Origin of the sequence: Terracoccus sp. 273MFTsu3.1 (assembly GCF_000383675.1) — a bacterium.
Lineage (GTDB): Bacteria > Actinomycetota > Actinomycetes > Actinomycetales > Dermatophilaceae > Terrabacter.
The window spans coordinates 683046-740107 of the sequence record NZ_KB911820.1; the positions used below are offsets into that span (position 1 = coordinate 683046).

Below are 57062 nucleotides of genomic sequence, written 5' to 3' on the forward strand. Positions count from 1 at the left end.
AGCCGACGATCGCCGCGGCGCTGGCGAGCCCCGTCACGGTGAGCGGCGCGTAGCGGATCCATGACGGGTCGAGGCGCACGAGCACCTCGTCGTCGACGGGCGGTGGTGCGTCGTCGGGCACGTCGTCGAGGGTCAGCGGCGCGCCCGTCGGAGCGGGCAGACCTGTGACGGCCGGGTCGACGCGGTGCAGCAGCTCGGCCCGCAGGCGCCGAGCTGCATCGACGCCCAGCGAGTCGAGGACGAGTCGGTCGTGCTGGCCGCCGGCCGTCGAGATCTCGACCTTCGCCAGACCGAGGACGCGGTGGTAGACCCGCGCCGTCAGGTCGATGGTGCGCACCTTGTCGAGCCGCGCCGTCGTCGTCTGCTTCGTGAAGAGTCCGCGCCGCAGCTCGATCTGGCCGTCGGCGATGCGGTAGCGGGTCGTGACCCACCGCAGCACGCCGAACGCGATGATGAGCGGAACGGCATACAGCTCCCACCGGTCGTTGTCCTCGGATCCGGCGCGGAAGACGACGAGCGCGAGCAGCGCGGGCAGGAAGCGGATCAGCGTCTCGAGCGGGTGGACGAGGAGCATCCGGGCGTCGAGTCGGCGCCAGCCCTCCGCGTCCTCGGTCACGTCGCGTCGCCCGTCTCGGCCACGGCCGCTGCCGTCAGGGCGTCGACGAGCTCGTGGGCGACCGACAGGTCGAGACCGTGGATGGTGACGGGCCCCGCAGCCGATGCCGTCGTGATCGTGACGGCGGCCAGGCCGAGCAGCTGGGCGACCGGGCCGCGTTCGAGGTCGACGGTCTGCACGCGGCCGAGCGGTGCGATGCGACGCTCCTGCCACAGCCAGCCGCTCTGCGTGTAGATCGCGTGGGGTGTCGCCTCCCAGCGGTGCACGCGGTAGCGCCACTGCGGCATCGCGACGGCGTACGCGGCGCCGACGACGAGCCACACGGCGCCGACGACCCAGTGCGGGGTGCGTGACGGGGCGTCGTCGACGAGCCACCAGACGACCTGACCCGCGAGCAGGAGCGCGACGACGACGAGGGCCTGCAGCGTCCACATGAGAACGGCACGGCGCGAGACCCGGTGGGCGGGTTCGCGGAGCACGGCGCCGGGGGCGACGGGCACGTCGAGGGGTTCCACGGCCCCACGGTGCCACACCGGTGCCGGCGGGCGGCACCCGACCGAGGTATGCCGTCCTGGCGACCTACGTCGGGTCGTGCCGTCCGCCCGGGGTCAGGCCGCGAGCGCCTCACGGGCCGAGCCCTCGCGCGCCTGGACGAGCCGCGCGTAGCGTCCGCCGCGGGCCATCAGGTCGTCGTGGTCGCCGAGCTCGGCGACCCGACCGTGGTCGAGCACGGCGATCTGCTCGGCGTCGCGGATCGTCGACAGGCGGTGCGCGATGGTCAGGGTCGTGCGGCCGGCCATGAGGCGGTCGATCGCGGCCTGCAGCTCGCGTTCGGTCTCGTTGTCGAGCGCGCTCGTCGCCTCGTCGAGCACGAGGACGCGGGGGTTGCGCAGGAGGGTGCGGGCGATCGCGAGGCGCTGCTTCTCGCCTCCGGAGAAGCGGTGGCCGCGGGCACCGACGACGGTGTCGAGGCCGTCGGGAAGGCTCGCCACGAGCGGTGCGACCTGTGCCGCGGCGAGGGCCTGCCACAGCTCGTCGTCGCTGGCGCTGCGGGCTGCGAGCAGGAGGTTGTCACGGATCGAGGCGTGCACGAGGTACGTGTCCTGCGAGACGACGCCGACGATCCGGGCGAGGTCCGCAGGGTCGAGGTCGCGCAGGTCGACGCCGTCGATCGTCACCCGGCCGGACTGTGGGTCGTGCAGCCGCGCGAGGAGACCGGCGAGGCTCGACTTGCCCGAGCCGGTCTCGCCGACGAGGGCCAGCGTCGTGCCTGCGGGCACGTGGAGCGTGACGTCGGAGACGGCATACGCCCTCTCGGTGGGGGAGGAGGAGGCGTCGTGGCTGAAGGTGACGCCCTCGAAACGCACCTCGCCGCGCAGCCGGTCGTGCTCCACCGCAACGGGATCGGCGGGAGGTGCCACCTCGACCGGCAGGTCGAGGTAGCCGAAGATGCGACTGAAGAGTGCCATCGACGTGACCCACTGGGCCCCGACGTCGAGCAGTCCCATGAGCGGTCGGAAGATGCCGGCCTGCAGCGTCGTGAAGGCGATGAGCGTGCCGATGGTCATGCCGCCGGAGGTCGCGGGCAGGCCGGCGGCGAGGTAGATGAGTGCGGGGATGGCCGCGAAGATGATCTGCATCGTCGCCATCCGCCAGCGGCCGGCGAGCTGCGAGCGCAGCTCGAGGTCGATGAGGTCGGTGGACGTCTCGGCGAAGCGGTCGGCCGTGGCCTCCCCGGCGCCGAGCGTCTTGACGAGGGTGGCGCCACTGACGGTGAGGCCCTCCTCGACCTGGCTGTGCAGGTCGGCGAGACGGCGCTGGCGCTGGGCGGTGATGTCACGGCGCAGCAGGGCGACCTTGCGCGTCATGAGGACGGCCGGCGGGATGACGAGCAGGGAGAGCAACGAGAGGCGCGGGCTCAGCGCCACCATGGCGATGGCCGTCGCGACGGCGGTCGTGAGGTTGCTCGCGATCGACGTCGCCGTCGACGTGATGACCGACTGCATGCCGCTGATGTCGTGGGTGAGGCGCGACTGCACCTCACCGCTGCGCGTGCGGGTGAAGAAGGCGACGGACTGGCGCTGCAGGTGACGGAAGACGTCGGTGCGCAGCCCGTGCATGACCCGCTGGCCGACGGAGGTCGTGAGCCACGTCTGGACGACGCCGAGCAGCTGGCTCACGACGGTGACGGCGAGCATGCCGCCGACGGCCCAGAGCAGGAGGCGGACGTCCTGGTGGGGGAGGGCGTCGTCGATGACGGCGCGCAGCAGGAAGGGCTGGGCCATCGAGACGACCGAGATCGCCACGATGATCGCCGTGACGACGGCGACGGTGCGGGCGTGGGGGCGGAAGAGGCCGGCGACCCGTCGGAGGGAGACGGGGGACTCGGCGAGCTGGGCGCGGTCCTGCGGGTCGATCTTCTCGGGCTGGCGGCCGCCGCGGTGGGTCGGCCGGAGGGTGGTGGGGGTGTCGGTCATGCGGTCACTCCATCTGTGGACTCCGGTTCATGATGCTGAGGTTACCTCACTATGAGGTCAATCTACAAGCCAGGCCGTATGCTGCTCCTCATGCGTGACGCCGACGAGCTCTCTCTCGACGAGCTGCTCATGGGTGCCGCGCGGGCGCTGCGGCGGCGTTGGGCCAGTGGGCTCGGGTCCGACCTGTCGCCGCACGACGCCCGCGCGCTGCGCGTCATCGGCCACCACGGCCCGACCCGTCTCGGTGTCGTCGCCGACCACCTGCGCATCGCGCCCCGCTCGGCCACCGACGTCGTCGACCGGCTCGAGTCGCGCGGCCTCGTCCACCGCAGCCCCGACCCCGACGACCGCCGCGCCATGACGGTGGCCCTCACCGCGGTGGGGGAGTCGGTCCTCGCCGAGGTCGACGAGGCCAGGCGCGAGGGCGCGGCCGACTTCTTCGGGTCGCTGACCGAGCGCGAACGCACCTCGCTCGCGGCCCTCCTCGCGCGACTCGACCCCCGAGAGCCGTGAGGTCGAAATGTCCCCTGACATACACTTCCTTGCCGGCGACCGACGGCACGTGAGGCCGGGGCGAGCGCCGGCGAGGAGCTGCTGGGTGGTTGACGTGAACGGGCTCGTCATGGTCGAGGGACGCCCGGGGTCGGGCCGTGCCGCGATCGCCGAGGACATCGTCGGATGGCTGGCCGGCGAGCAGGTCGCCGTCGAGCACCGGTCCGAGGGGCAGGCCGACCACCCCGTCGACGTCGACCGGGTCGTCGTGCTCGACACCGCGCAGCTCCTCGCGCTGGCGGCCGAGTCGACCGAGACGTCCGGGGCCCTGCTCGGCGCCGCCGAGCAGCACGGTGACGCCTGGGTCCTGCGCCCCGCGTCGCAGGCGGCCCTGCCGGAACCGCTGCGCGACCGCGTCCGGGAGGTCGCGAGCCGGGCGCGGGTCCCCGCCGACCTCACTGCCTCCCTCGTCTCCGACGCCTGGGCCCGCTTCGGGGCGAACGGGCCCCGTGGCGTCCACGTCTGGGAGTCCGCCCTGCTGCGGTCGCCCGACGTCTCCCTCGTGCGCCGGCTCGTCGACGCCGTGCGCGCGCACCGACCGGTCGTCGTCTATCTCGACGACGACCGCGAGATCGGGTCGAGCCGGCAGGGCCAGCGGCGCGAGCTCGACCTCGTCGTCGTCGCCGGCCTCGACGTCCCGACGCTCGTCGTGCCGGTCGGTGACGGACGCCGGGACGACCACGCGGCGGCGGTGCGCGACTTCGTCGCCGACCACCTCGGCCTTGCCGTCCGGGGCGACTCGCAGCAGGTCGCCTGACCATGCCCCTTCACGCGGTCGAGGGCCTGCTCGACGCCACCTCCGACACGGAGGTCCGGCGTGAGTGGGCGGCCCTGGCCGCGGCGGGACTGCCGAGCCAGTCGCAGCACCAGGGCGCGACGAACGCGCCGCACATCACCCTGGCGCTGGCCGGGGTCGTCCCCGACTACGTCGAGGCCCGGGTCGCCCGCGTCCTCGAGACGATGCGGCCCGTGCCGATCCGCCTGGGGTCGCTCCTCGTCATGGGGTCGCGCCGCTACGTCCTCGCGCGGCTCGTCGTGCCCACGCCCGAGCTGCTCGACCTCCAGCGGACGCTGGCCGCCGCCATGGTCGGGGTGCCCGACGTGCCCGACCAGGTGCGCCCGGGCCGCTGGACCCCGCACGTCACCATCGCCCGCGGGCTCGGCTCGCGCCAGGTCGGGGAGGCGCTCGCCGTCCTCGGCCGCGCCCGACCCCTCGACGGCACGATCGAGTCGGTCCGACGCTGGGACCCCGAGGCCGACCGCGCGTGGCAGGTCGGCGGCATACCTACGATGGGCGCATGAGCCTCGAACTCGGCCTCGACACGTTCGGCGACATCGCCAACGGGCCCGACGGCGCCCCGCTCCACCCCGCCACGGTGATCAGGGAGGTCCTGGCCGAGGGTGAGCTCGCCGACCGGCTCGGACTCGACTTCTTCGGCGTCGGCGAGCACCACCGCGACGACTACGCCGTGAGCGCCCCGGACGTGCTGCTCGCCGGCCTCGCGGGGCGCACCGAGCACATCCGGCTCGGCACGTCGGTGACGGTCCTCTCCAGCGACGACCCGATCCGCGTCTTCCAGCGCTTCTCCACCGTCGACGCGATCAGCCGCGGCCGGGCCGAGATCACTGTCGGCAGAGGCTCGTTCATCGAGTCGTTCCCGCTCTTCGGTCTCGACCTCGGCGACTACGAGACGCTCTTCGAGGAGAAGCTCGACCTGCTCGCGGCCGTCGTGGCCGAGCAGCCGGTCCGGTGGGAGGGCTCGATCCGCCCGCCCGTCCAGGTCGAGAAGGTCATGCCCGCGACGGAGTCCGGCCACCTGCCCGTGTGGGTCGGCGTCGGCGGCACCCCGCAGTCGGTCGTCCGCGCCGCGCACTACGGCTTCCCCGTCGTCATCGCCATCATCGGCGGCTCCGCCCGCCAGTTCGCACCGCTCGCCGACCTCTACCGGCGCGCGCTGTCCGAGATGGGCCGGCCCGAGCTGCCGATCGGGGTGCACTCGCCCGGCTACGTCGCCGCCACCGACGAGCAGGCGCGGGACGACTTCATGCCGCACTTCCTGCCCTACATGAACAAGCTCGGCCGCGAGCGTCGCTGGGCGCCCATGGGCAAGGAGCAGGCCCTCCAGCAGCTCGGCCCCGAGGGGGCCGTCTACTGCGGGTCGCCCGACACCGTGGCCGCCAAGATCGTCGACACCGTCCGCGTGCTCGGCCTCTCCCGCTTCCAGCTGAAGTACTCGTTCGGCACGCTCCCGCACGACCAGCGGATGGAGTGCATCCGCCTCTACGCCGAGGAGGTCGTGCCGCGCGTCCGTGCGCAGCTCGACGAGGACTGACGTGCGGATCCTCCTGCTGGGCATGGGATCCCGTGGCGACGTCCAGCCGCTCGTCGCGCTCGGGCAGCGCCTCCGGCGGATGGGGTATGCCGTGTCGCTGGCCGCGCCGGCCGACCTCGGTCACGTCGTGGCGGGCAGCGGCGTCGACTTCGAGCCGTTGTCGTTCGACCTCGAGGGGCCGCTCCGGGAGGGGCTCGGGCGTGACGCACTGCGCGGGTCGGCGAGGACGCAGGTGCGCGAGGCCCGGCTCATGCGGCAGGTCATGGCCGACACCGCCTCGGCCCTGGCCGCGGACGTCGAGCGGCTCGTCGACGGTGCTGACGCCGTGGTGTCGGGGGCGCTGACCTTCGACCTCGTCGACGCGCTGCTCACGCCTGACGGCCGAGGCGGCCGTCCGACCAAGCCGCACGTCTACACCGTCTTCGCGCCGGTCTGGCCGTGCGCGCACGGTGACTCGGTGGCACTGGCCCTGCGCCCACGCGCGACGTCGTGGGTCAACGACGCGTGGAGCACCCTCGCCGGCCGGGTCGCGCTCGATCTCTTCCGTCCGGCCGGTGACCTCGTCCGTGCGCGACGAGGCCTGCCACGTCAGCGGTTCCGGCACTACACGGCGGCTGCGGAGCGCACGCCGACGCTGCTCGCCGCGAGCCGGCACGTGGTCCCGCCGGCCGCGGACTGGCCCCGGGCGTTGCGGCAGACCGGGTACTGGTTCGGCGACCACGTCGGCAGTGGGTCGCTGGCCCCGGCGCTCGAGTCCTTCCTCGACGACGGGCCCGCCCCGGTCTTTGTCGGATTCGGCTCGATGCCGACGCCCGACCCGGAGGGCGTCGTGCGCGAGGCGGGCCGCGTGCTCGCCCGCCTCGGGCTGCGTGGTGTCGTCAGCGAGGGTCTCGCGGGGCTGTCGGTCAGCACGACCGCGACGACGATCGGGACCGGTCCCGCACCGCACGACCTGCTCTTTCCACGGTGCGCCGTCGTCGTGCACCACGGGGGCGCCGGCACGACCGCCGCTGCGGTGCGGGCCGGGGTGCCTCAGGTCGTCGTGCCGCACGCCGCCGACCAGCCCTACTGGGGTCGACGGATGGCCGACCTCGGGGTGGCCGCACCGCCGATCGCCCGCAAGGACCTGACCGCGGCCCGGCTCGAGCGGGCGCTCGAGGTGGCGCTGTCCCCGGGAGCCCGCTCGGCGGCATACGCCCTCGGTGAGCGCGTCCGGGCCGAGGACGGCGCCGGCGACGCAGCCCGTCTCGTCGACACGTACCTCAGGGGCGCGCTCAGCTCGCGGCGTCGAGAAGGAAGGTGCGCATCGGGCCCTTGCTCTTGACGAGGATCGTCCCGCGCGGGCGGACCGTGAACTCCGGGCCGAGTGCCGCGGCGACGCGCTCGGTGACGTGGATCTGTCCCGGCAGCCCGTGGGACTCCATCCGGCTGGCCGTGTTGACGGTGTCGCCCCAGAGGTCGTAGATGAACTTCCGTCGCCCGATGACTCCCGCGACGGCGGGCCCGGTGTCGACGCCGATGCGCACGGCGAGCCACTCACAGCCCGGCTCCCGCGCGATCGACGCGATCTCCTCGCGCATCGCGAGCGCCACCCGGGCCACCGCCTGGACGTGGTCGGGGCGCCGCTCCGGCAGGCCACCCGCGACCATGTAGGCGTCGCCGATCGTCTTGATCTTCTCGATGCCCTGCGCGTCGGCCTCTCGGTCGAAGGCGGAGAAGATGCGGTCGAGCAGCGCGACGAGGTCGTCGGCGGGCATGACCTGGGTGCGCTCGGTGAAGCCGACGAGGTCGGCGAAGAGGACGGTGACGGCCTCGTAGTGCTCCGCGATGGTGCCGGGGCCGCGCTTGAGCCGTTCGGCGATCGGGCCGGGCAGGACGTTGAGGAGCAGGCGCTCGGACCTCGCCTGCTCGGCCTCGAGGGCGATGCGGGCCCGCTCGCGCTGCTCCACGAAGTAGCCGAGCATCGCGTAGGCGCTGACGGTCACCCCCATGACGTTGAGCACGAAGAAGGTGACGACGAACCCGGTGGGAAGGTCCGCGGGGTGCTGCGACAGCCGCGGGTCGAGCAGCGCCAACGTCACGAGCGCGACGAAGAAGGCCACGAGCCACCCGACCGAGCGCCGGACGCCGAGCAGCGCGAGCGCGGCGAGCGGCACGAAGATCGCCCACAGCACCATCCCGCTCGAGGCGATGAAGCCTCCGAGCGATGCCTGGAGCAGGCACGGCAGGACGAGGAAGACCACGAGCTGCGTCGTGCGGAACACGGCGAAGTCGCGGGTGCGCGAGAGGACGAGCAGCCCCACCGCGGTGATCACCTGGTACGCCGCAGGTATCGCGGCCGACAGCGGGTGGCCGTAGGCGAGGTAGGTGCCGACCCAGATGAAGGAGATCAGCGCGATGAGCACCGACGCGAAGATCAGCATGCCCTGGCGCAGACCCTCGTCCTGGGACCGTCCCGGCCGGGCGCCGATCCCGGCGAGACGCTCGACGACGCGGACGACGGCCCCACTGAGACCGGCCCGGGGAAGGGTGAGCACGTCGGATGCGCCCATCTCGCGATCGTACGGCCGAGGACCCCGCTCCCTCAGGCCATCCGAGCCGTCAGGACACACCAAGGTCGCCCGAAGCGGGCTGCGCACGCGTCGGGTGCCGACCGCGGCCCCACATCATGTGTCGCGAGGTCACGCGCCCGGCGGTCTAGATCGTGGCTGCGAGCTCGGTGCCCTGGCGGATGGCGCGCTTGGCGTCGAGCTCGGCCGCGACGTCGGCGCCGCCGATGACGTGGACCTTCATGCCGGCGGCCGCGAGCGCGGGACCGAGCGTGTTGACGGACTCCTGGCCGGTGCAGAGCACGATGGTGTCGACGGCGATGACCTGCGGGTCGGAGTGGTCCTCGCCGCGGGTGATGTGCAGCCCCTCGTCGTCGATGCGCTCGTAGTTGACGCCGACGTGGTGGTGGACTCCCTTGGCCTTCAGGGCCGCCCGGTGCACCCAGCCGGTCGTCTTGCCGAGACCCCTGCCGATGGAGGTGGCCTTGCGCTGGAGCAGGTGCACCTCGCGCGGCGACGGCGACGGGTGCGGCTCGACGAGACCACCTCGGGAGCTGTCGGGCGCGCCGACGCCCCACTCGGCCATCCACTGCTCGATCGTCATCGGCGACTCGACGTGGGTGAGGAACTCGCTGACGTCGACGCCGATGCCGCCCGCGCCCATGACGGCCACGCGCTGTCCCAGCGGTGCCTCGCCGCGGACGGCGGCGGCGTACGTCACGACCGTCGGGTGGTCGACGCCCGGGACGTCGGGGACGCGCGGCTCCACGCCGGTGGCGACGACGACCTCGTCGAAGTCGGTGAGGTCCTCGACGTCGGCGCGGCGACCGAGGTGCACCTTGACGCCGCCGAGCTCGAGGCGCCTGCGGTAGTAGCGGATCGTCTCGGCGAACTCCTCCTTGCCGGGGATCCGCATGGCGATGGCGAACTGGCCGCCGAGGTCGTCGGCCGCCTCGAAGAGCTCGACCCGGTGACCGCGCTCGGTCAGGGCGACGGCGGTCGCGAGCCCGGCCGGGCCGGCTCCGACGACCGCGACGTGCTTGGTCCGGCGGCTCGGGGCGAGCACGAGGGACGTCTCGCGCACGGCGCGCGGGTTGACGAGGCAGGTCGCCGTCTTCTTCGCGAAGGTGTGGTCGAGGCAGGCCTGGTTGCAGGCGATGCACGTGTTGATCTCGTCGGCGCGGTCGCCCGCGGCCTTGGCGACCCAGTCCGGGTCGGCGAGGAAGGGGCGTGCCATCGACACGAGGTCGGCGCTGCCGTCGGCGATGACGCGCTCGGCGAGGTCGGGCATCGAGATGCGGTTGGACGTGACGACGGGGACGGTGACCTCGGGGCGCAGCTTCGCGGTGACGCGGGTGAAGGCCCCGCGCGGCACCGACGTGACGATCGTGGGGACGCGAGCCTCGTGCCAGCCGATGCCGGTGTTGATGATCGTCGCGCCAGCCGCCTCGACCTCGTGGGCCAGGGCGACCACCTCGTCCCACGACTGCCCGTCCGGCACGAGGTCGAGCATCGAGAGGCGGTAGACGATGACGAAGTCGGGCCCGGCGGCCTCCCGGACCGCGCGCACGACCTCGACAGGCAGGCGGCGCCGGTTCTCGGGGGAGCCGCCCCACGCGTCGGTGCGCTGGTTGGTGCGCGGCGCGAGGAACTGGTTGAGCAGGTAGCCCTCCGAGCCCATGATCTCCACGCCGTCGTAGCCGGCCTCGCGCGCCAGCCGGGCGCAGCGGGCGTATGCCTCGACGGTGTGGCGGATGCCGCGAGCCGTGAGGGCACGGGGTGCGAACGGGGAGATGGGGGACTTGAGCGCCGACGCCGACACGGCGAGCGGGTGGTAGGCGTAGCGGCCCGCGTGGAGGATCTGGAGGGCGATCGAGCCGCCCTCGCGGTGCACGGCGTTCGTGATGACCCGGTGACGGCGGGCCTGACGGCTCGTGACGAGGACGGAGCCACCCGGATAGAGGGCGCCGGCGAGGTTGGGCGCGAAGCCGCCGGTGACGATGAGGCCGACGCCGCCGCGGGCGCGCTCGGCGTAGTAGGCCGCGAGCCGGTCGAAGTCCTTGGCGCGGTCCTCGAGGCCGGTGTGCATCGAGCCCATGACGACGCGGTTGCGCAGCGTCGTGAAGCCGAGGTCGAGGGGTTCGAGCAGGTGGGGGTATGCCGTCGTCACCCGCCCGAGGGTAGCCGCTGGTTACCGTCGGGTAGCCGATCGCGCGGCCTGCGTCACAGTGGGTGAGAATGGCGAGGTGAGCGATCTCGAGCACCTGGACGTCCTCGTCGTGGGAGCCGGCCTGTCCGGCATCGGCGCCGGCTACCGCCTGTCGACGATGAGCCCGTCGCGCTCGTGGGCGATCCTCGAGGCCAGGGACTCGCTCGGCGGCACGTGGGACCTCTTCCGCTACCCCGGCGTCCGGTCCGACTCGGACATGATGACGCTCGGCTTCCCGTTCGAGCCGTGGACCGACCCCGACGCCATCGCCGACGGTCCGAAGATCCTCGACTACCTGCGCCGGACGGCCGAGAAGCACGGGATGGCGGAGCGGATCCGGCTGGGCCACCGGGTCGTCGCGGCCGACTGGTCGAGCGAGGACTCGCGCTGGACGGTCACGGTCGAGCGCAGGGGTGGGGAGCGGGGCGGCGAGCGCGAGCAGCTCACGTGCGGTTTCCTCTACCTCTGCAGCGGCTACTACGACTACGACCGGCCCCACGACCCGCAGCTGCCCGGCATCGCCTCGTTCGAGGGTGAGGTCGCGCACCCGCAGTTCTGGCCGGACGACCTCGACGTGTCCGGGCGGAAGGTCGTCGTCATCGGGTCAGGCGCCACGGCCGTGACGCTCGTGCCCTCGCTCGCCGAGGCCGGCGCCGACGTGACGATGCTCCAGCGGACGCCGACGTGGATCGCGTCCCTGCCCCGCCGCGACCGTGCCCGAGACGTGCTCCAGAAGGTGCTCCCGACGAAGGCAGCGGGGACGGCTGCCCGCTACAAGAACGTCCTCGGGACCATGGGCGTCTACGAGCTGAGCCGTCGGCGCCCTGCGGTGATGAGGTCGTTGCTGTCCAAGGGGGCGGCCAGGTCGCTCGGCTCGACCGAGCTCGTCAGCGACCACTTCACGCCGACCTACGACCCGTGGGACCAGCGCCTCTGCGTCGTCCCCGATGGCGACCTCTTCGACGCAGTGCGCAACGGACGAGCCCACGTCGTCACCGACACGATCGAGACCTTCGTGCCACACGGCATACGGCTGCACTCGGGACGCGTGCTCGACGCCGACGTCGTCGTGACGGCGACAGGGCTGCGCATCAAGATCGCCGGAGGCATCGCGATCACCGTCGACGGGCAGGCCCGCCCCACAGGGGATCTCACGGTCTATCGCGGCCTGATGTTCGCCGACGTGCCCAATCTCGCCGTCTGCGTCGGCTACGTCAACGCGTCGTGGACGCTGCGGGCCGACCTCGCGAGCCGTTACGTGTGCCGGCTGCTCAACCACATGGAGCACCACGCCTGGCGGAGCGCGACGCCGCGGGCACCGGAAGGGATGGCAGGACAGCCGTTGCTGCCGCTCGCGTCGGGCTACGTGCAGCGGGCGGCACACGACCTGCCCCAGCAGGGCGACGGCGCGCCGTGGCTGATGCGCCAGAACTACCTGCTCGACCGACGCGACATGCTGGGCAGTGACGTCACCGAGGCGATGTCCTTCGCCCGCTGAGAGTCGGTGAGCGACAGGCGAACTCGCTGTCCACAGGCGCGTCTGATCCCTTGACCCGGAATCGAACACTTGTTCTAATTGAGGTGTTGGGGATGTGGGGAGTCGAATCCGGAGGAGGTCACTGTGACGCCTTTTCTCACGACGTCGCGCCTGGGGACCTCACTGCTCGACTCACTCGACTCACTCGACTCGTCGTACACCAAGGCGCATCTCCAGATCGACCTGACGATCGAGGGTGACCGCATCCTTCGCGAGATCGAGGCGCTCGAGGTCGAGAAGGCGCAGGTCGAGTCGGACCTGCTCGACGCCTATGCCGCCCTGCACACGGTCGAGGCCCAGCAGATCGCCACGGCCTCGGTCCATGTCTCGACCGACCGGATCGTCGCGGACGAGATCGCCCTCGCGACCGGCGTCGGTGCGGGCGAGGTCGCGCGGCGGCTCTCCCTCGCCACCGCTCCGCGGCGCCACCGGCTCGTGCGCCAGGCCCTGCGCGACGGCTCGACGTCCCTGCACCGTGCCCTTCAGGTCGTCTCGGAGACCGGCCCGCTGCCCGACGACGACGTCGAGTCCGTCGAGCGTTCAGTGCTCGCGCCGAGTCGCGACGGCCAGGTGGTGCCCCAACGCGCCTTCATGACGCGGCTGCGTCGCGCCGTGGCCTCCGTCGACCACCGCGGCTCCGCCGAGCGTCACGAGCATGCCAAGAGCCGACGAGGTGTCTTCGGCCGCTTGACGGAGGACGGCATGGGCTGCCTGACCCTCGTGGCCACCGGTGACGTCGTCGCCGCCGTACTCGACCGGCTCGACTCCGCAGCCCGTGCCCGCCGCAGCGCCGGTGACCCACGGTCGCTCGACCAGCTCCGGTGCGACCTCGCCGGCCGTGCGCTCCTCGACGGTCCGCTCGAGGACGGCCGCCCGCCGGTCGGCCCCGACGCCCCAGCGACGGCGTGGCTCGTCGTGCCCTTCGAGGTGGCGACCGGCGAGTCCGACGCTGCGTGCGAGCTCCCCGGGCACGGGTGGGTCACCGCGCGGCACGCCCGCGACATCATGACGCGACCCGGATCCGTCTGGCGCACCCTGCCCGTCGACATCCGCACCGGCCGCGCGCTCGGTGCACCCACCGACTCCTACCGGCCGACGCGCGAGATGGTCGATCACGTCCGGGCCGTCGACGGCGTGTGTCGTGGCCCAGGCTGTGAGGTGCTCGCCGGCCGCTGCGACCTCGACCACGAGGTCCCGTGGCCGCAGGGCCCGACCGCAGTGGGCAACCTCCACGCCAAGGACCGCTTCCACCACAACGTCAAGACGGCCGGGATCTGGACGTCCGAGCCGGTCGACGACCATGGGCTCGCATGGACCACGACGACCGGACGCCGCTACGTCACGGGGTCCAAGGACTGGCGCGCGAGCCTGCACCAGAGCGGCCCGGCGCCCGATCCCGACACCGACCCGGACCCGCCGCCCTTCTGACCTCGTCATCCGGAGGGGCGCTTCGGGTACGTCTACCGTCGAAGGAAGTCACCAGTGAGACCTGCGCCGTCGGGGTGCGCAGGCTCTGGAGACGCGAAGCGGACGGGCAGATCGCATGGATGGTCAGGCGCAGCCGCTCAGCGGTCCAGCCAGCAGCGCGCTCGACAGCGTCCTCGGCTCCCTCCTGTCGAGTGCCGGGCAGGGCGACGAGGCGGCCTTCTCGAGGCTCTACGACCTCGCGGCCTCCCGCGTCTTCGGCCTCGTCCGCCGCGTCGTCCGTGACCCCGATAATGCCGAGCACGTCAGCGGGGAGGTCTTCGTCGAGGTCTGGCATACAGCGGCCCGCTACCGGTCCGGCAGTGGCGCGCTCGCCTGGGTGCTCGCGGTCGCGCATCGCCGGGCCGTGGCCCACGTCCGCTCCACGCGGCATCCGCTCACGCCGAGCCGACCCCTGGCAGCGGCCACGGCGGAGGCGTCCCGCCACGAGGCGCTGACCCTGAGCTACTTCGACGCGTACGCCGTCACGGACGTCGCCCGAGCCCTCGGCGTCTCCGTCGACGTGGCCCACCAGCACCTCCGTGCCGCCTTGGCGACCCTGCAGCCGGGACCGGCTGCCGCCTGATCGCGTGTCGAGGGTTGTGTCTGGTGGCGGCCGACCGGGTACGGGCCTCGCATGAGCGAATCGAACACACCTTCGACCGACGACGTCATCGGCGCCACCACCCCCGCGACCGCCGGAACCCCCGGCGACTCGACGGTCAAGGACCCCGAGGACTGGGTGACGGGCGACGAGGCGATGACCGGCGCCCAGCGCAGCTACCTCGAGACCCTGGCCCGTGAGGCCGGAGAGACGTTGCCCGGCGACCTCACCAAGGCCCAGGCATCCGAGCACATCGACCGCCTGCAGTCCGTGACGGGCCGCGGAGTCACCGAGGGACGCACCGAGGGCCACGGCAGCGAGGTCTGACCGGACCGTGTCGCGTCAGGCGATCTCGAGGCGGTCCGAGACGAGACCGTCCGCGGCCAGTTCCCGAAGCCGCGTGACGGCGCGCTCACGGACCGCCCACGGGTCGATGGTGTTGACGTAGATCTTCGTGCCGCCCTCGAAGCCGGCCAGCGTCGACACCCGCCACTTGAGCACCACGCGGAGCGGCACGGGAAGGTCGAGCGACGGCGGACCGTGGTGCCATTCCTCGTTGGTCGGCACATCGGCGCCGGTTGCGGCGTGGCACGCGTGCACGAGGTCGGAGAAATCGCGCACCTCGTCGTCCGAGAGCTCCCACGGCCGGCACGCCGTGTTCGACGTGTAGACGACGAGCGACGGGTACTGGTGCCCGATCCCGGCGAAGGCCAGGGCCGTGGGCGTGCGAGCCACGACGAGCCCCTGCGTCTCGGCGTACTGCGGCCCCCAGCGCGCGAAGAGGTCCGGCTCGGCCCGCAGTCGCTCCGTCTCCCGCTCGAGGTCCACGCCCGGCTCGTCGATGGCGACGAGCTGCTTGTGCAGGTGGTCGAACGACGCGCCTGCCGGTCGCAGCCAGTTCTGGAACGCCGAGACGTAGCCCGCGTGCGGGTTGCTCCGGTAGAGATCGCGCATGCCGGCGATCGTGAATCGCGTGTACTGCCAGTGCTCCTCGGGTGTCAGGGTCCCGGCGCTCGCATTCTGGGTGTCGTCCGTCGCGCCGTCGACGAAGTGTCGACGCGAGACGACGACCTGGTGGTTGCCGGCGAAGAGCCCCACGGCCTCGCGCTCGAGGTCGTCCTCGTCGAGCGGCTCGGCATCCGCGCCCGACGCACCGCGCGAACGCATCCGGATGCGCGCCAGTGCGGTCACGTGTGCACGCCCCGCGGGCGTCGAGAGGTATGCCGTCCGGTGCGCGAGCGACTCGGGCGTCGGCTCGTAGCCGTGGGCGAGGTGCCAGTAGTCGTAGCTGAGGATCTCGAAGAGGTTCGGGAAGAGCCGCAGCTCCGGCACCGTGTCGTCGAGCTGCTCGGCGAGGAGCCCGCGCACCTCGCGCCACGACGACCCGTCCCGGACGACCCGGGCGATCTCGGGGGTCGTCTCGGTCATCCGGCCCCAGCAGAAGGCGCAGTGGCGCTCGTCATCGGCCGGGTCGAGGGGCTTCGGTTCGGGCCGGGCGATGCCGAGAGGACGGGACGCGCGCCCCGGCAGCGTCCACACCTTCGTGCCGGTGAAGGGGTTGACCTGCTTGATGGTCCCGTCGGGCAGTCGCGTCAGCGGCTCGATCACCCTGCCAGCCTAGGTCTGACGGGTCGGCTAGCGTCGGGACGTGCCCGACGACGCTGCCGCCGCTGCCCTCACCGACGCCCCCTACCGCGACCCGTCGCTCTCCGTGGAGGAGCGCCTCGACGACCTCCTCGGTCGGATGACGCTGCCGGAGAAGGTCGGCCAGATGCTCCAGCTCGACGCGCGCGGCGACCTGACCGACATCGTCCACACGAAGCTGGCCGGCTCGATCCTGCACACCTCCCCGGACGACCTGCCCCGCGCCATCGAGCTCGCGGCCCGCACGCGTCTCGGCATCCCGCTCCTCACCGCCGACGACTGCATCCACGGCCACTCCTTCTGGCCGGGTGCGACGATCTTCCCGACCCAGCTCGGGATGGCCTGCTCGTGGGACCCCGACCTCGTCGAGCGGGCGGCACGCGTCACGGCGGTCGAGGTGTCGGCGACCGGCATCCACTGGACCTTCTCGCCCGTCCTCTGCATCACCCGCGACCTGCGCTGGGGCCGGGTCGGTGAGACCTTCGGCGAGGACCCGCACCTCATCGGTGAGCTCGGCGCGGCCATGATCCGGGGCTACCAGGGCGACGGTCTCACGGACCCGACGGCCGTCCTCGCGTGCGCCAAGCACTTCGCCGGCTACTCCGAGACCCAGGGCGGCCGCGACGCGAGCGAGGCCGACCTCAGCCGGCGCAAGCTGACGTCGTGGTTCCTGCCGCCGTTCGAGCGGGCCGTCCAGGAGGGCTGCCGCACGTTCATGCTCGGCTACCAGGCGATCGACGGCGTGCCCGTCACGGCGAACGCCTGGCTCCTCGACGAGGTGCTCAAGGGGAAGTGGGGCTTCACCGGGACCCTCGTCACCGACTGGGACAACGTCGGCCGGATGGTCTGGGAGCAGAAGGTCTGCGCCGACGACGTCGAGGCCGCGACGGTCGCGGTCCGCGCCGGCAACGACCTCGTCATGACGACCCCGGCCTTCTTCGAGGCCGCCCAGGAGGCCGTCTCCCGTGGCCTGCTCGACGAGCGCGCCATCGACGAGGCCGCCCGCCGGGTGCTGCGCGTCAAGCTCGAGCTCGGACTCTTCGAGAACCCGCGGCCGCCGGACGCCGAGCGCCAGCGCCTCGTCATCGGCTCGGCCGAGCACGCCGCCCTCAACCTCGACGTCGCCCGCCGCTCGCTCGTTCTCCTCACCAACGACGGCACGCTCCCGTATGCCGTCGCGGACGTCCCGCGCACCGTGGCCGTCCTCGGGCCGAACGCCGACGACCCCCAGGCGAACCTCGGCGACTGGGCCGGGGCCTCCGGGCAGGTCGACTGGATGCCCGACGGGCACCCGCGCGAGACGGTCGAGACCGTGCTCGACGGCTTCCGCGCCGTCGTCCCGTCGACCTGGACCGTCGCTCACGCTCGAGGCGCCGAGATCGAGACCCTCGTGCCCGACCCCGAGGGGCCGCTCTTCCCCGACGGGCAGCCCCGTCCGCCGGTCTCCGCCCCAGCGGCCGTCGACCCGGTCCAGGTCGCCGAGGCAGTGGCGGCAGCACGCGCCGCCGACCTCGCCGTCGTCGTGCTCGGTGACACGATCGCCCTGACGGGAGAAGGCTGCTCGACGGCGACCCTCGACCTGCAGGGAGGTCAGGTCGCCCTGCTCGACGCCCTTGTCGACCAGCTCGACGGCACCGGCATCCCCGTCGTCGTCGTGCTGCTCCACTCCAAGCCCAGCGTCCTGCCACCCAGCGCCCTGCGGGCAGCCGCTGTCATCGAGGCGTTCAGTCCCGGCATGCGCGGCGGCCGTGCCATCGCCGAGCTCGTCCTCGGCCTCATCGAGCCCGCCGGGCGCCTGCCCGTCTCGATCCCGCGGCACGTCGGACAGCAGCCGACCTACTACAACCAGGTGCGTGGCCAGCACGGCCACCGCTACGCCGATCTCACCCAGGAGCCGCAGTTCGTCTTCGGGGAGGGCCTGACCTACACGACCGTCGAGTGGTCACACCTCACCCTCGAGACGAGTGACCTCTCGCCCGATGACGCCGTGGTCGCCGAGGTCACGCTGACCAACAGGGGCGAGCGGACGGCATACGAGGTCGTGCAGGCCTACGTGACCGACGTCGTCACGAGCGTCACGTGGGCAGCCAAGGAGCTCAAGGCGTTCCGCCGTGTCACCGTCCCGCCCGGTGAGTCGGTCGTGGCCCGCATCGAGGTCCCGGCCGCGGCCTGCTCCATCGTCGACGCGGCCGGCCGCCGTGTCGTCGAGTCGGGGGAGTTCGAGCTGCACGTCGGGTCGAGCTCGCGCGACACCGACCTGCTCCGGGCACGCTTCACGATCACGGAGCAGCGGAGCCCGGCCCCCGAGGGGTCAGGGCGGCCAACGGGATGACGCGCCCGGCGGCCTTGGCCTCGTAGCCGCCGAAGAACGGCGCGACCTCGAGCAGGCGATGCCACAGGCGGTCGCGCTCGGCGCCGCGGGCGACCTCGACGTCCACCTCGATCCGCTCGTCGCCGACCTCGATGACGGCCGTGTCGGCGTGACGGAGGTTGCGGAACCACTGGGGCTCCGTCGCCGCGCCGCCCGCGCTGCCGCAGACGACGTAGGCGCCGCCGTCGCGGAAGTAGCCGACCGGGCTGGTCCGCAGCGTGCCGGACGACCGACCGGCCACGGTGAGCAGGAGGATCGGCATCCCGCGGACGGAGCGGAGGAACCCGACGTCGAAGCGACGGTAGAGCGCCACGTGCGCCGCGTTGCCCGCGCGCATCATCCGGTTGGCCACGCCCATGACCGCCTCCTGGGTCCCGCGGCACGCATCTGCCGACCCGTCCAGTGTGGCCCTGCGGGCGGCTAGGGTCGAGATCCCCCGACGATGAGGAGCAGCATGCGCGCCGCACGAGTCACGAGCCTCGACGGGCCGTCGTCCGTCACGGTCGGCGAGGTCGACGAGCCGGCACTCACCCCCGGCCACGTCCTCGTCGACGTCCACGAGGCGGGAGTCAGCTTCCCGGACGTCCTCATGAGCCGTGGGCTCTACCAGATGCGCCCGGAGCTGCCCTTCGTCCCCGGCGCCGAGTGCGCCGGCGTCGTGCGCGAGGTCGGCGAGGGCAGCGCCTTCCGCGCCGGCGACCGGGTCGCCGCCTTCCCGGTGCTCGGCGGCTTCGCCGAGACGGTCGCGGTGCCCGAGGCGATGGTCTTCCCGCTGCCCGATGCCGTGTCGTTCGAGACCGGTGCGGCGCTGCCGATGAACTACCTCACGGTCCACTTCGCCCTGACCCGCCGCGGCCAGCTCGAGCGCGGCGAGACCGTGCTCGTCCACGGCGCCGCGGGCGGCATCGGCACCGCCGCCGTCCAGCTCGCGCGCGCCATGGACGCCCGCGTCATCGCCGTCGTGTCGTCCGACGACAAGATCGAGACCGCCCGCGCGGCCGGCGCGCACCACATCGTCCTCGCCGACGGGTTCCTCGCGGCCGCGAAGGAGCTCACGGGCGGGCGCGGTGTCGACGTCGTCGTCGACCCGGTGGGTGGGGACCGCTTCACCGACAGCCTCCGCAGCCTCGCGCCCGAGGGGCGCCTGCTCGTCATCGGCTTCACCGCGGGCCAGATCCCCGAGGTCAAGGTCAACCGGCTGCTCCTCAACAACATCAGCGTCGTCGGCGTCGGCTGGGGCGCCTTCTGGATGCCCGACCCGACCTACCTGCGCACGCAGTGGGACGCGATCCTCCCGCTCCTCGAGAGCGGCGCGCTCGCACCGCCCATCGGCACGCGCCACCCGCTCGAGGAGGTCACGGCAGCGCTCGAGGAGATCGACGAGCGTCGCGCCCACGGCAAGGTGACGCTCACGGTCCGCCAGTAGGTTGGGGCGTATGCCGTCCCGCTCGCTCCGCGCCTCCGCCCCCACGTCCCCCCGCCGCGTCCTCGTCACCGGCGGTGCCTCGGGTCTCGGTCTGGCGCTCGTCCGCGCCCTCGTCGCCCGCGGCGACCACGTGCTCGCGACGGACCTGCAGACCGACCGGCCCGACGCGCTTCCGGACGCGGCGGCATACCTCCCCCTCGACGTGCGCAGCGACGAGGCGTGGGCCGCAGCGCTCTCCCACGTGCGCGAGACGTGGGGCGGAATCGATCTGCTCGTCAACAACGCCGGCGTCGCCGCGGGCGGTCGCATCGACGTCGCGACGATGGACGAGTGGCGCTGGATCGTCGAGATCAACCTGCTCGGGGTCGTCCGGGGGTGCCGCACCTTCACGCCGCTCCTGAAGGAGCAGGGCAGCGGTCACATCGTCAACACCGCCTCGCTCGCCGGACTCGTCCACGCCCCTGGCATGTCGGCGTACAACACCGTCAAGGCCGGCGTCGTCGCCTTGAGCGAGACGCTCTCGCACGAGCTCGCGCCGCACGGCGTCGACGTGTCGGTCGTGTGCCCGTCGTTCTTCCGGACGAACCTCGGCTCGTCGTTCCAGGGTGCCGACGTCGAGATGGAGGAGGCCGGCAGGAAGATGGTCAGCGGCTCGAAGCGCACCGCCGACGAGATCGCCGCCATCGTCGTGCGCGGCATCGACGCCCGCCGCGACGTCATCCTCACGGACCGGGACGGGCACGTCGCCTGGCGTGCCAAGCGCTTCGCCCGACCGGCCTACACCGCGGTCATGAAGCGCGCGGCGAAGCGGGTCGCCGCGGGCCGCTGACCGGACACGGTGGAGCCGGGGCCACCACGATTGACTCCCTCGGAGCCGAGCGCGACATTGGGACGGTGACCCGGGCCCTTTCGGCGCTGGCAGTGGCAGCGTGGCTGGTGATGCTGCTCGAGGCGGCCCCCAGCGGCCAGGTCATGCCGGCCGGTGCTCTGGGGGTCGCGTTCGTCGTCTGGTCGGTGGTCGGCTACCGCTGGGCGCTCGGTCGGGGGTACGCCGCCGCAGTCGCCTACCTGACGGTCGCTCTGGTGCTCGGGTTCGTCGTCTTCAACGTGGCCGGCTCCGGGGTGGGCAGCACCTTGCTCCTGGTGGTGGTGGTCGTGCAGGCCGTCATGCTGCTCCCGCTCGGATGGTCGGTCGTCGTCGCGGTGCTCGTCCCGTTCGTCCACGTGGGGATGCCGATGCCCGACGCGGTGCGTCAGGTGGTCAGCACCGGACTCGCGTGCGCCTTCGCCTTCGTCCTCGCAGCGCTGCACCTGCGTGAGCAACGGGCGCGGTCGGAGCTGGCCGAGGCCAACCGCCGGCTGCAGGTGCTCAGCGCACAGGCCGAGGAGCTGGCGACCATGCGCGAACGCACCCGCGTCGCGCGCGACATCCACGACGGGCTGGGGCACCATCTCACGGTGGTCGGCATGCAGGTGCAGGCCGCGAGGGCCGTGCTGAGCAGCGACCCGGCGAGGGCCGACGGGCTGCTCAGCCAGGCGGAGGACCAGGCGCGCCAGGCGTTGACGTCGGTCCGCGAGTCGGTGGCCGCCCTGCGCGAGGCGAGGCCCGAGCAGTGGCTCTCCGAGCAGCTGGAGGCCCTGGCTGCGGAGGGGGTGCCGTCCGGTCCGTCCACCACCGTCGAGGTCCGAGGGCGCGAGCGCCGACTCGACGACGAGGTCCAGCTCGCGCTGTTCCGTGCCGCTCAGGAGGGCCTCACCAACATCCGCAAGCACGCACGTGCCCATGCCGCCGTCATCCGGCTGACCTACCATCCGGACGCGGTGAGCCTGGAGGTCCGCGACGACGGGCGTGGTCTCGACGGCACGGCCGGCGGGTTCGGCCTCGTCGGCATCCGCGAGCGCGTCGAGGATCTCGGCGGCTCCTTCAGCGTCGAGTCGGCGCCGGGCACGGGCGTGGCCGTCCGGGTCGAGATGCCGGGATGAGCCTCGATCGTCCGGTGCGGGTGCTCGTCGTCGATGACCAGACCCTGTTCCGTGAGGCACTGACGACGCTCCTGGAGGTGCGCGCGGAGGTCGAGGTCGTGGGCGCCGCGCAGGACGGCGCCGAGGCGCTCGACCTCGTCGAGAGGCTCCGACCGGACGTCGTGCTCATGGACCTGCGGATGCCCGTGCTCGATGGCGTGGACACGACGCGGCGGTTGCGGGTCGAGCATCCGGAGGTTCGCGTGCTCGTGCTCACCACGTTCGACGGCGACGACGAGGTCTTTCCCGCCCTGCGTGCGGGTGCCGTCGGGTACCTGCTCAAGGACGCCACCGCCCAGCGGCTGGTCGAGGGTGTGCTGGCGGCGGCCCGCGGCGAGTCGGTGCTCCAGCCGTCGGTCGCCGCCAAGGTCCTGGCCCGGATGAGCCAGCTGCCCGACCCCCCGACCGAGCCGCGCCCGCAGCCTCTCGTCGATCCGCTCACCGAGCGCGAGCTGGAGGTCCTCCGTGCCGTCGCCGACGGGCTCAGCAACAGGGAGGCCGCCGAGCGCCTGTACCTGTCGGAGGGCACGGTCAAGAACCATGTCACCCACGTGCTGGCCAAGCTCGGCGTCCGCGACCGCACGCAGGCCGCGTTGAGGGCACGCGCGCTCGGCTTGTTGTGAGGGTCATGCCCGACGCGTGACCTCGTTCGTGACCTCTGGCACGTCCGGTACCGGCGCGATGGGATCGACCATCGTCGGCATGACCACCTTCACGACCCTGTATGCGGACCGCTCGCCTCGCGCGGCCGTCCGTCGGCTCCTTCGCTCACGGCCCGCGCGCTTCCTCGTCGCCTACGTCGAGATGACCCTCTCGATGGTCGTCGGCATGGGGCTGTTCGGCGCGATCTGGGACAGCGTCTGGCCGGGCCTGACCGGCCGGCCGGATGCCATGGCCCTCACCATGGCCTTCGACATGACCCTCGGCATGGCCTCCTGGATGTGGGTGCGAGGGCACGCAGCACGCCACATCGTCGAGATGTCGACGGTCATGGCCCTGCCCTTCCTCGTCCTGCTGTGCCCCTACTGGCTCGGCGTCCTTCCCGGCGAGGCACTGCTCACGTGGGGTCACGTCGCGATGTTCGCCCTCATGGGCGTCTTCATGGCGTGGCGACCGCACACCTCCGCGGTCACACCACCCCGGAACCCAGCGGGTCCCTCACCCATGTCGCGTCCGACTCTCCTCTCCTCCGCGCTGCTCGTCGGCGGCGCAGGTCTGGCTGTCGCCGGGGGCATCCTCCATCCGCACGACGAGCCTCCGAACTCCCATGTGGCCGTGTTCACCGAGTACGCCCACAGCACCGACTGGGTGTGGGTCCACGACCTGCAGTTCCTGTCGGCAGCCCTGGTGGTGGCCGGGTTCGTCATCCTGGGTCGCACGCTGAGGCGCGTCGGGGCGTCCCCGACGCTCGTTCGGCTCGGCGATGCGGCTGCTGCCGCCACCGTGGCCCTCATCGCGATGAACATGGCGGTGGACGGCGTGGCCCTCAAGCACGCCGTCGACTCCTGGGCCGCCGCTCCACCGGAGGACCGGGCGTCCAGGTTCGCCGCCGCGGAGGCGGTCCGCTGGATGGAGTGGGGTGTGAACTCGTTCTTCACCATCCTGCTGGGGGTCACTCTGCTGATGTCCGCTGCAGCGATGCTGCGCCTGGGGCACCTCGGCAGTCGTGTCAGGCTGGCCGGCGTCACGGGAACGCTGGGAGGCGTCATCCTCCTCGTCAACGGCCTGGGCGTCGGTGCGCACGGCTTCGAACCGAGCGCCCTGCCCTTCGTCGCCACGGGCCTCTACATCGTCATGGCGTTCGGGCTCCCTCCCCTGGACCGAGCCGTCGTCGGGACGGCTGCGACCGAGGTGTCCTCGGCCGCGGCCGCCTGAGTCAGTGACGAGGCGCTCGCCGGACGTCGACGTCGGCCGGGGTGGCGGCACCGAGCACCTGCGTGAGGCTCGCGCGGAGCAGCTCCGCCGCCTCGGCTGCCTGGTCGACGGCCCGGCTGAACTCCGGCTCGGCGCCGTCGCGCGTCCACCCGAGACCGACCAGCGCCTCCTGCGCCTCGCTCGTCAGGTCGGTCAGGCCCTCGAACTCCGTGTCGCCGATGCACTCGAGCGCGAGCACTCCCTCGAGCCGCCGCGCCTGGACGAAGACGTCGGGCACCCGGCCGTGGGGAGCCGGCCGCGCGCGGCCCCGGCGCCAGCGCGGCGCCCGCTCGGCGGCATACGTGCTCGATGCCTGTGACGGCACGTGGACGGTGAAGGTCAGCCAGTCGTCGTCGGTGAGCGCGGCGAGGTCGGCGGCGACGCGGGACGTCCACGACTCCCACGTCTCCTCGAGGGGGTCGTCGCTCATGCGGGGCTGCCCTCGTGCGACACCACCGCCGTCTCCATCAGGGCTCGGAGGTGGTCCGGGATGGGGGTCGGGCGGCGGGTCACGGCGTCGATCTCGACGTGCACCCAGCGACCGAGCGCCTTGATCGAGGGGTCGGGCGACGCGCTGCGCTCCGGGTCGACGAAGAGGCCGAGCTCGTAGGTGACGCTGCTGCGTCCCAGCCGGACGACGCGGACGCCCACGACGAGCGGCGCCGGGAACGCCACCTCCGCGTAGAAGGCGCACGACGACTCGGCCACGACGCCCTGGGTCGCGTCGGTCACCGGGTCGACCGTCACGTGCTCGGCCTGCCACCCGTTGATCGCCGAGTCGAACAGCTCGTAGTAGACGGCGTTGTTGAGGTGGCCGTACATGTCGTTGTCGCTCCACCGGGTCGTGACGGGGCGGTGGACCGGGAAGTCGGCGAGCGTCAGCTCGCGGGGGTCGGGCGTGCCGGGCATGCGCCCATCCTGCCCGACCCTGCGGACGACGCCCGGCGGTGTCGGCGGGCGAACGTACAGTGCTCGGGTGGTGTGGAGCGTGGGGCGGGCGACGTGGGTGGGTGATGTCACCGACCCGGACATCGCCCAGCAGGTCGGCACGCGCACCTTCGAGCGCGGGCAGGCGTATGCCGCCGAGCGCCGGGTGCGCTCGCTCGCCACGCGCCCCGACGGGCTCATGCTGCTCGGCACGATCGAGGGCAGCGGCCACGAGACCTACCAGACCTTCATCGAGGCCCGACCGCACCCGAAGGGACGGTCGCACCTCTGGAGCGGCACGTGCAGCTGCCCGGTCCGCAGCGACTGCAAGCACGTCGTGGCGCTCATGCTCACGGCGCGCGACGTCGCTCGGGGCACGGTCGTCGAGCCGCGACCGCCGGCCGAGGGCGAGGGCGGCGTCGAGCCGGCCGCGGCCGAGCCGGAGCCGCTCGTCGTGCCGCCGCACTGGTCCGACGTCTTCGGTCACGTCCGTCCGCGCGCCGTCGAGCCGTCCCCGGTCGCCGAGCGGCCCGAGCCGCGGGGCGACCTCATGCCGGCCGGCCTCTTCGTCGACACCGTCTACCGCGACCAGCGCGGCCGGCGGGGGGTGCCCGAGCTGAGCTACGGCCTCCGACCGACCCGCTGGACCCGCGCCGGCACGTGGCACCGCACCCTCTCGTGGCACGACGCGCTGCCGCAGTGGCGTGCCGGCATCCGCTTCCTGCCCGAGCACGAGCGCATCATGGGCCGCCTGCACGACGTCGCCCGACACGGTTCGGGCGGCACGACCTACTTCTCCGCGACACCGCCGCTCTCGCTCGACGCGAGCCCCGAGGTCTGGCCGCTGCTGCGCGAGGCCCGGGCGGCCGGCATCGAGGTGCTGCCCGGCGAGGGCGTCACCGGTCCGGTCCACGTCGCCGACGACGCGGCCACGCTCGTGCTCCTCGTCAAGCGGGCCCCCGACGGCAGCGGTGACCTCGACCTCGACGTCGACATCGAGGGGATGCCGGCCGGGGCCACCGGCGAGCGGCTCTACCTCGGTGACCCGGTGCACGCCGTCGCCGTCGAGGGCGACGACGACTCGCTGACCTTCGTGCCCCTCGACCAGGACCTCGACCTCGGTCCCGACGCCCTCACGTCGGCGCTCGCCGGCCTGCGGGTGCCGGCCGACGAGCGGGGCCGTTTCCTGCGTTCGGTCGTCCCGGGCCTGCGCCAGCGGTTGCGGGTCCGTTCGGAGGTGCCCCTGCCGGCGCCCGAGCTGCCCGAGGACGCCCGGCCCGAGGTCGTCACCGTGCACGTCCGGGTCGTCAGCGACGTCCCGGGCGAGCTGCGCCTCGACCTGGGGCACGCCTACGACGGCACGCCGCGCCCCTTCACGACAGCGCGCTTCGGCACCGTGGGTGGCCGCGACCGGGACGCCGAGGCCGCCGCGGTGCAGGCCGCGACGTCGCTCCGCTCGGTCCCCGGTGCGCTGCGGGCCGACCTCGGCGGTCACGCCTACCTCGTGCCGCGCGTCGTCCTCACGGGCATGGCGGCCGCGCGGTTCGTCGTCGACACGCTGCCCCTGCTCGAGGCCGACGAGCACGTCACCGTCGAGGTCGACGGCGACGTCCCGGCCTACGAGGAGGTCACGTCGGCTCCGGTCGTCCGGCTGGGCACCGGCGACCGGCGTGAGCAGGCTGAGCCCGGCGACTGGTTCGACCTGCGGGTCTCCGTCGAGGTCGACGGCGAGGAGGTGCCCTTCGAGCCGCTCTTCGGTGCGCTCGCGCGTGGCGACGACATCATGCTCCTCGAGTCCGGCGCGTTCTTCCGGCTCGACCGGCCCGAGCTGCACCGGCTGCGCGACCTCATCGAGGAGGCGCGCGACATCGCCGACCCCGAGACGGGTGGACTACGCCTCAGCGCCCACCACGCCGACCTCTGGGACGAGCTCGTCGCCCTCGGCGTCGTCGACGAGCAGAGCGCGCGCTGGGCGGCCAACGTCGAGGCGCTCGGCTCCCTCGAGTCCGGGCCCCTCGCCGAGGTGCCGCCCGACCTGAGGGCGACCCTGCGTCCCTACCAGCTCGACGGCTACCGCTGGCTCGCGCGCCTCTGGGACGCCGGCATCGGCGGCATCCTCGCCGACGACATGGGACTCGGCAAGACGCTCCAGGTCATCGCGGCCCTCGTGCGCGCGCACGACCGCGGCGAGCTCGGCGACGCCGGTCCGCAGGCGCGCGGGCCGGTCCTCGTCGTCGCGCCGACGAGCGTCGTCGGCACCTGGATGGGCGAGCTCGAGACCTTCGCGCCGCACCTCGCGGCCGTCGCCGTCACGGCCACCGAGCGCAAGCGCGGGGTCACCCTCGCCGACGCCGTCGCCGGCGCCGAGGTCGTCATCACGTCGTATGCCGTCCTGCGCCTCGACGACGCCGCCTTCCACGGCGTCCGGTGGGGTGGGGTCGTCCTCGACGAGGCCCAGTTCGTCAAGAACCGCCAGGCCAAGACCCACGTCGCCGTCCGCCGGCTCGGGGCGCCCTTCACCGTCGCCGTCACGGGCACACCGCTCGAGAACTCCCTCATGGACCTCTGGTCGCTGCTCTCCCTCACGGCGCCCGGGCTCTACCCGCGACCCGACGTCTTCACGAAGAACTACCGCAAGCCCATCGAGTCCGGCGAGCGCCCGGAGCTGCTCGACCTGCTCCGCCGCCGCATCCGGCCCCTGATGCTGCGACGCACCAAGGAGCAGGTGGCGATCGACCTGCCGCCCAAGCAGATCCAGGTCATGTCCCTCGACCCGCACCCGGTCCATCGGCACATCTACGACCAGCACCTCCAGCGCGAGCGGCAGCGCGTCCTCGGCCTGCTCGGCGACCCCGAGTCCAACCGCGTCGCGATCCTTGCCGCCCTGACCCGACTGCGCCAGCTCGCGCTCGACCCGGTCCTCGTCGACGAGGTCCACGCCGGCAAGGCCACCGCGGCCAAGATCGAGTTCCTCGTCGACCAGCTGCGCGAGCTCGCCGCCGAGGGCCACCGCGCCCTCGTCTTCAGCCAGTTCACCGGCTTCCTGCGCCGCGTCGAGGCCGCGCTGACGCGCGCGGGGCTCGCGACGGCATACCTCGACGGATCGACGACCGACCGGCAGGCGGTCGTCCGCGGCTTCCGCGAGGGCGATGCCGTCGCCTTCCTCATCAGCCTCAAGGCCGGCGGTTTCGGGCTCACGCTGACCGAGGCCGACTACGTCTACGTCCTCGACCCGTGGTGGAACCCCGCGGCCGAGGCGCAGGCGATCGACCGTGCCCACCGCATCGGGCAGAGCCGTCCCGTCACGGTCTACCGCCTGGTGTCGGCCGGCACCATCGAGGAGAAGGTCGTCGCACTCCAGGAGCGCAAGCGCGACCTCTTCCAGCGGGTCGTCGACGAGGGCGGCTCGCTCTCCGGCGCCATCACGGCCGACGACGTGCGTGACCTGCTCGGACTCGCCTGAGTCGAAACCTGATTCGCATCCGCCCCCGCGTCCGGTGATGAGGCTCTAGCGTGGAGGTGGGCCGCCTCGGTCGGGCGGCGCGTGCACGGCTCGAGACAACTCACCCTCGGAGGTCCGCATGAGCACCGTCAGCACCAGCACCACCGCCACCACCGATCGACTCCGCTCGGTCTCGGTCATCGGGACCATCGTCGTCATCTTCGGCATCATCATGATCCTCGCCGGCGGATTCACCTGGTACCAGGTGCAGTCCCAGCTCGCCAGCGAGAAGATCACGGTCTCGGAGGACGCCTCCATGTTCGCCGGACAGCCGGTCAACTCTCCGTGGACCGCCTACTCCGAGGCGCAGACCATCGAGAAGCATGCTCTCGCGGCGAGCGGCGGCAAGACCTACGCCGAGCTGCCCAAGGACGACCCCAACCGTCAGGTCGTCATGACCGGCTCGTTCCTGCGCGCCTCGCTCTTCACGTCCGTCGTGGCCTTCGGCGTCGCGTTCATGGCGTTCGGCATCGGCATCGTCCTCGTCCTCGTCGGCATCGCCTTCCGGCGAGTGGCGCGCGCGTGAGCGACCATCCGACGCTGGAGCAGCTGGCCGACCAGGAGGCGCGGCTCGTCTTCGACCGCTTCGACGACGACACGGCCTGGGCGCTGGGCGTCGCGCTGCGTGACGCGGCGCGCGCCGCACGAGCTCCGGTCGCGATCTCGATCCGTCGCAACGGTCAGCGGCTCTTCCACGCCGCGCTGCCGGGGGCCACGGCCGACAACGACGGCTGGCTCGAGCGCAAGAGCGCCGTCGTCGACCGCTACGGCCACTCGTCCCTCTACGTCGGCGAGGAGTTCCGTGCCGCCGGAAAGACGTTCGAGGACAGCTCACGCCTCGACCCGGGATCGTATGCCGCCCACGGTGGCGCCTTCCCGGTCACCGTCCGTGACGTCGGCTGCGTCGGCACCATCGCCGTCTCGGGCCTGCCCCAGCGGGAGGACCACCGGCTCGTCGTCGAGACCCTCGAGTCCTTCCTCGACCATCCCTGAGCCACAACGGTTTGACCTCAACTCAGGTTGAAGTCGGAGGGTGGGTCAAGTGGGTACGTGACCCACAGCCCGTGCTCACGGACACCCTGTCGACGCCGATCCGGTGCGGCATAGAGTGGTCGGAGCCGGATGGTCTCCAGAAAGGAACGACAAGTGGCTTACACGCTTCCCGAGCTCGACTACGACTACGCCGCCCTCGAGCCCCACATCAGCGCTCGCATCATGGAGCTGCACCACAGCAAGCACCACAAGGCCTACGTCGACGGCGCCAACGCCGCCGTCACCAAGCTGGAGGAGCTGCGCGAGTCGGGCGACTACGCCGCCCTCAACGGTGTGGAGAAGAACCTCGCCTTCCACCTCGGCGGACACACGAACCACTCCGTCTTCTGGAAGAACATGAGCCCCGACGGCGGTGGCCAGCCCGAGGGTGAGGTCGCCGCGGCGATCACCGAGTACTTCGGCGGCTTCGAGAAGTTCCAGGCGCACTTCAACGCCAACGCCAACGCGATCCAGGGCTCCGGCTGGTCGATCCTCGCGTGGGACACCATCGCCGAGCGGCCGCACATCATGCAGCTGTTCGACCAGCAGGGCAACATCCCGGTGGGCCAGATCCCGCTGCTCCAGCTCGACATGTGGGAGCACGCCTTCTACCTGCAGTACGAGAACGTCAAGGCCGACTACGTCAAGGCCTGGTGGAACGTCGTCAACTGGGAGGACGTCGCCGCTCGCCTCGAGCGCGCCAAGGCCACCAAGGGACTCATCATCCCCGGCTGAGCGACATCCGACACGACGAGGGCGGGCACCGTGAGGTGCCCGCCCTCTCGCGTGCCGAGAGCAGTCGTCAGGTGCGAGGGCAGTCGCCTACGGCGATCCGGTCGGCGCAGTGGGTCGGGCGAGGCGGTCCACGACCCCGAGCAGCAGCACCTCGCGCAGGGCCGGCGACAGTGCGTCGAGCAGGGCGTTGACCGGAGCCATCCGCTCGGGCAGCACGAGGTCGCCGTCACCGCCGGCGAGGCCCGCGGCGGCGAGCAGCCCGGTGAACGTCGCCTCGTCGAGGGTCGCGGGGTCGATGGACGACGCCATCGCGACGAGCTCGGCCGGAGCCGTGGCCGGCCCGGAGACGCGGGCCGCCGCCGTTGCGGCCGCGAGGTCCGTCGCGATGAGGTCCGACGACGCGGCTGTCGCCGCGCTGAACGTGAGGTGCAGGGTGGCCGGCAGGTCGCGGAAGCGCATCTGCGGCTGGACGAACCACCCGCGGTCCAGCATCTCGTCGCTGATCGTGAAGACGTCGCACGAGTCGTCGGTGACGAGGGAGAGCAGCGTGGAGTCCGGGGGCGCCGCCACCGACAGACCGGGTATGCCGTCCACCGCGGCCGCCAGGTCGAGCGTGGCCGTGCGAGCGTCCCTGGCGAGCGACGTGTAGCGCTCGGCGCCGATGTGGTGCACGACGGCCCAGGCGGCGGCCACGGGACCCCCGGACTTCGTCGACTGTGCCGTCGTGTTGAGCATCGTGTAGCCCGGCCACCGGGCCGATGCGAAGAGGTGCGTGCGGCGCAGGTCGGCCGAGGCGTGGAGCAGCACCGACACGCCCTTGGGGGTGTAGGCGTACTTGTGCAGGTCGAGCGACAGGCTCGTCACGCCCTCGACGGCGAACGTCCACGGCGGCTGGCCCGGATCGGTGTCGCGCAGGTGGGGCAGCACCCAGCCGCCGATGCAGGCATCGACGTGGCACCGCACCCCGGCGGTCGCAGCCGCGGCGGCGATGGGCCCGACCGGGTCGATGACGCCGTGGGCGTAGGACGGCGCCGACGCGACGACGAGGACGGTCCGGTCGTCGATGGCGGCGGCCATGGCCTCGGGGTCGGCGCGCTTCGTCACGGGATCGACGTCGACGAGGACCGGCTCGACCCGGAGCCAGTGCGCGGCCTTGTGGAAGGCCGCGTGTGCCGTCGTCGGGAGGACCATCCGCGGAGCCGTGATCTCGGGCCGCGCGTCACGGGCAGCCAGGACGGCCAGCAGGATCGACTCGGTGCCACCCGACGTGACGACGCCCGCGAATCCCGTTGGGGCATCGACGAGCCGACCGGCGATGCCGACGAGGTCGTTCTCCATCTGGAGCAGCGACGGGAAGGCCGTCGGGTCGAGCCCGTTCGTCGACGCGAAGGCCGCGAGGGCCTCTCGGCCGATGGCGTCGGCCGACGCCAGACCGGAGTCGTAGACGTAGGCCAGGGTGCGCCCACCGTGGGTCGGCAGGTCCCGGGCGCGCATCGCCTCCAGCGCGCCCCGGATCTCGTCGTGGTCCATCGTCATCGCGGTTCCTCTCGGTCATCGGTTCGATGTGGCTGCACGTCGTCCGTGACGCGCGGATACATCGATCGGGGGAACGCTCGGAGGGCGAGCAGGGAGACGGCGACGAGGGCGGCGGGCACGAGCGAGAAGCCGAGCGCGATCGCGGTCAGGGCCGAGTCCGACTGCGGCACGGTCGATCCCGTCGAGGACACGTAGCCTCCGAGAGCCAGCACGGCGGCATACGCGGCCGGTCCGAGCGCGAGGCCCAGCGTCTCTCCCGCGGTCCACACGCCGGTGTAGAGGCCGACGCGCGTGCGCGCCTCGTCGGTGCGGCTGGCGACGTCGGCGAGCATCGCGAGCGGGAACATCTGCGCCCCGGCATACCCGACGCCGACGACGGCGACGCAGGCGTAGACGACACCTTCGGGCAGGGAACGCACGAGCACCAGGGCGAGCGCGCCGCCGCCGAGGAGGAGGGACGCGACCAGGTAGCCGACCTTCTTGTCGCGGTGCGTGCCGAAGCGCTGCCACAGCGGCGTGACGACGAGGGCGGGCGCGACGAAGCAGACGAAGAGCAACGTCGCCGAGAGCGGGGTCCCGATGACCCAGCGGGAGACGTAGTCGACCCCCGCGAGCATCGCGCCGGTCGCGAGGGCCTGGAGCACGAAGGTCGTGAGCAGCAGGCGGAACGGCCGGTCGGAGCGGATGATCCGCAGCTGGTCACCGAAGGTGGCGCTCGTCGTGACGCCCGTCCGGACCGGCGCCGAGCGCGTGCCCCGCCACGCGCCGTAGGCCCCGAGCGCGATGAGAGCGGCGACGAAGAAGCCGACGACGCGGTAGCCCCAGACGGGACCGAAAGCGTCCCGGATGGCCGGCGACGCCCCGCCGCTGACGAGGATCGCGAGGGCGAGGATGGCGACCCGCCACGTCATGAGCCGGGTGCGCTCGTCGTAGTCGTCGGTGATCTCGGCCGGCATCGCGACGTAGGGCACCTGGAAGAAGCTGTAGGCCGTCGCGCACGCGAGGTAGGCCACGGCCACCCAGCCGGCGGCGAGCCACTGCGGCGCGGTCGGTCCGAGGAAGAGGAGCGCGAAGGCCGCCGCGAGGAGCAGCCCGGCGCGGATGAGGAAGGGGCGCCGCCGTCCGTCGGGGTGCGTCGACCGGTCGCTGATGCGGCCCGCGATCGGGTTGAGCACGACGTCCCAGGCCTTGGGTGCGAAGACGATGACGCCCGCGGCCGCGGCCGGCACGCCGAGCCGGTCGGTGAGGTAGGGCAGCAGGAGCAGGCCGGGCACCGTGCCGAACGACCCCGTGGCCACCGACCCGAGGCCGTACCCCCGGCGCACGGCAGCGGGAAGGGTCGTGCCGGGGGCGGGCGGCGTCGCCGAGGTCATGGACGCACCCTAGTGAGCGCGGGGCGTCAGCGGTCGCGGTCGGCCGGGCCGGACGCGGTCACCGTGAACGACACCGGGGCCGCGAAGCCTGCCGTGTCGAAGGCGGCCGCGATGGCGTCGGCCACCGCCTCCGCGTCGGTCGCCCGGACGATCGCGATGCACGAGCCGCCGAAGCCGCCTCCGGTCATCCGCGCGCCCAGGGCGCCGTGCGAGCGAGCGGTCGCCGTCGCGACGTCCAGCTCGTCGCAGGAGACCTCGTAGTCGTCGCGCAGCGACGCGTGCGAGAGGTCGAACAGCCGACCGACCTCGTCGAGGTCGCCCGCCTCGAGCGCCGTCACCGCGAGCGTCACGCGCTCGATCTCGGTGACGACGTGGCGGACGCGGCGCCGCACCTCGTCGGACCCGAGCTGTCCGAGCGCGGCGTCGAGCTCGGCGGGCCCGATCTCGCGCAGCGTCTCGACGCCGAGGTCGCGGGCGGCCGCCTCGCACGCGTCACGTCGGGCGGCGTACTGGCCGTCGACGAGGGCGTGCTCGGCCTTGGTGTCGGTGACGAGCAGGACGTAGCCCGCGGCGTCGAGGTCGAAGGGCACCTGCCGCGTCTCCCCGGACCGGCAGTCGAGCAGCAGGGCTGCGGCGTCGTCGCAGAGCAGCGCGGCCGACTGGTCCATGCCGCCCGTCGGGGCGCCGGCGATGACGTTCTCGGCCTCGACGCAGCGTGCGGCGAGCCGGGCGCGTCCCTCGGGGGAGGCGAGCAGGTCGAGGTCGAAGAGGTCGCTCGCGGCCGCGGCGACCGCGCACTCGAGGGCGGCCGAGCTCGACAGCCCGGCGCCGAGCGGCACGGTGGAGTCGACGAGCACGTCGAGGCCGTCGACGGCCAGACCGTCACGGCGCAGGGCCCAGAGGACTCCCGCGACGTAGGAGGCCCAGCCGCCCGGATGCTCGGGCGAGACGTCCTCGAGCGCCACCTCGACGACGCCGTCCTGCTGGACGGACGCCATGCGGAGGACACCGTCGTCGCGCCGGGACACGGCGGCATACGTCCGCTGCGGCAACGCGATCGGCAGGCACAGCCCACCGTTGTAGTCGGTGTGCTCGCCGATGAGGTTGACCCGGCCCGGCGCCGACCACACGCCCGCCGGGGCGTTGCCGAACGTGCGCGCGAAGGCTCCCGAGACCGACTCGACGACCTCGTCGGTGGTGCGGTCGCTCACGGGGCGACCTCGCGCAGACGAGCGGCCGCCTTCTCGGGGGCGACGTCGTTGACCCAGCCGCCGACGCCGGACTCGGACCCGGCGAGGAACTTCAGGCGCCCCGGGCCACGCAGGACCGACATGAGCTGCAGGTGCAGCCGCGAGACGTCGCGCCCGGTTTTCGCCGGGGCCTGCTGCCACGCCGCGATGTAGGGCAGCTTGACGGGTGACCCGTCCGCGTCGACGTAGTAGCGGTCGAGGCGCCCGAGCAGGTCGCGGTAGACGACGGCCAGCTCGTCGCGCTCGTCGTCGTCGAGGGCGGCGAGGTCGGGCACGTCGCGGTGCGGGGCGAGGTGCACCTCGACCGGCCAGCGTGCCGCGAAGGGGACGTATGCCGTCCAGTGCGTCCCCGACACGACGACCCTCGAGCCGTCGGCCCGCTCGGCGGCCAGGATGTCAGCGCCGAGGAGCCGACCGGTGCGCCCGTGGTGGCGTCGCGCCGCCTCGAGCAGGGCCTTGGTGCGGTCGGGCAGGTACGGGTAGGCGTAGATCTGGCCGTGCGGGTGCGGGAGCGTCACGCCGATCTCGCGGCCGCGGTTCTCGAAGGCGAAGACGTGCTCGACCTCGGGCAGGGCACCGAGGGCCTCGGTGCGCTGGGCCCACGTGTCGATGACGGTGCGCACGCGCTCGACCGGGAGGTCCGTGAACGACGACTCGTGGTTGCTCGTGAAGCACACGACCTCGCAGCGTCCGACGGCCGGGCGCGTGCCGAAGATCCCCGTCGGGTCGGGGACGTCGGCACCGACGGAGGTGACGGCATACGACGGGAAGCGGTTCTCGAAGACGACGACCTGGTAGTCGCGCTCGGGGATCTCCGACGGCACCGACCCGTGACCGGCGGGGCAGAGCGGGCACTCGTCCTTGGGCGGCATGAACGTGCGGTGCTGGCGGTGCGCGGCGACGGCGACCCAGTCGTCGACGAGCGCGTCGTGGCGCAGCTCGCCCGACTGCACGCGCGGCTCGACGGGCCGCGGGTCCTCGGCCGTGCGTTCGGCCGTGCCCGGCTCGTCGACGTAGATGATCTCGCGCCCGTCGGCGAGGTGCCTCGTCGTGAAACGGGCGGCCGTCCGGCTCTCGGTGGGCATCATGCCTCCACGATCTCGAGGGAGCCGACGCTCTCGCGGGCGGCCTCGCGGGCCCGCTCGGGGAAGGCGTCGTCGGTGACGAACAGGTCGACGTCGGCGAGGTCGGCGAAGGTGCTGAGGCCCACGGTGCCCCACTTCGAGGAGTCGGCGAGGAGGCAGACGTGGCGCGCCGACGCGACGAGGGCGCGGTTCGTCTCGGACTCGACGAGGTTGGGCGTCGTGAGGCCCGTGCGGCCGTCGACGCCGTGCGCGCCGAGGAAGAGCAGGTCGACGTGCAGCGAGCGCAGGGCCGACACGGCGACCGGGCCGACGAGGGCGTCGGACGGGGTGCGGACGCCGCCGGTGAGGACGACCGTCTGGCCGGGCGCCCCGGTCTCGTGGAGCAGCTGGGCCACCGGGACCGAGTTGGTGACGACGGTCAGCTGCGGGACGTCCTTGACGGCGCGGGCCAGCTCGTAGGTCGTCGTCCCCGCGGAGATGCCGATGGCACTGCCCGCCTCGACCCGCTGCGCGGCGGCCCGGGCGATGGCCTGCTTCTGGGCGAGCTGGAGCAGCGACTTGGCCGAGAAGCCGGGCTCCTCGCTGCTCCGGGTGCCGCCGAGGGCCAGGGCTCCGCCGTGCACGCGCTCGAGCAGCCCGTCGGTCGAGAGGCGCTCGATGTCGCGGCGGATCGTCATGTCGGAGACGCCGAGACGCTCGACGAGGTCCGAGACCTTGACGGCCCCGGACTCCTCGACGAGCTCGAGGATGACGGAGCGCCGCTGGCTGGCGAGCATCGTCAGTCCTCCCTGAGCACGGCCACGCCACCGGGGGCGAGGCGGACGCTGCCGTCGACAGGGGCGTCCGCCACGAGGTCGTACCCAGTTGCGGCGACGGTGTGCTCGGCATCGGTGTGGTTGAGCAGGAAGAGCCAGGAGCCCTCGTCGCTGCGGCGGCGCGTCGTCTCGACGCCGCGGGGCAGGCCCGCGACGGTCGGCTCGACTCCGGCGGCGGAGAGCACGTCGTCGAGGAGCGCGCCGAGGGCGGTGTCGTCAGGGAGCGTGCTGACGTACCAAGCGGATCCGGCGCCGTCGGTGCCCGCGCGACGCGTGACCGCGGGGCGCCCCGTGAGCGGCCCGGCGGCATACGTCGTCAGCACGTCGGTGCCGGGCAGCGCGGTCACGTCCTCGCTCCACCACGTCCCCGTGCCGTCGGCGAGCGCGACGGTCTCGTCGGGGCCGAGCGGGAAGAACTCCTCGACGCGGACGCCGAGCAGGTCGCGGAACGCTCCCGGGTAGCCCCCGAGGCGCACGTGGTCGTTCTCGTCGCTGATGCCGGAGAAGTACGTGACGAGCACCTCGGCGCCCGCCTCGGCAGCCGCGGCGACGGCCGCCGCGTGCTCGTCGGTGACGAGGTAGAGCTGCGGCACGACGACGAGGGCGTATGCCGTGAGGTCGGCCGAGGGGTGCACGACGTCCGCCGTGACCCCGCGGTCGTGGAGTGCGCGGTGGATCGCCTGCGCGGCAGTCAGGGCGTCGAGCTCGGAGCTCGGCATGCACGGACCCTCGGCGGCCCAGATCGCCTGGTAGTCATGGAGGATCGCGACCCGGGACTCGACGCGGCTGCCGACGAGCTCGCCGAGGCGGCCGGCGATCCGGCCGAGCTCCTCGACCTCGCGGAAGCGCGCGCTGTCGGCACCGGCGTGCGGGACGAGGGCGCTGTGGAACTTCTCCGAACCGGCGCGGGACTGGCGCCACTGGAACCACCCGATGGTGTCGGCGCCGCGGGCCACGTGGGCCAGGGCGTCGCGGATCGTCTGGCCGAAGTCCTTGGCGTGGTTGGTCGGCTGCCAGTTGACCGCGCTCGTCGAGTGCTCCATGAGCATCCACGGCGCGCCTCCCGCGAGGCCGCGGGTCAGGTCGCCGCTGTAGGCGAGCTCGGCGCGCGGGTGCTCGAGCGTGTCGACGAGGTAGTGGTCGGTGCTGACGACGTCGACGGTGGGCGTCCACTGCGAGTAGTCGAGGTGGCGGAAGTGGTCGAGCGTCATGAAGTTCGTCGTCACGGGGACGCCGGGGGAGAGCTCGTCGAGGACGGCGCGCTCGGCGCGCATGTGGTCGAGGAGCGCGTCGGAGCTGAACCGCTTGTAGTCGAGCACGTGGGTCGGGTTGTTGAACGTCGTCGACCGGCGCGGCGGCAGGATCTGGCCCCAGTCGGTGTAGCGCTGGCTCCAGAAGGCCGTGCCCCACGCGTCGTTGAGGGCCTCGAGCCCGGGGTAGCGGCGCTGCAGCCAGGTGCGGAAGTGGCGCGCGCACTCGTCGCAGTAGCAGGGCAGGTTGTGGCACGCGTACTCGTTGGAGACGTGCCACATCGCGACGGCCGGGTGCTCGTGGTAGCGCGTCGCCAGCTGCCGGGTGAGCGCGACGGCGTACTCACGGAAGACGGGCGACGTCGGGCACCACGTCTGGCGGCTGCCCGGCCAGAGGGTGTGGCCGTCGACGTCGACGGGCAGGATCTCGGGGTGGGCGGCCGAGAGCCACGGGGGCGGGGTGGCCGTGGCCGTGGCGAGGTCGACGGCGATGCCGCCGGCGTGGAGCTTGTCGAGGATCGTGTCGAGCCACTCGAACTCGTACTCGCCCTTGGCCGGCTCGAGCCAGCTCCACGAGAAGATGCCGAGGCTGACGAACGACACGTTGGCACGCCGCATCAGCTCGATGTCCTCGTCCCAGACGGGGCGGGGCCACTGCTCGGGGTTGTAGTCGCCACCGAGTGCCAGGGTCTTCGTCGGCCATGAGCGCATGGGAGACAGGGTGTCGCTTTGCTCGCCGCGATGTCAACATTTTCAAACACATCCGACCTGGCGATGTGCGGATGTCGTGCCGACGGTCTCGGCCCGTGGGACGCGGTCGGCGCGGTCCGGACGGGCCGGTGGAGGTCCTCCCCGTGCGGCGCGAATCGCGTTACAACGGTGTAAAGCCGGAGGTCAGCGCCCTGGGAAGGTCTCGGTTCGGTCCCAGCGGGCTGTGGGTCTCGACGAATCCCTTGACAGCGCCACCGGGCGCCGACATCCTCTGTTTGTTGTTGAAGGTTTCTGGTGGCAGATGTTCGACTCTGTCGCTTCCTATCGACAACGAACCCGGCACAGCGTCAAAGGAGACCGCAATGACCCGCCCCTCGAGCGAGGCCGAGTACCTGGCCCGCATGGTTCCCCCCTCCGTCCGCGGCGTCGACCGTCGGACCCTGCTGCGTGGCGCCCTCGGCGTCGGCGCCCTGCTCGGAGCCGGCGGCCTCGCCGCCTGCAGCTCCGGCAGCACGGGCAGCACCGGCGTGCCGACGGGGGCCGTCACCGGCACCGTGACCGTCGGCTCCAACCAGTCGGACGCCGTGCCGAAGGCCGCCGTGCAGTCCTACATGGACGCGTTCGCCAAGGCCAACCCCGGCACGACGGTCAAGATCAACACCGTCGACCACAACTCCTTCCAGGAGAACATCAACAACTACCTGCAGGGCTCGCCCGACGACGTCTTCACGTGGTTCGCCGGCTACCGCATGCAGTTCTTCGCGGAGAAGGGTCTCGTCGGCGACATCTCCGACGTGTGGAAGAACATCACCGGCATGTCCGACGCCCTCAAGAAGGCCTCGACCGCCGCCGACGGCAAGCAGTACTTCGTGCCGATCACGAACTACCCGTGGGCGGTCTTCTACCGCAAGAGCCTCTTCCAGGAGAAGGGCTACGAGGTTCCCAAGACCCTCGACGACCTCAACGCCCTCGGCGCCCAGATGAAGAAGGACGGGCTGGCCCCGATCGCCTTCGGCGACAAGGACGGCTGGCCCGCGATGGGCACGTTCGACCAGATCAACCTGCGCGTCAACGGCTACGACTTCCACGTCAGCCTGATGGCGGGCAAGGAGTCCTGGACCGACCCCAAGGTCAAGAAGGTCTTCGACACCTGGGCCGGCATCCTCCCCCTGCACCAGGCCGACTCGCTCGGTCGCACGTGGCAGGAGGCGGCCCAGTCGCTCCAGCAGAAGAAGTCCGGCATGTACGTCCTCGGCTCGTTCCTCGCCCAGCAGTTCACCAAGGGCGCCGAGCAGGACGACCTCGACTTCTTCACCTTCCCGGAGATCGACTCGACGATCGGCACCGACGCCATCGAGGCACCCATCGACGGCTACATGATGAGCGCCAAGCCGAAGAACGAGGGCGGCGCGAAGAAGCTGCTCCAGTACATCTCCCAGCCCGAGGCGCAGCTGCTGGCGCTCAAGGCCGACCCGAGCGTCATCGCCACCAACCAGACGGCCGACACGAGCGGCTACACGGCCCTGCAGAAGAAGTCGCTGGAGTACGTGAAGTCGGCCAAGTCGATCGCGCAGTTCATGGACCGCGACACCCGCCCCGACTTCGCGTCGACGGTGATGATCCCGGCGATCCAGAGCTTCATCAAGAACCCCAAGGACATCGACGGTCTCCTCACGAGCATCGAGGCCCAGAAGAAGAGCATCTTCGGTTCCTGACGGGAGGCGAGCCGCCATGGCGAGCAAGCGCAAGTACAAGGGTATCGACCAGCTGTCGACACGCGACAAGGTCGTCGTGTCGCTCATGGTCATCGTGCCGACCCTCATCGTCCTGTGGCTCGTCTGGCTGCCGGCGATCGGCTCGGTCCTGCTCTCCTTCACCAACTGGGACGGGATCGGGCCGCTCTCCGGCATCAAGTCGGTGGGGCTGCAGAACTACCGGGACATCGCGACGATCTACCCGCCGTTCTGGCCGGCCATCCAGCACAACCTGATCTGGCTCGCCGTGATGTTCCTCGTCGCGACGCCGCTCGGCATGCTCTTCGCCGTGCTCGTCGACCGGGGCGTGGCGGGCACGCGGTTCTACCAGACGAGCATCTACCTGCCGGTCGTGCTGTCACTGGCCCTCATCGGCTTCATCTGGCAGCTCATCTACTCGCGCGACCAGGGGCTGATCAACGCGATCACGGGTGGCACGACCGACTGGTACGGCGACCCGAACGTCAACCTGTGGGCCGCCCTCGTGGCCGCGAGCTGGCGCCACGCGGGCTACATCATGCTGCTCTACCTGGCCGGTCTCAAGGGCGTCGACCCGTCGCTGCGCGAGGCGGCCAAGATCGACGGTGCGAGCGAGTCGCAGACGTTCTTCAAGGTCGTCTTCCCGGTGATGCGGCCGATCAACATCATCGTCCTCGTCGTCACCTTCATCGAGTCGCTGCGTGCCTTCGACCTCGTGTGGGTCATCAACAAGGGCCGCAACGGCCTCGAGCTGATCTCGACGCTCGTGACCCAGAACGTCGTCGGCGAGGCGAGCCGCATCGGCTTCGGGTCGGCGCTCGCGACGATCATGCTGCTCATCTCGAGCGTGCTCGTCTTCATCTACCTGCGCATCGCCATGAAGGAGGACTGACATGTCCCTCGCCACCGACCCGGTGCAGGAGCGCAGCCAGGCGCTGCTCAAGCCGCACGAGGGGGGCCCGCAGTCCGGCCGTCGCTGGCTGCTGCCGGTCATGCTCACCCTGATCTCGCTGATCTGGCTGTTCCCGCTGCTCCTCGCGCTCATCAACTCGTTCCGCGACTACGCCTTCACGGCGAAGAACGGCTACGTCTCGTGGGGCGGGTTCACGCTCGACAACTACACGAACGCGTGGCAGCAGGCCGACTTCGGGCTGCACTTCACGAACTCGGCGATCATCACGATCCCCGCGGTCATCCTCACGCTGTTCCTGTCGTGCTGCGTGGCCTTCGTCGTCGCGCGCTTCTCGTTCAAGTTCAACCTCGCGCTGCTCGGCTTCTTCCTCGCAGCGAACCTGCTGCCGCCCCAGGCGCTGCTCATCCCGGTCTACCGGATGTTCCGCGCCATCGAGGTGCCCCTGTGGATCAGCGACTCGGGCACCCTGCTCAACAGCTTCGTCGGCCTGATCCTCGTCAACATGGCCTTCCAGATCGGCTTCTGCGCCTTCGTGCTCAGCAACTACATGAAGGCGCTGCCGAAGGAGCTCTACGAGTCGGCCGTCATCGACGGGGCGAGCGTGACGCGGCAGTTCTTCCAGATCACGCTTCCGCTGTGCCGACCGGCCCTGGCCGCACTCGCGGTGCTCCAGACGACGTGGATCTACAACGAGTTCTTCTGGGCCACGGTGCTGCTCCAGCAGGGCGACAAGTTCCCGGTGACGAGCTCGCTCAACAACCTGCGGGGCCAGTTCTTCACGGACAACAACCTCGTGGCCGCCGGGTCGATGATCGTCGCGATCCCGACCCTCGTGATCTTCTTCGTGCTCCAACGACACTTCGTGGCCGGCCTGACGCTCGGCGCGACCAAGGGATGACGTGACCGACCTGACCGACCAGTCCACCCCGTCCACCGTCCACCTGGAGTCCGCCGGGACCGCGCTCGTGCTCGAGCCGCGCCCCGGCGGCACCGGGCTGCCCGAGGTCATCCACTGGGGACCCGCGCTCGAGGGCGGGGCGAGCACGTATGCCGCCCTCCCCGCGCTGACGCTCGCTCCCGTCGGCCACAGCGCGCTCGACGTGCCGTGGCCGCTCACCGTGCTCCCCGGTGAGGCCGACGGCTGGTCGGGCACGCCCGGCTGGGCCGGCCACCGCGCCGGCTCCGCGGGGGCCGTGCGCTGGCACGACGTGACCTCCGAGGTCGCGAACGGAGAGGTCGTGACGCGCGCGAGCTCGCCGGACGGCATACGCCTCGAGCTGCGGCACGCCCTGGACGAGCACGGCGTGCTCCGCGTCGACGCGTCGGTGACCAACACGGGCGAGGACGCCGCCCCGCTCGACGTCTCGGCGCTGCGCGCGATCCTGCCGCTGCCCCTGCGCGCCGACGAGGTGCTCGACCTCACCGGCCGCTGGTGCCGCGAGCGCTCGCCGCAGCGCAGTCGCCTCGACCACGGCACCCACCTGCGCGCCAGCCGCCGCGGCCGCACCGGCCACGACGCGACGCTGCTCATGATGGCCGGCACGGCCGGGTTCGACTGGCGCTCGGGCGAGGTCTGGGCCGTGCACACCGCCTGGAGCGGCGACCACGAGCACCTCGTCGAGGCCCTGCCCGAGGGTGCCGGTCGCCACCACGCCGTCATCGGCGGGGGTGAGCTGCTCGCTCCCGGCGAGGTGCGGCTCGCGCCGGGGGAGTCGTATGCGGCCCCGACCGTCGTCTTCCTGCACTCGACCGAGGGGCTCGACGGCCTCTCGCGCCGCCTCCACCGCAGCCTCCGGGCCCGCGCCGGCCACCCGTCGCGGCCGCGTCCCGTCGTGCTCAACACGTGGGAGGCCGTCTACTTCGAGACCGACCTCGAGCACCTGAAAGCCTTGGCGGACACGGCATCCCGCATCGGCGTCGAACGCTTCGTCCTCGACGACGGCTGGTTCGGCGGGCGTCGTCACGACCGCGCCGGTCTCGGCGACTGGGTCGTCTCCACCGACGTGTGGCCCGACGGCATGGGCGCGCTCGTCGACCACGTCAAGGGCCTCGGCCTCGAGTTCGGGCTGTGGTTCGAGCCCGAGATGGTCAACGAGGACAGCGACCTCGTGCGGGAGCACCCGGAGTGGGTGCTCCGCCCGGCCGCCGGCTCGCCGCGCGAGTGGCGCTGGCAGCAGCTGCTCGACCTGACGCACGACGCCGCGCGCGAGCAGCTGCTCGCGCGGATCAGCGGGCTCGTCACCGACATCGGCATCGACTACATCAAGTGGGACCACAACCGGGACCTGCTGGAGGCCGTGCACACCGTCGAGGGCCCGACGGGGCGCCTCGTCGACGCGCCTGCCGTGCACGCGCACACGCTCGCCTTCTACCGCCTGCTCGACGACCTCCGGGCGCGTCACCCGCAGCTCGAGATCGAGTCGTGCAGCAGCGGCGGCGCGCGCGTCGACCTGGCCGTGCTCGACCGCACCGACCGCATCTGGACGAGCGACTGCAACGACGCGCTCGAGCGGGCGACGATCCAGCGGTGGACGAGCCTGCTCGTGCCGGCCGAGCTCATGGGCACCCACGTCGGGCCGGCCACGGCCCACACGACGCACCGCACCGTCGACCTCGGCTTCCGCACGCTCATGGCGCTCCAGGGTCACGCCGGTCTCGAGTGGGACATCACCGAGTGCTCCGACGAGGAGCTCGAGGCGCTGACGGCCTGGACCGCGCTCGCGCGCGAGCTGCGCCCGGTGCTCCACACCGGCGACCTCGTGCGCTCCGAGAGCCCCGACGGCACGGTCATCGTCACGGGTACCGTCGACGGCGACCAGAGCCGGGCGGCCTACACCGTGGCCCGTCTCGTGACCGGTCGCGACGCCGCGACCGGGGCGCTGCCGCTGCCGGGCCTCGACGCGAGCCGCTCGTATGCCGTCCGTGTCCGTCCCGAGGCCGGCCTCCCCGCGGTCGTGCAGAACACCCCACCCGGCTGGTGGGAGCCGGCCCTCGGCGAGGGCGGCGTCGTCGTCCCGGGGTCGGTCCTGACGACCGTCGGTCTGCCGGTTCCGATCATGGGCCCGGCCCAGGGCTACCTCCTCGACGTCCGCGCCGTCTGAGGTCAGGGGGTCCGGCAGTCGCGGCACCTGCCGAGCAGGGCCGCGTGACCGGTGTCGAGGGTGAAGCCGAGGTCGGCGCGCAGCCGCGCGGCCACCTCGTCGAACACGTCCGGTGCCACGTCGAGGACACGCCCGCAGACGTGGCACTGGACGTGGGCGTGTCCGTGGTCGTGGGCGTCGTGCTCGTGCTGCTCCGCGGGCGGCGGCTCGGTGAGGTGGTAGACCGTCGCCGTGCCGCCGAGGTGCACGTGCGAGAGGACGCCGGTCTCGACGAGCGCGGTCAGCGTGCGATAGACGGTGGCCCGGTGCACGCTCGGCTCGACGTCGGCCACGCGCGTGCCGATCTGCTCGGCCGTGAGGTGCTCGTCGGCGAGGTCGGCGGCGTCGACGACGTGCAGGACGGCATACCGCGCCGGGGTGAGGCGCTCACCGGCAGACCGCAGCCGCGCGACGGCGGCGGCCACCCGGGGGCTCGGGGCGGGGCTCTCGGCAGAGGGGGGCACGCTCCCATTATCGGCAGTGGCAGACTCTCCCCGTGCGCGCACTCACCAAGCTGACCGCAGGCCCCGGCCTCTCGCTCGTCGACCGTCCCGAGCCCGAGTGCGGGCCCGCCGACGTCAAGATCCGCGTCCTGCGGGCGGGCCTCTGCGGCACCGACCTGCACCTCGCCGGCTGGGACGACTGGGCGGCCTCGACCGTCACCCCGCCCCTCGTCATCGGGCACGAGTTCTACGGCGAGGTCGTCGAGATCGGCGAGGACGTGACCGGCATCTCGGTCGGTGACCGCGCGTCGGGCGAGGGCCACATCGTCTGCGGCCGCTGCCGCAACTGCCGCGCCGGCCGGCGCCACCTCTGCATCCGCACCGAGGGCATCGGCGTCAACCGCGACGGCGCCTTCGCCGACTACGTCGTCATCCCCGCCAGCAACGCGTGGATCCAGCCCGCCGACCTCGATCCCGACCTCGGGGCCGTCTTCGACCCGCTCGGCAACGCCACCCACACGGCCCTGCAGTGGCCGATGGTCGGCGAGGACGTCGTCATCACCGGGGCCGGCCCCATCGGCGTCATGGCGGCCGCGATCGCCCGCCACGCAGGCGCCCGTTACGTCGTGGTCACCGACGCGAGCGACTACCGCCTCGCGCTCGCCGAGCACGCCGGGGCCGACCTGACGATCAACGTGACGCGCGAGAGCCTCGCCGACGCACAGGCCCACCTCGGCATGAAGGAGGGCTTCGACATCGGGCTCGAGATGTCCGGTGCCGCGCCGGCCGTCACCGACATGATCGCCAACATGAACCACGGCGGGCGCATCGCCCTGCTCGGCCTGCCGCACCAGTCCTACGAGCTCGACTGGGGCAAGGTCATCACCCACATGATCACGCTCAAGGGCATCTACGGCCGCGAGATGTACGACACGTGGTACGCCATGTCGCAGATGATCGCGACGTCCGAGCGCTTCCGTTCCGCCGTCGCCCAGGTCATCACCCACCGCTTCCCTGCCGAGCAGTGGGAGGAGGCCTTCGAGACCGCCCGGTCCGGCCAGTGCGGCAAGGTCGTCCTCGACTGGAGCTGACCGTGGCTCCTCGCCCGCTCGTCCTGCTCCACGGTCTCGGCCAGTCACCGATCGCGTGGCAGGACTTCGTGTCGGCCTACGGCGCCGGCCGGCCGATGACCGCGCCATGGATGAAGGGGCTCAAGCCCAAGGACCCTGTCGGCTTCGACCTCGGCGACGCGGCGTCGGGCGTCGCCGACGAGCTCGAGCTCCAGGGCGTCAAGCAGGCCGACTTCGTCGGGGTCTCGGTCGGTGCGAGCGTCGCGCTGCGCCTCGCCGTCGAGCGGCCGGAGCTCGTCGGGCGTCTCGTCCTCGGCGGTGCGCTCGTGCGCCCGGGCAGGGGAGCCCTGCGGATGCAGCGGCTCGCGATGCGGCTCGTCCCGGAGAGCAGGCTCGTCGACGCCGGGGTGTCACGGCCGAGGATGCTCGCGGTCCTCGACGCGCTCAAGGGCTTCGACGGCACGGAGTCGCTGCGTGCCGTCACGGCGCCGGTGCTCCTCGTCGCCGGGTCGAGGGACAAGGCCGGGATCGTCGCGGCGCAGGAGCTGTCGCAGCACCTGCCGAGCGCGCGTCTGCAGGTCATCGACGGGGCCGGGTCGCTCGTCAACACCGAGTCGGCGCGCGAGCTCGCGGACCTCACGCACGCCTTCCTCGACGAGCCGGACCCGTGACGGCGCGCTCCGTCGCCGGTGTCAACGCCAATGACGTCATCGCCTTCGGCGTCGAGGTGCTGGCGGTCGTCCTGCTCGCTGTCTGGGGCGCCACGCTCGGGACCACCACCGCCGCCCACGTGCTCGGCGGGGTCCTCGTCCCGACGGCCGCCGTCACCCTCTGGGGACTCTTCGCGGCGCCACGGGCCGTCGTGCAGGTGCCCGTGCTCGGCGTCCTGACGAAGGTGGTCGTGCTCGGAGGCGCTGCGGTCGCGGCCTTCGCGGTCCTGCCGCTCGCGTGGGCCGTGGTGGTCGCCGTGGTCGTCGTCGTCAACACGGCGCTGACGTGGTTCGGTCCCTTCGCACGCCGGAAGACGTCTCCTTCGTCGTCCTGAGGTGCGGGGTCGACGGGGCTCAGCAGAGGTTGATGCCGCCGACGTCGAGCAGCTTGGCGACGACCTTCTCGTCCGTCACGGCCGGGACCATCCAGTTCTTGCCCGCCACGGACTTCACGCCGTTCGCGCACTCGAACGTGCTGACCCTGCGGTCGAGCTCGACGGCCTGGTCGTAGAAGGCCGCCTCGAGCGGCTTGCCCTGCGCTCCCGTGCACGTGATCTTGTGCTCGGCCAGGGACCCCTGCGTGTCACCGCTCGACGGGCAGACGAGCTCGGCGACGACGGCCCAGTCCGGGTGCGCGGCGGCCTCGGGGGACGAGGCGGGCGAGCTGCCACCGCAGGCCGTGAGGGTGAGGGCGAGGGCGGCCGTGGCGCAGGCGAGGGTGAGGCGTCGGAGCACGAGAGCGTTCCCTGAGGGTGGGGGATGGAGGGGGATCGGCCCGGGGGTGACCGGGCGCAAACCCCGGTAATGCTAGACCTCGGGCCCGCGCGGGACCCACTCGAACGAGGTGCCCTGAGCGTGGATGAGTGACAGAGTCAACACATGGCGCGCCTCATCTACACGACGATCGCCTCCCTCGACGGCTACGTGAACGACGCGAGCGGTGGCTTCGAGTGGGCCGCACCCGACCGGGAGGTGCACGCCTTCGTCAACGACCTCGAGCGCGACATCGGCACCTATCTCTGCGGACGCCGCCTCCACGACGTGATGGTCTACTGGCAGACCGTGCCCACGGAGGACTCCGACGATCCGGACGACGCCGTCGAGCACGACTACGCCCGCATCTGGCAGGCGGCCGAGAAGGTCGTCTTCTCCCGCACCCTCGAGGCCGTGTCGGGTCCGCGGACGCGGCTCGAGCGCGACCTCGACCCCGCTGCCGTGGCGGCCCTCGTCGCCTCGGCCGACCGCGACGTCAGCATCGGTGGTCCCACCCTCGCGGCCGAGGTGCTGCGCGCCGGCATCGTGGACGAGCTGCGCCTGCTGACGGTGCCCGTCGTCGTGGGTGGCGGCACGCGGATCCTGCCGGACGGCATACGGCTCGACCTCGAGCTGCTCGAGCAGCGCCGCTTCGCCGGCGGCACGACGTACGCGAGGTATGCCGTCAGGCGGTGACGGTGCCGTCCGTGTCGTCCGTGCCGGGCGGGGGCGCGTCGAGGGCGAGGAGACCATCGCGCAGGGTCTGGAGGAACTCGGCGCGGCGCTGCGCCTCGGTGCCGGCCATGACGATGAGGAAGTCGACCTGGTCGCGCACCTGGCGCAGCTGCTCCTCGCTGCCGAGGTCGCTCGCGCGGCGGTAGAGGTCGAGGGCGTGCTGGGCCTCGGCGTCGGTGGCCCGGGGGCTCCACAGCGCGTCGAGGACGAGCAGGTCGCCGTAGACCGCGACCGTCCAGAACGTCGGCGCCAGGTAGGCCTCCTCGCGCGCGGCGCCGATCGACTCGTCGATGAGCCGTCGTGCCTCGGACCGGTCGAGCCCGGTGCGCCCCTCGACCGGGCGCCAGCGCAGAGCCAGCTCGGCGGCGAGCCAGTTCGCGAGCGCGCCGTGGCGACGCCGGTCGGTCGCTCCCGAGGCGGTCCGCGCCGCGGCGTACCAGTCGGACATCTTCGTCAGCGCGTCGTGCGTGCGCGTCCAGTCGCCGCCGCGGGTCGAGCCGGGGCGCTCCGGACACGTGACGAGGGCGAGCCGCTTGTAGGCGCTCGCGACCCGCCACAGCCGGTCGATGCCGACGCCGCTCGCCGCCCCGGGGGTGTCGCCCGGCAGGACGGAGACGCGTGCGGGAGCGTGCTCCCCGAGCACGAGGGACGCGGGGTTGTCGAGGAGCGTGCGCAGCCGGTCGATGGCCGACTCGATCGTCGCGACCGCGTCGTCGACCGGGTCGTCGCTCGTCGCCGCCGCACGGACGACCTGGTCGATCCAGACCTCGAAGTCGCGCACCGTCAGGGCCGTCCCGCCCCGCTCGAGGGTCTGCTCGAAGTACTGCGTGGCGTGCCCGAAGTCGCCGAACTTGTTGTACGTCCGGGCGATGAGCACCTGGAGCGCGTCGTCCTCGCGGTCCTCGGGGGAGAGGGCCTCGTAGAGCTCGCGCAGCCGGTCGAGCCCGAAGCGGGTGTTGCGGCTGACGTCGACCGACTGCCCGAGGTTCTCGATCTCGACCCTGGCCTGCTCGGCGCTCGCCGGCGCCCGTCGCACCGTCGTCGCGCGATGCACGACCGCGTCCGGGGCCAGGCGGTAGTCCGGGTCGCCGTAGCACTGGTACGCGCCCCACGTGTTGACGGCCGGGTGGTCGTTCCACGTCTGCCACCGGGCTGCGGCGATCGCCTCGCCGAACGTCAGCCCCGAGAGCAGCCGGTCGTAGAGCGTCGCGGCGAAGGTCGAGGCCGCGGCGTCGTCGACGGCCCAGCCGCAGGCGACGACCGCCCGCACGCCGATGTCGATGAGCTCGGTCGCGAAGCTCGCGGCGAGCCGGTGGTAGTTGCCGGCGCGCTCGGTCGGCAGGCCCGGCGCGGCCGGGGCTGCTGGGCCGACGGGAGTGCTCGGTCCCATCGACCCGAGGTGGCAGCAGTTGACGACGACGAGCTCGGGCACCTGCCGCATCTGGCCGACCTCGCCCGCCGTGAGGTACATCCCGTTGCCGAGCACCATGCCGGTGACCGTGGCGTCCGTCCCGTCGCCGAGCGGCCACTCGAAGACGCCGTGACCGGCCAGGTGGACGACGCGGTAGGACGTCGCGAAGAGGGCCTGGATGACCTTGGTGCCGCTCTCGGCGATGAGCGGCTCGGCCTCGAACCCGCTCTGTCGCAGGGCATCGGCGACCCCGCGGGCCTCTCTCTGGGCGGCCGGGAGGGCGCTCAGACCGCTCGCGGTGTCGCCGACGACGAGGGCTCGGCTGCTCGTCGCCGAGAGCACGTGGCTTCGCATCGAGGAGCCTTCGAGCTGGCGGACGAGGCCGCGCCGGACGCCGAGGGGCTCGCGGTCCTCCTCGGTGCCGTGGTCGTCGAGCAGCTCCCAGGGGTAGTGCGCGGAGCCGCGGTCGACGAGCAGCACGAGGTTGTCGGTGTCGGGGGCCTGCGCCTTGAGGTCGTTGGGGAAGAGCAGCTCGAAGAGCGTCCGGGCCGCCGACGGGTCCGGTGACGGGGAGTCGACGAGCGACTCGACGAGCCGGTCGACGAGGGCCCGCTGCGTCGGGACGGTGCGCGTCGGCGTGCCCGCCCGTCGCATCGAGGCCTCGAACGACAGCCCTCCGTCGGGCTCGCTGCGCACGCGCACCTGCTGCCACCAGCCGGTGGGCTCCTGGAAGAGCAGCCGACGCTGGCGGCCCGGGCGTTCCTCGAGGCGCAGGTCGGCCGTGAAGGAGTCGGCGAGCTCGCCGCTCGTCAGCGACGAGCCGAGGGCCTCGACCGCCTGGAGCGCGCGGTCCTGCCAGAGCTCGATGATCTCGAGCTCGGCGATGTGTACGCCGAGGTCGGTGTCGGCGAGCCGGTCGTTGGCGCGCTGCACCCCGGTCAGCAGGGCCTGCACGCTGTCGCGGACCGGGAGGCCGCCCTGGCCGGTGCCGATGAGCAGGCTGGAGAGCCTCAGCTGCCGCACCTCGGTGCTCGTCGCCGACGCCCCGGCCGTGAGGTGGCCGAGGGCCGACGTCAGCACCGCGTGGGCGGTCGCGCGCGCCAGCGACGCGGCGCTCAGCCCGCCGATGGGACCGAGCCCGGCCACGACCGCACCCGGTGGCCGGGTCCACTCGTCGGGGTCGGTGAACACCTGGCACGTCTCGATCGGACCGGGGTAGATGCCGAGCAGGGCGGCCCGCGACAGACGGCCGTCGAGCAGCTCGTCCAGGGCGCCCTCGCCGCCCACGAGGGTGCTGCCCGGGTAGTGCCCGACGAGGACGTGGTGGCGGGCGAAGCGCAGGTCGCCGTGCGAGATCCGGACCCGGGTCAGCGGCCGCGACGGGTCCGCGTCGGGGTCGGCGTTCGGGGCGGGGTCGGTGGTCGGCGTCGGCGGCGGGGCGACCGCGTGCTGGGGTGCCGGCCCGGTGGGCTCGGTGGGCGGGGTGGTGGGCGGGGTGGGCTCGGGGGTCTCGGCGCTCGGCGGGTCCGGCAGCGGCTGCTCGGGAAGGACGGGCGCGTGCCCGTCGGTCGGGACGGCATACGGCTCGTGGTCTGCGGGGGGCGTGGCGCCCACGAGGGTCGACACGGCTCAGCCCACCGCTGACAGGAAGGTCTGGTCGAGGCGTGGGGCGCGACCCTCGAGCTGCGGCACCTGGTCGTAGTTGCCGCGCAGGCCGGCGAGCGTGCGGGCGTGCAGGGCCCGGTAGGTCGACCGGGGGTCCTCGCGCATGGCCCTGACGAGGTAGTAGGTCAGGGCGCCGTTGTAGCCGCCGTCGATGTGCGCATCGGCGGAGGTCTGGTCGTCGCGGCAGCCGCTGACCAGGGTCTCGGCGATGTCGACGACGTGCACGTCCTCCGTGCGGCGACGCCGGCGGACGCGTCGCGGGGTCCCCGTGAAGCCGCCACCGCGGGCCTCGTCGTCGGGGTTGGGCAGGAAGCGCGACACGACCTCCGGTGGCGGGCCGCCGAGGAGCACCGGCTCGCGGGTGTTGCTGCCGGAGTGGCAGCAGTCCATGACGACGGTGAGCGATGCGCCCGGGTCGAGCCGGTCGAACGTCGTGCGGAGCCAGTCGTCGGTGAGCGGGTCGTTCCAGTCGAGGTCGTGCGGGCAGAGGATCTCGTCGCGGTGGTCGGTCGTCTCGTCGCCGTTGGTGTCGGGGACGTTGGAGCCGTGGCCCGAGTAGTGGAGGTAGAGGACGTCACCGGGCTCGGCCGAGTCGACGAGGTCGGCGATGCTCTGGGTCATCGCGGCCTTCGTCGCGGCGCGGTCGAGGAGCATCGTGATGTCGGAGTCCGCGAAGCCGTACAGGTCGGTCAGCGCGTTGGCGACGTCGTGGACGTCGTTGACGCAGCCCCGGAGGTTCGCCCCCGGGATCGCGTACTCGTTGACCCCGATGAGCAGCGCGCGCTTGGACATGGTGGACTCCTTCGACCCCGGGCCGCGCAGTGGGCGCGACGGCCCCTGCGATCCAGTGTTCTCCCGTGGGGCCGCTGATACAGCCGGTTCAGGAGGAACGTCTGGGGCTGGTCGTCGGGGCCGACCCGCTCAGGCCGTCACGGTGATCTCGTGGATCTCGTCCGCGGGGTGTCCGGTGCGCTCGTGGATGCGCTTCACGGCGTCGGCGCTCGGTCCCTCGGACAGGCAGAACACGTGGCCGCTGGTGGGGTCGGCCCAGGCGTGCTTGAACACGACACCCTCCTCGTCCTGGATGTCGAGGTCGGCCTGGTGGGCCTCCATCAGTGCTTCCGATGTCACACCGGGCATGTTGGTGTGCACATCCATGAACTCTGGCATGGTGATCGCCTCGCTGGGTCGTCGGTCCCCCGAGGAACGGTGGCTCCACGCTACGCCGGGTCGTGTCCTCCGGCAGGCACTTCGGTCAGCTCCGTCAGGCGCTCGCCGCGTGCTCCATGGCCCGCTCGAGCGCGCTCGGGAAACGGCTCTCGAAGTCGAGGACCGCGACCCACTCGGGTGTGACGAAGACGCGGCTCATCTGGGTCGTGATGGCCCGGAGGGTGGTGAGCCAGGCGCGGCCCTGCTCCTCGCCGAGCATGCGAACCGTCATCGCCTCGTACTCGGGGGCGATCCCCTCCACCGTGTCGGTGCGCACCCGTCCGCGTATCTGGAGCACCTTGTAGGGCATCTCGTCCGTGTCGATGGACACGGCCGCGCGGTCACCGTCCCTGAGAGCCCTCATCTTGGGCGCATCCGGTGGCGTCCCGAACACGAGCTCCTTGCCGTTCCAGTGAAACCCGATGGGCACCACGCGTGGTGACCCGTCGGTCCACGAGTACGCCAGCCGCGCGGGTAGCGGGGACCGCAGCAGCCGCTGAGCCACCTCGTCATCGAGCAGCGCAAGGCTTCCCTGTCGTGTCGTCATGACCTCACTCCTTCCTGCCGCCCGCGGACGCGGGCGTCCTTCCAGCGTCCTCCGGGGTCGGGCAGGACGTCAGCGATTCCGCGAACGTGGACGGGCATACGCTGGGTGGCGCCACCCGCCCCACCGACCCGCGAAGGACACCGATGTACGGCTCAGTCAAGGACGAGATCGCCGCGACGCTGCAGGAGATCAAGGACGCCGGCCTCTACAAGAACGAGCGGGAGCTGACGTCGCCGCAGTCGGCGCACGTCACGACGCTGAAGGCGGAGGCGCTCAACTTCTGCGCCAACAACTACCTCGGACTGGCGAACGACCCGGGTGTCGTGGCGGCCTCGAAGCAGGCGCTCGACGAGTGGGGCTTCGGCATGGCCTCGGTGCGCTTCATCTGCGGCACCCAGACGCTGCACACCTCCCTCGAGCACAAGGTCAGCGAGTTCCTCGGCACGGAGGCGACGATCCTCTACTCGTCGTGCTTCGACGCGAACGGCGGCGTCTTCGAGGTGCTCTTCGGCGCCGAGGACGCGATCATCAGCGACGAGCTCAACCACGCCTCGATCATCGACGGCGTGCGGCTGTCCAAGGCGATGCGCTACCGCTACAAGAACGCCGACATGACCGACCTGCGGGCTCAGCTCGAGGCGGCCGTCGCAGCCGGAGCGAAGCGCAAGGTCGTCGTCACGGACGGCGTCTTCTCGATGGACGGGTCGTACGCCCCGCTCGACGAGATCTGCGACCTGGCCGACGAGTTCGGCGCGCTCGTCTTCGTCGACGACTCCCACGCCGTCGGCTTCGTCGGTGACGGCGGTCGAGGCACGCCGGAGCTCTTCGGGGTCATGGACCGCGTCGACATCATCACGGGCACCCTCGGCAAGGCGCTCGGTGGTGCGTCCGGCGGCTACGTGTCGTCGCACCAGGAGATCGTCGACCTGCTCCGCCAGCGCTCGCGTCCCTACCTCTTCAGCAACTCCGTGGCGCCGTCCGTCGTCGCGGGCTCCATGGCCGCCCTCGAGCTCGTCGAGCGCTCGGCGGAGAAGCGCGAGACGCTCAAGGCCAACACCGCGCTCTTCCACTCGCTCATGACCGAGGCCGGCTTCGAGCTGCTCCCGGGCACGCACCCGATCCGTCCGGTCATGTTCCCCGGCGAGGACGGCGCCCGCCAGGCCGCGCAGATCGCCGACCACATGCTCGGCAACGGCGTCTACGTCATCGCCTTCAGCTTCCCGGTCGTGCCTCGTGGCAAGGCCCGCATCCGTGTGCAGCTCTCGGCCGCGCACTCCGAGGCCGACGTGCGCGCCTGCGTCGACGCCTTCGTCGCCGCCCGCGACGCAGTCGGCTGACCGCGCACCCGTCGTGACCGCTACCGGTCGGCGCTGTTGAACGCCTGGCGCAGACGCGGCACCCGGCGGATGACGAACCGGTCGAGCAGCAGGACGAGCACGAGCGAGGCCCCGAAGACCGGCAGCGCGACCGCCAGCCCCACGACGAGCACGGCGAGCAGCGGTGACGAGGCGAGCGGCATACGTCCTCGGGGTGCGCCGACGGCGCCTGCCCCGCGCGGACGACGGCGCCACCACATGACCGGCCCGGTCACGCACGACACGACGACGGCCACGCAGAAGAGGGCGGTGAGCGAGAAGTTCACCGTGCCGAAGCGGCGGCCCTCGTGGACGGCGATGCCCTGGCTGACGACCTTTGCCAGGGCCGGGTAGTCGTCGTAGCCGTACGTGCTCACGACCTGGCCGCCGAAGCGGTCGACGTGGACGGTCCGCTCGGCGCCGGGATCGTCGAAGGCGTAGCCGATGACCGAGTAGACGCCGCGGTCGTCCGAGGGCAGGGCAACCGTCATCGGATGCGCCAGGCCCGACCGGTCGCCCACCTCGACGGCGGTGTCGAGGTTCGCGATGCTGTCCTCGTCTCCGGCCGATTCCGGATCCGACTGCGGCACAGGGCTCTTGCCCTGAGCCCACGGGACGGCGTGGTGGCTGTGCGGCAGCGACTCGTCCAGGGTCGAGGTCGGGTCGGACAGGGCGCCCGGGTCCTCGGCCCACAGCGACGTGCCGCGGTCGGTGGCCAGCCGCTGCACCAGCTCGCCCCAGATGCCGGTCCACGGCAGGCCCGAGACGACGAGGAGCAGCAGCCCGGCGCCGACGAACGCCCCGGTGCGGGCGTGGGTCGTCCGCAGCCGTGCGCCGTCCGCGCCCGCCGCGCGCTGGCGACGGCGCGCCCGGCGACCCCTGACGAAGAGGTAGTAGCCGGTCACGGCCATGACGACGGCCCAGCAGGCGCCGAGCTCGATGACGGTGTCGCCGAACCGGCCGGCCATGAGGTCGGCGTGCAGGCGCACGGCGGTGCCGCTGATCGTGGAGTCCGGGTCGAGCGAGCCGAGCACGCGCACGGTGTACGGGTCGACGAAGACGTCACGGGTCAGGCCCTCGGCCGTCTCGACGGTGAAGCGGGCGCTGTCGTCGACGCCGGTCGGCTCCGTGAACGAGACGACGGTGGCGCCCGCAGATGCCTCCTGGACGGCCTCGAGCTGGGTCTGCCACGGCTGGGTCAGCTGGCCCTGGGCGTGGTCGACGCGCAGGAGGTCGGGGTGGACGAGCGGCTCGATCTGGAAGCGGAAGAGGTAGACGAGGCCGGTGACGGCGAGGACGAGCAGGACGGGGACGACGACGACGGAGGCGTAGAAGTGCCACCGCCAGAAGGCGCGGAACAGGCCGGTGGTCGGACGGGCACCCTTGCGGGCGTGGGGTTTCGGACGTGCGGGATCGATGACGGACATGGTGCTCCTCGGGCATGACGGGTAGGGGGCAGGGCCGGTCGACGACCGGCGCTGCGAGGGGGTGTCAGGCGAGGAGGGCGGGGGGACCGCGACGCACCGGGGTGCGGGCGCGCCACACGTCGGCGGGAACGTGCAGGTCCAACGGCTGCTGCGAGCGCAGGGCGCCGAGGCCGGCGCCGGTCGTGGCCAGCGAGTGCCACAGGGCGAGCGCGTGGTCAGCCACTGCACGAACGGCCCGTGTCATCACCTGACCCAGCACGCCGATCAGAACGCAGGCGACCCGCCACGACTCCTCGCTGCGGGTCAGCAGGACGCCGACCGTGATCGCGGCCACGACGTGTGCGAGGAGCATCGTCGGGGTCGGGAGCAGGTCGGCGAGCGCGCTCGTCGCGACCGCGCCACGGTCGCCGGCCGTGCCGGCGCCCGTGTCGATGCGACCGAGGGGGCGTATGCCGTGTGCCGCGTGGGAGGGGCCGGCGGCGGTCCCGTGGACGGCGGAGCCCACGGCCAGCGCCGCGAGCTCGTGCACGACGTGCGCAGCCACCTGGAGGGCGGCGAGCAGGACCGCGGACCGGAGGACCGTCAGGCCGGAGCGCACGAACGGCAGCGTGGCGCCGGTCAGGAGGGCAATCGCGACGAGGACCCCGGCACCCGGGACGAGGTGGCCACCACCGAGCCCGTGCGCGACCGTGGCTCCGCCGGTGGCGAGGAGGGCCAGCACGAGCGCGCGCAAGACCTGCGCGCGCGGGCTCCGGGCGGACGTCGGCACGCGCCAAGGGTAGACGAGGGCGCGCGCCGGTCAGCGGGTCAGGCGGTCAGCCGGTCAGCCGGCGGGCAGGTCCCGCAGCCACGGCCGCGTGAGGTCGAAGCGGCGTCCGGAGATCTCGTCGACCTCGATCGCGACGACGACCGACTTCGGGGTGTCGATCCACGGCCGCACCGGGAGGCGCTCGACGACGTAGGCGGCCTGTCCCTCGAGGGTGCGCGCACGGCCGCGGCAGATGACGCTCGTCGCACGCTCGCCGACGATCTCGTCGACCTCGAAGGCGACGTCGGGGTTGGCCGTGACGCCGAAGAGCTTGCTGCCCTCGGCCGTCATGAAGACGATGCGCTCGCCGTCGAGCGCGTAGTTGATCGGTGTCAGGTGCACCTCACCGACGAGATGGAAGGCCAGGCGGCCGAACTCGTGCGTGCGGAGGAAGCCCCAGGACTCCTCCGGGTGAAGGACGTGGACCGGGTTCTGGTCCGACATGGTGACCTCCTCGGGTGCTCGTCGGACGGGCGTCCGACTACTACTGATGGTAGTAAAGATGGTGCCGGACACGCCCGCGCTCGCCGCGAGTCCCGCGTCACACGCACTCCCGCACGGGCGTGCGATTGACTGTGCCCATGGACTTCTACAGCTCCTGGGCCCAGGGCTTCGCCCGCGTCGCCGCGTGCACCCTGCCGATCGTGGCGGTCGACCCCGAGCGCAACGCCGACGCCGTCATCGCGCAGCTGCGCGATCTCGACGACGAGGGCGTAGGCCTCGTGCTCTTCCCCGAGCTGTGTCTGTCGGGCTACGCCATCGACGACCTGCTCCTGCAGGACCCGCTCCTCGACGCCGTCGACGACGCCCTGGCCCGGATCGCCGAGGCCACCGCCGACCTCCGCCCGGTCGTCATCGTCGGCGCGCCGCTGGAGAAGGGCTCGCGCGTCTACAACTGCGGCGTCGTCCTCCACGGCGGTCGCATCCTCGGTGTCGCGCCCAAGTCCTACCTGCCGAACTATCGCGAGTTCTACGAGCGGCGTCACTTCGCGCCCGGCGACGACCAGCGCGGCCAGACCATCGACGTCGCGGGCGACCGGGTGCCGTTCGGCCCCGACCTGCTCTTCCGGGCCACCGACGTGCCGGGCTTCGTCCTGCACGTCGAGGTCTGCGAGGACATGTGGGTCCCCGTCCCGCCGAGCCACGAGGCGGCGCTCGCGGGCGCGACGATCCTCACCAACCTCTCCGGCTCGCCGATCACCGTCTCGC

Annotated in this window: 53 protein-coding genes (2 of these 53 cut by a window edge); 29 read left to right on the top strand and 24 right to left on the bottom strand. The window is 72.3% G+C overall.

Features of this window, described 5'->3' with window-relative positions; translation table 11 throughout:
* From H283_RS0103145 to H283_RS0103155, 3 genes are all read right to left on the bottom strand, one after another.
* Positions 1-616, bottom strand: the 5' portion of a protein-coding gene (locus H283_RS0103145) for a PH domain-containing protein (RefSeq protein WP_020142065.1). Its footprint begins 875 nt before the window's first position; only the first 616 of its 1491 coding nucleotides appear in the window; it begins with the start codon at positions 614-616; the stop codon falls past the left edge of the window.
* The gene (locus tag H283_RS0103150; RefSeq protein ID WP_020142066.1) at positions 613-1131 is read right to left on the bottom strand and encodes a PH domain-containing protein; all 519 of its coding nucleotides are present in this window, start codon (positions 1129-1131) and stop codon (positions 613-615) included. Before H283_RS0103150 ends, H283_RS0103145 begins: the two co-directional genes overlap by 4 nt.
* Before the next feature lie 93 nt (positions 1132-1224).
* Positions 1225-3093: an ABC transporter ATP-binding protein gene (locus H283_RS0103155; RefSeq protein ID WP_020142067.1), complete on the bottom strand. Its 1869-nt coding sequence runs from the start codon at positions 3091-3093 to the stop codon at positions 1225-1227.
* A 90-nt stretch (positions 3094-3183) separates the two neighbouring features.
* Between H283_RS0103155 and H283_RS0103160 the strand changes: the two genes are divergently transcribed.
* The 5 genes from H283_RS0103160 to H283_RS23875 all read left to right on the top strand — a co-directional run bounded on the left by H283_RS0103160 (position 3184) and on the right by H283_RS23875 (position 7302).
* Positions 3184-3606 carry a MarR family winged helix-turn-helix transcriptional regulator gene (locus tag H283_RS0103160; protein ID WP_196805893.1) on the top strand — a complete coding sequence of 141 codons (423 nt, stop codon included), beginning with the start codon at positions 3184-3186 and terminating at the stop codon, positions 3604-3606.
* An 85-nt stretch (positions 3607-3691) separates the two neighbouring features.
* Positions 3692-4402, top strand: a complete 711-nt coding sequence (locus H283_RS0103165) for a hypothetical protein (protein ID WP_156022937.1) — start codon at positions 3692-3694, stop codon at positions 4400-4402.
* Positions 4403-4404: 2 nt separating this feature from the next.
* Entirely contained in the window at positions 4405-4947 is a 543-nt protein-coding gene (locus H283_RS0103170; RefSeq protein WP_020142070.1) for a 2'-5' RNA ligase family protein, read from the top strand.
* Positions 4944-5978, top strand: a complete 1035-nt coding sequence (locus H283_RS0103175; protein WP_020142071.1) for an LLM class flavin-dependent oxidoreductase — start codon at positions 4944-4946, stop codon at positions 5976-5978. The genes H283_RS0103170 and H283_RS0103175 overlap by 4 nt, the downstream gene beginning before the upstream one ends.
* A 1-nt stretch (position 5979) precedes the next feature.
* Positions 5980-7302, top strand: a complete 1323-nt coding sequence (locus tag H283_RS23875; RefSeq protein WP_051103519.1) for a glycosyltransferase — start codon at positions 5980-5982, stop codon at positions 7300-7302.
* Here the strand turns inward: H283_RS23875 and H283_RS23880 are convergent.
* The gene (locus H283_RS23880; RefSeq protein ID WP_020142073.1) at positions 7253-8530 is read right to left on the bottom strand and encodes an adenylate/guanylate cyclase domain-containing protein; all 1278 of its coding nucleotides are present in this window, start codon (positions 8528-8530) and stop codon (positions 7253-7255) included. The genes H283_RS23875 and H283_RS23880 overlap by 50 nt on opposite strands.
* A 145-nt stretch (positions 8531-8675) precedes the next feature.
* A complete protein-coding gene (locus tag H283_RS0103190; RefSeq protein ID WP_020142074.1) occupies positions 8676-10697 on the bottom strand; it encodes an NADPH-dependent 2,4-dienoyl-CoA reductase in 2022 nt (673 codons plus the stop codon).
* A 76-nt stretch (positions 10698-10773) separates the two neighbouring features.
* On the opposite strand from H283_RS0103190, the gene H283_RS23885 reads away from it, so the two are divergent.
* From H283_RS23885 to H283_RS0103210, 4 genes are all read left to right on the top strand, one after another.
* The gene (locus H283_RS23885; RefSeq protein ID WP_020142075.1) at positions 10774-12234 is read left to right on the top strand and encodes an NAD(P)/FAD-dependent oxidoreductase; all 1461 of its coding nucleotides are present in this window, start codon (positions 10774-10776) and stop codon (positions 12232-12234) included.
* Positions 12235-12357: 123 nt separating this feature from the next.
* Positions 12358-13701 carry an HNH endonuclease signature motif containing protein gene (locus H283_RS0103200; protein ID WP_020142076.1) on the top strand — a complete coding sequence of 448 codons (1344 nt, stop codon included), beginning with the start codon at positions 12358-12360 and terminating at the stop codon, positions 13699-13701.
* A 115-nt stretch (positions 13702-13816) separates the two neighbouring features.
* The gene (locus tag H283_RS26450) at positions 13817-14323 is read left to right on the top strand and encodes a sigma factor (protein WP_020142077.1); all 507 of its coding nucleotides are present in this window, start codon (positions 13817-13819) and stop codon (positions 14321-14323) included.
* A gap of 51 nt (positions 14324-14374) precedes the next feature.
* A complete protein-coding gene (locus tag H283_RS0103210; protein ID WP_020142078.1) occupies positions 14375-14668 on the top strand; it encodes a DUF3072 domain-containing protein in 294 nt (97 codons plus the stop codon).
* A 15-nt stretch (positions 14669-14683) separates the two neighbouring features.
* On the opposite strand, the gene H283_RS0103215 is transcribed toward H283_RS0103210, so the two are convergent.
* The gene (locus tag H283_RS0103215) at positions 14684-15949 is read right to left on the bottom strand and encodes a DUF4921 family protein (RefSeq protein WP_020142079.1); all 1266 of its coding nucleotides are present in this window, start codon (positions 15947-15949) and stop codon (positions 14684-14686) included.
* Positions 15950-15989: 40 nt separating this feature from the next.
* Between H283_RS0103215 and H283_RS0103220 the strand changes: the two genes are divergently transcribed.
* The gene (locus tag H283_RS0103220) at positions 15990-18317 is read left to right on the top strand and encodes a glycoside hydrolase family 3 N-terminal domain-containing protein (RefSeq protein WP_020142080.1); all 2328 of its coding nucleotides are present in this window, start codon (positions 15990-15992) and stop codon (positions 18315-18317) included.
* Here the strand turns inward: H283_RS0103220 and H283_RS23895 are convergent.
* Positions 18265-18714, bottom strand: coding sequence for a nitroreductase/quinone reductase family protein (locus H283_RS23895; RefSeq protein WP_020142081.1), 450 nt, complete (start codon positions 18712-18714; stop codon positions 18265-18267). The genes H283_RS0103220 and H283_RS23895 overlap by 53 nt on opposite strands.
* A 96-nt stretch (positions 18715-18810) precedes the next feature.
* Between H283_RS23895 and H283_RS0103230 the strand changes: the two genes are divergently transcribed.
* The 5 genes from H283_RS0103230 (at position 18811) to H283_RS28015 (ending at position 23679) form a co-directional block, all read left to right on the top strand.
* Positions 18811-19782: an NADPH:quinone oxidoreductase family protein gene (locus H283_RS0103230; protein ID WP_020142082.1), complete on the top strand. Its 972-nt coding sequence runs from the start codon at positions 18811-18813 to the stop codon at positions 19780-19782.
* Positions 19783-19792: 10 nt separating this feature from the next.
* Positions 19793-20611: an SDR family NAD(P)-dependent oxidoreductase gene (locus H283_RS0103235; protein WP_020142083.1), complete on the top strand. Its 819-nt coding sequence runs from the start codon at positions 19793-19795 to the stop codon at positions 20609-20611.
* A gap of 65 nt (positions 20612-20676) precedes the next feature.
* A complete protein-coding gene (locus H283_RS0103240; protein WP_028785296.1) occupies positions 20677-21765 on the top strand; it encodes a sensor histidine kinase in 1089 nt (362 codons plus the stop codon).
* Positions 21762-22427 carry a response regulator transcription factor gene (locus tag H283_RS0103245; RefSeq protein WP_020142085.1) on the top strand — a complete coding sequence of 222 codons (666 nt, stop codon included), beginning with the start codon at positions 21762-21764 and terminating at the stop codon, positions 22425-22427. The genes H283_RS0103240 and H283_RS0103245 overlap by 4 nt, the downstream gene beginning before the upstream one ends.
* A 79-nt stretch (positions 22428-22506) precedes the next feature.
* The gene (locus tag H283_RS28015; RefSeq protein WP_196805894.1) at positions 22507-23679 is read left to right on the top strand and encodes a hypothetical protein; all 1173 of its coding nucleotides are present in this window, start codon (positions 22507-22509) and stop codon (positions 23677-23679) included.
* 1 nt (position 23680) lies between these two features.
* On the opposite strand, the gene H283_RS0103260 is transcribed toward H283_RS28015, so the two are convergent.
* The gene (locus tag H283_RS0103260) at positions 23681-24148 is read right to left on the bottom strand and encodes a hypothetical protein (protein ID WP_020142087.1); all 468 of its coding nucleotides are present in this window, start codon (positions 24146-24148) and stop codon (positions 23681-23683) included.
* On the bottom strand, positions 24145-24627 hold the full coding sequence (locus tag H283_RS0103265) for a thioesterase family protein (RefSeq protein WP_020142088.1): 483 nt from the start codon (positions 24625-24627) through the stop codon (positions 24145-24147). The genes H283_RS0103260 and H283_RS0103265 overlap by 4 nt, the downstream gene beginning before the upstream one ends.
* A gap of 67 nt (positions 24628-24694) precedes the next feature.
* Between H283_RS0103265 and H283_RS0103270 the strand changes: the two genes are divergently transcribed.
* From H283_RS0103270 to H283_RS0103285, 4 genes are all read left to right on the top strand, one after another.
* The gene (locus tag H283_RS0103270; protein WP_028785297.1) at positions 24695-28108 is read left to right on the top strand and encodes a DEAD/DEAH box helicase; all 3414 of its coding nucleotides are present in this window, start codon (positions 24695-24697) and stop codon (positions 28106-28108) included.
* A 118-nt stretch (positions 28109-28226) separates the two neighbouring features.
* Entirely contained in the window at positions 28227-28673 is a 447-nt protein-coding gene (locus tag H283_RS0103275) for a hypothetical protein (protein ID WP_020142090.1), read from the top strand.
* Positions 28670-29140, top strand: a complete 471-nt coding sequence (locus tag H283_RS0103280) for a heme-degrading domain-containing protein (protein ID WP_020142091.1) — start codon at positions 28670-28672, stop codon at positions 29138-29140. Before H283_RS0103275 ends, H283_RS0103280 begins: the two co-directional genes overlap by 4 nt.
* Positions 29141-29269: 129 nt before the next feature.
* On the top strand, positions 29270-29914 hold the full coding sequence (locus H283_RS0103285; protein WP_043647930.1) for a superoxide dismutase: 645 nt from the start codon (positions 29270-29272) through the stop codon (positions 29912-29914).
* A gap of 87 nt (positions 29915-30001) precedes the next feature.
* On the opposite strand, the gene H283_RS0103290 is transcribed toward H283_RS0103285, so the two are convergent.
* From H283_RS0103290 to H283_RS0103315, 6 genes are read right to left on the bottom strand one after another with little or no spacing between them, the layout of a single operon-like run.
* The gene (locus tag H283_RS0103290; protein WP_020142093.1) at positions 30002-31450 is read right to left on the bottom strand and encodes an aminotransferase class V-fold PLP-dependent enzyme; all 1449 of its coding nucleotides are present in this window, start codon (positions 31448-31450) and stop codon (positions 30002-30004) included.
* Positions 31447-32823, bottom strand: a complete 1377-nt coding sequence (locus tag H283_RS0103295; RefSeq protein WP_020142094.1) for an MFS transporter — start codon at positions 32821-32823, stop codon at positions 31447-31449. The genes H283_RS0103290 and H283_RS0103295 overlap by 4 nt, the downstream gene beginning before the upstream one ends.
* A gap of 26 nt (positions 32824-32849) precedes the next feature.
* On the bottom strand, positions 32850-34034 hold the full coding sequence (gene galK / locus H283_RS0103300) for a galactokinase (RefSeq protein WP_020142095.1): 1185 nt from the start codon (positions 34032-34034) through the stop codon (positions 32850-32852).
* The gene (gene galT, locus H283_RS0103305) at positions 34031-35158 is read right to left on the bottom strand and encodes a galactose-1-phosphate uridylyltransferase (protein WP_020142096.1); all 1128 of its coding nucleotides are present in this window, start codon (positions 35156-35158) and stop codon (positions 34031-34033) included. Before galT ends, galK begins: the two co-directional genes overlap by 4 nt.
* Positions 35158-35934, bottom strand: a complete 777-nt coding sequence (locus tag H283_RS0103310; RefSeq protein WP_020142097.1) for a DeoR/GlpR family DNA-binding transcription regulator — start codon at positions 35932-35934, stop codon at positions 35158-35160. The genes galT and H283_RS0103310 overlap by 1 nt, the downstream gene beginning before the upstream one ends.
* Before the next feature lie 2 nt (positions 35935-35936).
* Positions 35937-37934, bottom strand: coding sequence for a beta-galactosidase (locus tag H283_RS0103315; protein WP_020142098.1), 1998 nt, complete (start codon positions 37932-37934; stop codon positions 35937-35939).
* 362 nt (positions 37935-38296) lie between these two features.
* On the opposite strand from H283_RS0103315, the gene H283_RS0103320 reads away from it, so the two are divergent.
* Genes H283_RS0103320 through H283_RS0103335 form a run of 4 tightly spaced genes read left to right on the top strand, consistent with a single transcriptional unit; the run spans position 38297 to position 43681 of the window.
* A complete protein-coding gene (locus H283_RS0103320) occupies positions 38297-39649 on the top strand; it encodes an ABC transporter substrate-binding protein (protein ID WP_020142099.1) in 1353 nt (450 codons plus the stop codon).
* Positions 39650-39665: 16 nt separating this feature from the next.
* Positions 39666-40559: a carbohydrate ABC transporter permease gene (locus tag H283_RS0103325; protein ID WP_020142100.1), complete on the top strand. Its 894-nt coding sequence runs from the start codon at positions 39666-39668 to the stop codon at positions 40557-40559.
* Position 40560: 1 nt separating this feature from the next.
* The gene (locus tag H283_RS0103330; RefSeq protein ID WP_020142101.1) at positions 40561-41478 is read left to right on the top strand and encodes a carbohydrate ABC transporter permease; all 918 of its coding nucleotides are present in this window, start codon (positions 40561-40563) and stop codon (positions 41476-41478) included.
* A gap of 1 nt (position 41479) precedes the next feature.
* Positions 41480-43681, top strand: a complete 2202-nt coding sequence (locus H283_RS0103335; RefSeq protein WP_020142102.1) for an alpha-galactosidase — start codon at positions 41480-41482, stop codon at positions 43679-43681.
* A gap of 2 nt (positions 43682-43683) precedes the next feature.
* On the opposite strand, the gene H283_RS0103340 is transcribed toward H283_RS0103335, so the two are convergent.
* Positions 43684-44184, bottom strand: coding sequence for a Fur family transcriptional regulator (locus H283_RS0103340; protein ID WP_156022938.1), 501 nt, complete (start codon positions 44182-44184; stop codon positions 43684-43686).
* Positions 44185-44216: 32 nt separating this feature from the next.
* On the opposite strand from H283_RS0103340, the gene tdh reads away from it, so the two are divergent.
* From tdh to H283_RS0103355, 3 genes are read left to right on the top strand one after another with little or no spacing between them, the layout of a single operon-like run.
* Positions 44217-45254: an L-threonine 3-dehydrogenase gene (tdh, locus tag H283_RS0103345; protein ID WP_020142104.1), complete on the top strand. Its 1038-nt coding sequence runs from the start codon at positions 44217-44219 to the stop codon at positions 45252-45254.
* Between the two features lie 2 nt (positions 45255-45256).
* Entirely contained in the window at positions 45257-45904 is a 648-nt protein-coding gene (locus tag H283_RS0103350; protein WP_020142105.1) for an alpha/beta fold hydrolase, read from the top strand.
* Complete coding sequence (locus H283_RS0103355; protein WP_020142106.1) at positions 45901-46278, top strand: DUF2568 domain-containing protein; 378 nt, start codon at positions 45901-45903, stop codon at positions 46276-46278. Before H283_RS0103350 ends, H283_RS0103355 begins: the two co-directional genes overlap by 4 nt.
* A 19-nt stretch (positions 46279-46297) precedes the next feature.
* Here the strand turns inward: H283_RS0103355 and H283_RS0103360 are convergent, their stop codons facing one another.
* Positions 46298-46678, bottom strand: a complete 381-nt coding sequence (locus H283_RS0103360) for a hypothetical protein (RefSeq protein WP_020142107.1) — start codon at positions 46676-46678, stop codon at positions 46298-46300.
* 144 nt (positions 46679-46822) lie between these two features.
* On the opposite strand from H283_RS0103360, the gene H283_RS0103365 reads away from it, so the two are divergent.
* Complete coding sequence (locus H283_RS0103365) at positions 46823-47392, top strand: dihydrofolate reductase family protein (RefSeq protein WP_020142108.1); 570 nt, start codon at positions 46823-46825, stop codon at positions 47390-47392.
* Here the strand turns inward: H283_RS0103365 and H283_RS0103370 are convergent.
* The 4 genes from H283_RS0103370 to H283_RS0103385 all read right to left on the bottom strand — a co-directional run bounded on the left by H283_RS0103370 (position 47382) and on the right by H283_RS0103385 (position 52263).
* Positions 47382-50468 (bottom strand): CHAT domain-containing protein, encoded by a 3087-nt coding sequence (locus H283_RS0103370; RefSeq protein ID WP_020142109.1) that lies wholly within the window; start codon positions 50466-50468, stop codon positions 47382-47384. The two genes, H283_RS0103365 and H283_RS0103370, sit on opposite strands and share 11 nt — an antisense overlap.
* A gap of 3 nt (positions 50469-50471) precedes the next feature.
* A complete protein-coding gene (locus tag H283_RS0103375) occupies positions 50472-51299 on the bottom strand; it encodes a caspase family protein (RefSeq protein ID WP_020142110.1) in 828 nt (275 codons plus the stop codon).
* 129 nt (positions 51300-51428) lie between these two features.
* A complete protein-coding gene (locus tag H283_RS0103380; protein ID WP_028785298.1) occupies positions 51429-51677 on the bottom strand; it encodes an SCO4226 family nickel-binding protein in 249 nt (82 codons plus the stop codon).
* Between the two features lie 94 nt (positions 51678-51771).
* On the bottom strand, positions 51772-52263 hold the full coding sequence (locus tag H283_RS0103385) for a pyridoxamine 5'-phosphate oxidase family protein (protein ID WP_020142112.1): 492 nt from the start codon (positions 52261-52263) through the stop codon (positions 51772-51774).
* A gap of 143 nt (positions 52264-52406) precedes the next feature.
* Between H283_RS0103385 and H283_RS0103390 the strand changes: the two genes are divergently transcribed.
* Positions 52407-53600, top strand: a complete 1194-nt coding sequence (locus H283_RS0103390) for a glycine C-acetyltransferase (RefSeq protein WP_020142113.1) — start codon at positions 52407-52409, stop codon at positions 53598-53600.
* 20 nt (positions 53601-53620) lie between these two features.
* On the opposite strand, the gene H283_RS0103395 is transcribed toward H283_RS0103390, so the two are convergent.
* From H283_RS0103395 to H283_RS0103405, 3 genes are all read right to left on the bottom strand, one after another.
* Entirely contained in the window at positions 53621-55045 is a 1425-nt protein-coding gene (locus tag H283_RS0103395) for a PepSY domain-containing protein (protein WP_020142114.1), read from the bottom strand.
* Between the two features lie 64 nt (positions 55046-55109).
* The gene (locus H283_RS26460) at positions 55110-55814 is read right to left on the bottom strand and encodes a hypothetical protein (protein WP_020142115.1); all 705 of its coding nucleotides are present in this window, start codon (positions 55812-55814) and stop codon (positions 55110-55112) included.
* A gap of 54 nt (positions 55815-55868) precedes the next feature.
* The gene (locus H283_RS0103405; protein ID WP_020142116.1) at positions 55869-56297 is read right to left on the bottom strand and encodes a pyridoxamine 5'-phosphate oxidase family protein; all 429 of its coding nucleotides are present in this window, start codon (positions 56295-56297) and stop codon (positions 55869-55871) included.
* Between the two features lie 137 nt (positions 56298-56434).
* On the opposite strand from H283_RS0103405, the gene H283_RS0103410 reads away from it, so the two are divergent.
* Positions 56435-57062, top strand: partial view of an NAD(+) synthase gene (locus H283_RS0103410; RefSeq protein WP_020142117.1) — the 5' end (the start) only. 1415 nt of this gene lie beyond the right edge of the window; only the first 628 of its 2043 coding nucleotides appear in the window; its start codon is at positions 56435-56437; its stop codon lies off the right edge, out of view.

Bases quoted from the DNA above. Each gene is read 5' to 3' on its own strand.
- H283_RS0103245 (WP_020142085.1), top strand. From the start codon at position 21,762: ATGAGCCTCGATCGTCCGGTGCGGGTGCTCGTCGTCGATGACCAGACC.
- H283_RS0103265 (WP_020142088.1), bottom strand. From the start codon at position 24,627: ATGCCCGGCACGCCCGACCCCCGCGAGCTGACGCTCGCCGACTTCCCG.
- H283_RS0103285 (WP_043647930.1), top strand. From the start codon at position 29,270: ATGGTCTCCAGAAAGGAACGACAAGTGGCTTACACGCTTCCCGAGCTC.
- H283_RS0103230 (WP_020142082.1), top strand. From the start codon at position 18,811: ATGCGCGCCGCACGAGTCACGAGCCTCGACGGGCCGTCGTCCGTCACG.
- H283_RS26450 (WP_020142077.1), top strand. From the start codon at position 13,817: ATGGATGGTCAGGCGCAGCCGCTCAGCGGTCCAGCCAGCAGCGCGCTC.
- H283_RS0103320 (WP_020142099.1), top strand. From the start codon at position 38,297: ATGACCCGCCCCTCGAGCGAGGCCGAGTACCTGGCCCGCATGGTTCCC.
- H283_RS0103235 (WP_020142083.1), top strand. From the start codon at position 19,793: ATGCCGTCCCGCTCGCTCCGCGCCTCCGCCCCCACGTCCCCCCGCCGC.
- H283_RS0103325 (WP_020142100.1), top strand. From the start codon at position 39,666: ATGGCGAGCAAGCGCAAGTACAAGGGTATCGACCAGCTGTCGACACGC.
- H283_RS0103380 (WP_028785298.1), bottom strand. From the start codon at position 51,677: ATGCCAGAGTTCATGGATGTGCACACCAACATGCCCGGTGTGACATCG.
- H283_RS0103275 (WP_020142090.1), top strand. From the start codon at position 28,227: ATGAGCACCGTCAGCACCAGCACCACCGCCACCACCGATCGACTCCGC.
- H283_RS0103385 (WP_020142112.1), bottom strand. From the start codon at position 52,263: ATGACGACACGACAGGGAAGCCTTGCGCTGCTCGATGACGAGGTGGCT.
- H283_RS0103160 (WP_196805893.1), top strand. From the start codon at position 3,184: ATGCGTGACGCCGACGAGCTCTCTCTCGACGAGCTGCTCATGGGTGCC.
- H283_RS0103210 (WP_020142078.1), top strand. From the start codon at position 14,375: ATGAGCGAATCGAACACACCTTCGACCGACGACGTCATCGGCGCCACC.
- H283_RS0103375 (WP_020142110.1), bottom strand. From the start codon at position 51,299: ATGTCCAAGCGCGCGCTGCTCATCGGGGTCAACGAGTACGCGATCCCG.
- H283_RS0103330 (WP_020142101.1), top strand. From the start codon at position 40,561: ATGTCCCTCGCCACCGACCCGGTGCAGGAGCGCAGCCAGGCGCTGCTC.
- H283_RS0103290 (WP_020142093.1), bottom strand. From the start codon at position 31,450: ATGACGATGGACCACGACGAGATCCGGGGCGCGCTGGAGGCGATGCGC.
- galT (WP_020142096.1), bottom strand. From the start codon at position 35,158: ATGCCCACCGAGAGCCGGACGGCCGCCCGTTTCACGACGAGGCACCTC.
- H283_RS0103310 (WP_020142097.1), bottom strand. From the start codon at position 35,934: ATGCTCGCCAGCCAGCGGCGCTCCGTCATCCTCGAGCTCGTCGAGGAG.
- H283_RS0103175 (WP_020142071.1), top strand. From the start codon at position 4,944: ATGAGCCTCGAACTCGGCCTCGACACGTTCGGCGACATCGCCAACGGG.
- H283_RS0103395 (WP_020142114.1), bottom strand. From the start codon at position 55,045: ATGTCCGTCATCGATCCCGCACGTCCGAAACCCCACGCCCGCAAGGGT.
- H283_RS28015 (WP_196805894.1), top strand. From the start codon at position 22,507: ATGACCACCTTCACGACCCTGTATGCGGACCGCTCGCCTCGCGCGGCC.
- H283_RS0103365 (WP_020142108.1), top strand. From the start codon at position 46,823: ATGGCGCGCCTCATCTACACGACGATCGCCTCCCTCGACGGCTACGTG.
- H283_RS0103315 (WP_020142098.1), bottom strand. From the start codon at position 37,934: ATGCGCTCATGGCCGACGAAGACCCTGGCACTCGGTGGCGACTACAAC.
- H283_RS0103170 (WP_020142070.1), top strand. From the start codon at position 4,405: ATGCCCCTTCACGCGGTCGAGGGCCTGCTCGACGCCACCTCCGACACG.
- H283_RS23880 (WP_020142073.1), bottom strand. From the start codon at position 8,530: ATGGGCGCATCCGACGTGCTCACCCTTCCCCGGGCCGGTCTCAGTGGG.
- H283_RS23895 (WP_020142081.1), bottom strand. From the start codon at position 18,714: ATGGGCGTGGCCAACCGGATGATGCGCGCGGGCAACGCGGCGCACGTG.
- H283_RS0103155 (WP_020142067.1), bottom strand. From the start codon at position 3,093: ATGACCGACACCCCCACCACCCTCCGGCCGACCCACCGCGGCGGCCGC.
- H283_RS0103405 (WP_020142116.1), bottom strand. From the start codon at position 56,297: ATGTCGGACCAGAACCCGGTCCACGTCCTTCACCCGGAGGAGTCCTGG.
- H283_RS0103390 (WP_020142113.1), top strand. From the start codon at position 52,407: ATGTACGGCTCAGTCAAGGACGAGATCGCCGCGACGCTGCAGGAGATC.
- H283_RS0103295 (WP_020142094.1), bottom strand. From the start codon at position 32,823: ATGACCTCGGCGACGCCGCCCGCCCCCGGCACGACCCTTCCCGCTGCC.
- H283_RS0103260 (WP_020142087.1), bottom strand. From the start codon at position 24,148: ATGAGCGACGACCCCCTCGAGGAGACGTGGGAGTCGTGGACGTCCCGC.